This is a genomic window from Paenibacillus sp. Y916 (genome assembly GCF_056786435.1).
This window is the reverse complement of record NZ_JBXCJA010000002.1, coordinates 460,130-517,800: the sequence shown is the minus strand read 5'-3', so window position 1 is coordinate 517,800 and position 57,671 is coordinate 460,130. Positions and strand designations below refer to the sequence as shown.

General features: G+C 40.6%; 62 protein-coding genes and 4 pseudogenes (2 of these 66 running past the window's edge). 56 read left to right on the top strand and 10 right to left on the bottom strand.

The features are described from left to right. A protein-coding gene (locus AC1TO9_RS06610) for a glycoside hydrolase family 6 protein (protein ID WP_482058675.1) crosses the window boundary here: on the top strand, positions 1 to 2,052 show its 3' portion. The gene continues 393 nt to the left of window position 1, outside the view; the window shows 2,052 of its 2,445 coding nt (coding positions 394–2,445); the start codon falls outside the window, past its left edge; its stop codon occupies positions 2,050 to 2,052. Between the two features lie 15 nt (positions 2,053 to 2,067). On the opposite strand, the gene AC1TO9_RS06605 is transcribed toward AC1TO9_RS06610, so the two are convergent. After that, positions 2,068 to 2,490 (bottom strand): hypothetical protein, encoded by a 423-nt coding sequence (locus tag AC1TO9_RS06605; RefSeq protein ID WP_482058674.1) that lies wholly within the window; start codon positions 2,488 to 2,490, stop codon positions 2,068 to 2,070. A gap of 36 nt (positions 2,491 to 2,526) precedes the next feature. Here AC1TO9_RS06605 and AC1TO9_RS06600 point away from each other — a divergent pair. The 3 genes and pseudogenes from AC1TO9_RS06600 to AC1TO9_RS06590 form a co-directional block, all read left to right on the top strand. Next, positions 2,527 to 2,700, top strand: a pseudogene (locus tag AC1TO9_RS06600) (beta-L-arabinofuranosidase domain-containing protein); the annotation flags it as partial. Next, positions 2,680 to 2,868 carry a hypothetical protein gene (locus tag AC1TO9_RS06595; RefSeq protein WP_482058832.1) on the top strand — a complete coding sequence of 63 codons (189 nt, stop codon included), beginning with the start codon at positions 2,680 to 2,682 and terminating at the stop codon, positions 2,866 to 2,868. The pseudogene AC1TO9_RS06600 and the gene AC1TO9_RS06595, both read left to right, overlap by 21 nt. Before the next feature lie 203 nt (positions 2,869 to 3,071). Next, entirely contained in the window at positions 3,072 to 3,704 is a 633-nt protein-coding gene (locus AC1TO9_RS06590) for a GDSL-type esterase/lipase family protein (RefSeq protein ID WP_482058673.1), read from the top strand. Between the two features lie 93 nt (positions 3,705 to 3,797). Here the strand turns inward: AC1TO9_RS06590 and AC1TO9_RS06585 are convergent, their stop codons facing one another. The 3 genes from AC1TO9_RS06585 to AC1TO9_RS06575 form a co-directional block, all read right to left on the bottom strand. Beyond that, the gene (locus AC1TO9_RS06585; protein ID WP_482058672.1) at positions 3,798 to 4,469 is read right to left on the bottom strand and encodes a tetratricopeptide repeat protein; all 672 of its coding nucleotides are present in this window, start codon (positions 4,467 to 4,469) and stop codon (positions 3,798 to 3,800) included. Positions 4,470 to 4,518: 49 nt separating this feature from the next. After that, the gene (locus tag AC1TO9_RS06580) at positions 4,519 to 6,504 is read right to left on the bottom strand and encodes a GTP-binding protein (RefSeq protein WP_482058671.1); all 1,986 of its coding nucleotides are present in this window, start codon (positions 6,502 to 6,504) and stop codon (positions 4,519 to 4,521) included. A 326-nt stretch (positions 6,505 to 6,830) separates the two neighbouring features. Then, positions 6,831 to 8,858 (bottom strand): beta-galactosidase, encoded by a 2,028-nt coding sequence (locus AC1TO9_RS06575; protein WP_482058670.1) that lies wholly within the window; start codon positions 8,856 to 8,858, stop codon positions 6,831 to 6,833. 136 nt (positions 8,859 to 8,994) lie between these two features. On the opposite strand from AC1TO9_RS06575, the gene AC1TO9_RS06570 reads away from it, so the two are divergent. The 7 genes from AC1TO9_RS06570 (at position 8,995) to coaD (ending at position 14,011) form a co-directional block, all read left to right on the top strand. Beyond that, positions 8,995 to 9,822: an AraC family transcriptional regulator gene (locus AC1TO9_RS06570; RefSeq protein ID WP_482058669.1), complete on the top strand. Its 828-nt coding sequence runs from the start codon at positions 8,995 to 8,997 to the stop codon at positions 9,820 to 9,822. Positions 9,823 to 9,933: 111 nt separating this feature from the next. After that, positions 9,934 to 10,716, top strand: coding sequence for an alpha/beta hydrolase (locus tag AC1TO9_RS06565; RefSeq protein WP_482058668.1), 783 nt, complete (start codon positions 9,934 to 9,936; stop codon positions 10,714 to 10,716). 37 nt (positions 10,717 to 10,753) lie between these two features. Then, complete coding sequence (locus tag AC1TO9_RS06560; protein ID WP_482058667.1) at positions 10,754 to 11,638, top strand: SMP-30/gluconolactonase/LRE family protein; 885 nt, start codon at positions 10,754 to 10,756, stop codon at positions 11,636 to 11,638. Positions 11,639 to 12,206: 568 nt separating this feature from the next. Continuing rightward, entirely contained in the window at positions 12,207 to 12,314 is a 108-nt protein-coding gene (locus AC1TO9_RS06555) for a YjcZ family sporulation protein (RefSeq protein WP_482054049.1), read from the top strand. Positions 12,315 to 12,428: 114 nt separating this feature from the next. Next, the gene (locus tag AC1TO9_RS06550; protein WP_482054048.1) at positions 12,429 to 12,554 is read left to right on the top strand and encodes a hypothetical protein; all 126 of its coding nucleotides are present in this window, start codon (positions 12,429 to 12,431) and stop codon (positions 12,552 to 12,554) included. Between the two features lie 346 nt (positions 12,555 to 12,900). Beyond that, positions 12,901 to 13,512 carry a 16S rRNA (guanine(966)-N(2))-methyltransferase RsmD gene (rsmD, locus tag AC1TO9_RS06545; RefSeq protein WP_482053993.1) on the top strand — a complete coding sequence of 204 codons (612 nt, stop codon included), beginning with the start codon at positions 12,901 to 12,903 and terminating at the stop codon, positions 13,510 to 13,512. Then, a complete protein-coding gene (gene coaD, locus AC1TO9_RS06540; RefSeq protein WP_482053992.1) occupies positions 13,496 to 14,011 on the top strand; it encodes a pantetheine-phosphate adenylyltransferase in 516 nt (171 codons plus the stop codon). The genes rsmD and coaD overlap by 17 nt, the downstream gene beginning before the upstream one ends. On the opposite strand, the gene AC1TO9_RS06535 is transcribed toward coaD, so the two are convergent. Beyond that, a complete protein-coding gene (locus tag AC1TO9_RS06535; protein WP_482058666.1) occupies positions 13,986 to 15,203 on the bottom strand; it encodes a nucleoside recognition domain-containing protein in 1,218 nt (405 codons plus the stop codon). The two genes, coaD and AC1TO9_RS06535, sit on opposite strands and share 26 nt — an antisense overlap. A gap of 165 nt (positions 15,204 to 15,368) precedes the next feature. On the opposite strand from AC1TO9_RS06535, the gene AC1TO9_RS06530 reads away from it, so the two are divergent. Continuing rightward, on the top strand, positions 15,369 to 16,409 hold the full coding sequence (locus tag AC1TO9_RS06530) for a YlbL family protein (protein WP_482058665.1): 1,041 nt from the start codon (positions 15,369 to 15,371) through the stop codon (positions 16,407 to 16,409). Between the two features lie 135 nt (positions 16,410 to 16,544). Here the strand turns inward: AC1TO9_RS06530 and AC1TO9_RS06525 are convergent, their stop codons facing one another. Then, on the bottom strand, positions 16,545 to 17,819 hold the full coding sequence (locus AC1TO9_RS06525) for a nucleotidyltransferase (RefSeq protein ID WP_482058664.1): 1,275 nt from the start codon (positions 17,817 to 17,819) through the stop codon (positions 16,545 to 16,547). A gap of 186 nt (positions 17,820 to 18,005) precedes the next feature. Between AC1TO9_RS06525 and AC1TO9_RS06520 the strand changes: the two genes are divergently transcribed. The 27 genes and pseudogenes from AC1TO9_RS06520 to AC1TO9_RS06390 all read left to right on the top strand — a co-directional run bounded on the left by AC1TO9_RS06520 (position 18,006) and on the right by AC1TO9_RS06390 (position 43,014). After that, positions 18,006 to 18,515, top strand: coding sequence for a YceD family protein (locus tag AC1TO9_RS06520; RefSeq protein WP_482053988.1), 510 nt, complete (start codon positions 18,006 to 18,008; stop codon positions 18,513 to 18,515). Positions 18,516 to 18,570: 55 nt separating this feature from the next. After that, the gene (gene rpmF, locus AC1TO9_RS06515) at positions 18,571 to 18,744 is read left to right on the top strand and encodes a 50S ribosomal protein L32 (RefSeq protein WP_036645943.1); all 174 of its coding nucleotides are present in this window, start codon (positions 18,571 to 18,573) and stop codon (positions 18,742 to 18,744) included. A 354-nt stretch (positions 18,745 to 19,098) separates the two neighbouring features. Beyond that, positions 19,099 to 19,734 carry a transcription factor FapR gene (gene fapR / locus AC1TO9_RS06510; RefSeq protein WP_482053987.1) on the top strand — a complete coding sequence of 212 codons (636 nt, stop codon included), beginning with the start codon at positions 19,099 to 19,101 and terminating at the stop codon, positions 19,732 to 19,734. Continuing rightward, a complete protein-coding gene (plsX, locus tag AC1TO9_RS06505; protein ID WP_482053986.1) occupies positions 19,718 to 20,710 on the top strand; it encodes a phosphate acyltransferase PlsX in 993 nt (330 codons plus the stop codon). The genes fapR and plsX overlap by 17 nt, the downstream gene beginning before the upstream one ends. Positions 20,711 to 20,718: 8 nt before the next feature. Continuing rightward, entirely contained in the window at positions 20,719 to 21,708 is a 990-nt protein-coding gene (locus tag AC1TO9_RS06500) for a beta-ketoacyl-ACP synthase III (RefSeq protein WP_482053985.1), read from the top strand. A gap of 33 nt (positions 21,709 to 21,741) precedes the next feature. Next, positions 21,742 to 22,665, top strand: a complete 924-nt coding sequence (gene fabD / locus AC1TO9_RS06495) for an ACP S-malonyltransferase (RefSeq protein ID WP_482058663.1) — start codon at positions 21,742 to 21,744, stop codon at positions 22,663 to 22,665. A gap of 78 nt (positions 22,666 to 22,743) precedes the next feature. Continuing rightward, positions 22,744 to 23,493, top strand: a complete 750-nt coding sequence (gene fabG, locus AC1TO9_RS06490; RefSeq protein WP_482053983.1) for a 3-oxoacyl-[acyl-carrier-protein] reductase — start codon at positions 22,744 to 22,746, stop codon at positions 23,491 to 23,493. Between the two features lie 50 nt (positions 23,494 to 23,543). After that, positions 23,544 to 23,777, top strand: coding sequence for an acyl carrier protein (gene acpP, locus AC1TO9_RS06485; protein ID WP_044877691.1), 234 nt, complete (start codon positions 23,544 to 23,546; stop codon positions 23,775 to 23,777). A 137-nt stretch (positions 23,778 to 23,914) separates the two neighbouring features. Next, entirely contained in the window at positions 23,915 to 25,153 is a 1,239-nt protein-coding gene (gene fabF, locus AC1TO9_RS06480; protein WP_482053982.1) for a beta-ketoacyl-ACP synthase II, read from the top strand. 12 nt (positions 25,154 to 25,165) lie between these two features. Continuing rightward, positions 25,166 to 25,864, top strand: coding sequence for a ribonuclease III (gene rnc / locus AC1TO9_RS06475; protein ID WP_482053981.1), 699 nt, complete (start codon positions 25,166 to 25,168; stop codon positions 25,862 to 25,864). Positions 25,865 to 26,162: 298 nt separating this feature from the next. Next, positions 26,163 to 29,732 carry a chromosome segregation protein SMC gene (gene smc, locus AC1TO9_RS06470; RefSeq protein WP_482053980.1) on the top strand — a complete coding sequence of 1,190 codons (3,570 nt, stop codon included), beginning with the start codon at positions 26,163 to 26,165 and terminating at the stop codon, positions 29,730 to 29,732. Positions 29,733 to 29,793: 61 nt separating this feature from the next. After that, on the top strand, positions 29,794 to 30,804 hold the full coding sequence (ftsY, locus tag AC1TO9_RS06465; RefSeq protein ID WP_482053979.1) for a signal recognition particle-docking protein FtsY: 1,011 nt from the start codon (positions 29,794 to 29,796) through the stop codon (positions 30,802 to 30,804). A 7-nt stretch (positions 30,805 to 30,811) separates the two neighbouring features. Next, positions 30,812 to 31,456: a PAQR family membrane homeostasis protein TrhA gene (gene trhA, locus AC1TO9_RS06460; protein ID WP_482053978.1), complete on the top strand. Its 645-nt coding sequence runs from the start codon at positions 30,812 to 30,814 to the stop codon at positions 31,454 to 31,456. 143 nt (positions 31,457 to 31,599) lie between these two features. Further along, the gene (locus AC1TO9_RS06455; RefSeq protein ID WP_482053977.1) at positions 31,600 to 31,956 is read left to right on the top strand and encodes a putative DNA-binding protein; all 357 of its coding nucleotides are present in this window, start codon (positions 31,600 to 31,602) and stop codon (positions 31,954 to 31,956) included. A gap of 21 nt (positions 31,957 to 31,977) precedes the next feature. Further along, a complete protein-coding gene (gene ffh / locus AC1TO9_RS06450; protein ID WP_482053976.1) occupies positions 31,978 to 33,360 on the top strand; it encodes a signal recognition particle protein in 1,383 nt (460 codons plus the stop codon). 36 nt (positions 33,361 to 33,396) lie between these two features. Then, a complete protein-coding gene (rpsP, locus tag AC1TO9_RS06445; protein ID WP_482053975.1) occupies positions 33,397 to 33,669 on the top strand; it encodes a 30S ribosomal protein S16 in 273 nt (90 codons plus the stop codon). Between the two features lie 22 nt (positions 33,670 to 33,691). Beyond that, complete coding sequence (locus tag AC1TO9_RS06440) at positions 33,692 to 33,922, top strand: KH domain-containing protein (protein WP_482053974.1); 231 nt, start codon at positions 33,692 to 33,694, stop codon at positions 33,920 to 33,922. Positions 33,923 to 34,042: 120 nt separating this feature from the next. Continuing rightward, a complete protein-coding gene (gene rimM / locus AC1TO9_RS06435) occupies positions 34,043 to 34,567 on the top strand; it encodes a ribosome maturation factor RimM (protein ID WP_482053973.1) in 525 nt (174 codons plus the stop codon). 2 nt (positions 34,568 to 34,569) lie between these two features. Continuing rightward, a complete protein-coding gene (gene trmD, locus AC1TO9_RS06430; protein ID WP_482053972.1) occupies positions 34,570 to 35,328 on the top strand; it encodes a tRNA (guanosine(37)-N1)-methyltransferase TrmD in 759 nt (252 codons plus the stop codon). Then, positions 35,318 to 36,673, top strand: coding sequence for a dipeptidase (locus AC1TO9_RS06425; protein ID WP_482053971.1), 1,356 nt, complete (start codon positions 35,318 to 35,320; stop codon positions 36,671 to 36,673). Before trmD ends, AC1TO9_RS06425 begins: the two co-directional genes overlap by 11 nt. Positions 36,674 to 36,866: 193 nt before the next feature. After that, on the top strand, positions 36,867 to 37,211 hold the full coding sequence (gene rplS / locus AC1TO9_RS06420; RefSeq protein ID WP_482053970.1) for a 50S ribosomal protein L19: 345 nt from the start codon (positions 36,867 to 36,869) through the stop codon (positions 37,209 to 37,211). Between the two features lie 218 nt (positions 37,212 to 37,429). Next, entirely contained in the window at positions 37,430 to 38,056 is a 627-nt protein-coding gene (gene lepB, locus AC1TO9_RS06415) for a signal peptidase I (protein WP_482054487.1), read from the top strand. Between the two features lie 49 nt (positions 38,057 to 38,105). Beyond that, entirely contained in the window at positions 38,106 to 38,972 is an 867-nt protein-coding gene (gene ylqF / locus AC1TO9_RS06410; RefSeq protein WP_482058662.1) for a ribosome biogenesis GTPase YlqF, read from the top strand. A 497-nt stretch (positions 38,973 to 39,469) separates the two neighbouring features. Further along, positions 39,470 to 40,123, top strand: a pseudogene (locus AC1TO9_RS06405) (ribonuclease HII); the annotation flags it as partial. A gap of 97 nt (positions 40,124 to 40,220) precedes the next feature. After that, positions 40,221 to 42,323, top strand: coding sequence for a hypothetical protein (locus AC1TO9_RS06400; protein ID WP_482058661.1), 2,103 nt, complete (start codon positions 40,221 to 40,223; stop codon positions 42,321 to 42,323). Further along, positions 42,320 to 42,625 (top strand): EscU/YscU/HrcU family type III secretion system export apparatus switch protein, encoded by a 306-nt coding sequence (locus tag AC1TO9_RS06395; protein WP_482053967.1) that lies wholly within the window; start codon positions 42,320 to 42,322, stop codon positions 42,623 to 42,625. Before AC1TO9_RS06400 ends, AC1TO9_RS06395 begins: the two co-directional genes overlap by 4 nt. Then, positions 42,625 to 43,014, top strand: a complete 390-nt coding sequence (locus AC1TO9_RS06390) for a YraN family protein (RefSeq protein WP_482058831.1) — start codon at positions 42,625 to 42,627, stop codon at positions 43,012 to 43,014. The genes AC1TO9_RS06395 and AC1TO9_RS06390 overlap by 1 nt, the downstream gene beginning before the upstream one ends. 146 nt (positions 43,015 to 43,160) lie before the next feature. Here the strand turns inward: AC1TO9_RS06390 and AC1TO9_RS06385 are convergent. After that, a pseudogene (locus AC1TO9_RS06385) lies at positions 43,161 to 44,054 on the bottom strand (YifB family Mg chelatase-like AAA ATPase); the annotation flags it as partial. A gap of 201 nt (positions 44,055 to 44,255) precedes the next feature. Here AC1TO9_RS06385 and AC1TO9_RS06380 point away from each other — a divergent pair. The 16 genes from AC1TO9_RS06380 (at position 44,256) to AC1TO9_RS06305 (ending at position 54,034) form a co-directional block, all read left to right on the top strand. After that, positions 44,256 to 44,846, top strand: coding sequence for a superinfection exclusion B family protein (locus AC1TO9_RS06380; RefSeq protein ID WP_482058660.1), 591 nt, complete (start codon positions 44,256 to 44,258; stop codon positions 44,844 to 44,846). A 111-nt stretch (positions 44,847 to 44,957) separates the two neighbouring features. Continuing rightward, entirely contained in the window at positions 44,958 to 45,566 is a 609-nt protein-coding gene (locus AC1TO9_RS06375) for a hypothetical protein (protein WP_482058659.1), read from the top strand. Positions 45,567 to 45,621: 55 nt separating this feature from the next. After that, positions 45,622 to 45,762 carry a hypothetical protein gene (locus AC1TO9_RS06370; protein ID WP_482058658.1) on the top strand — a complete coding sequence of 47 codons (141 nt, stop codon included), beginning with the start codon at positions 45,622 to 45,624 and terminating at the stop codon, positions 45,760 to 45,762. Between the two features lie 254 nt (positions 45,763 to 46,016). Continuing rightward, positions 46,017 to 46,319 (top strand): hypothetical protein, encoded by a 303-nt coding sequence (locus AC1TO9_RS06365; protein ID WP_482058657.1) that lies wholly within the window; start codon positions 46,017 to 46,019, stop codon positions 46,317 to 46,319. A gap of 43 nt (positions 46,320 to 46,362) precedes the next feature. Further along, on the top strand, positions 46,363 to 46,587 hold the full coding sequence (locus AC1TO9_RS06360; protein ID WP_482058656.1) for a hypothetical protein: 225 nt from the start codon (positions 46,363 to 46,365) through the stop codon (positions 46,585 to 46,587). Between the two features lie 257 nt (positions 46,588 to 46,844). Continuing rightward, positions 46,845 to 47,420: a hypothetical protein gene (locus AC1TO9_RS06355; protein WP_482058655.1), complete on the top strand. Its 576-nt coding sequence runs from the start codon at positions 46,845 to 46,847 to the stop codon at positions 47,418 to 47,420. A 68-nt stretch (positions 47,421 to 47,488) separates the two neighbouring features. Continuing rightward, on the top strand, positions 47,489 to 47,950 hold the full coding sequence (locus AC1TO9_RS06350) for a GIY-YIG nuclease family protein (RefSeq protein ID WP_482058654.1): 462 nt from the start codon (positions 47,489 to 47,491) through the stop codon (positions 47,948 to 47,950). 48 nt (positions 47,951 to 47,998) lie between these two features. Then, on the top strand, positions 47,999 to 48,664 hold the full coding sequence (locus tag AC1TO9_RS06345; RefSeq protein WP_482058653.1) for a hypothetical protein: 666 nt from the start codon (positions 47,999 to 48,001) through the stop codon (positions 48,662 to 48,664). Positions 48,665 to 48,967: 303 nt separating this feature from the next. Further along, a complete protein-coding gene (locus AC1TO9_RS06340; RefSeq protein ID WP_482058652.1) occupies positions 48,968 to 49,504 on the top strand; it encodes a hypothetical protein in 537 nt (178 codons plus the stop codon). A 50-nt stretch (positions 49,505 to 49,554) separates the two neighbouring features. Next, positions 49,555 to 50,223: a hypothetical protein gene (locus AC1TO9_RS06335; RefSeq protein ID WP_482058651.1), complete on the top strand. Its 669-nt coding sequence runs from the start codon at positions 49,555 to 49,557 to the stop codon at positions 50,221 to 50,223. 140 nt (positions 50,224 to 50,363) lie between these two features. Next, positions 50,364 to 51,203 carry a DUF5677 domain-containing protein gene (locus AC1TO9_RS06330; RefSeq protein ID WP_482058650.1) on the top strand — a complete coding sequence of 280 codons (840 nt, stop codon included), beginning with the start codon at positions 50,364 to 50,366 and terminating at the stop codon, positions 51,201 to 51,203. A 28-nt stretch (positions 51,204 to 51,231) separates the two neighbouring features. Continuing rightward, a complete protein-coding gene (locus tag AC1TO9_RS06325; RefSeq protein WP_482058649.1) occupies positions 51,232 to 51,693 on the top strand; it encodes a hypothetical protein in 462 nt (153 codons plus the stop codon). 38 nt (positions 51,694 to 51,731) lie between these two features. Beyond that, a complete protein-coding gene (locus tag AC1TO9_RS06320; protein WP_482058648.1) occupies positions 51,732 to 52,346 on the top strand; it encodes a hypothetical protein in 615 nt (204 codons plus the stop codon). Positions 52,347 to 52,410: 64 nt separating this feature from the next. Continuing rightward, positions 52,411 to 53,187: a hypothetical protein gene (locus AC1TO9_RS06315; protein ID WP_482058647.1), complete on the top strand. Its 777-nt coding sequence runs from the start codon at positions 52,411 to 52,413 to the stop codon at positions 53,185 to 53,187. 88 nt (positions 53,188 to 53,275) lie between these two features. Next, positions 53,276 to 53,470 carry a hypothetical protein gene (locus tag AC1TO9_RS06310; protein WP_482058646.1) on the top strand — a complete coding sequence of 65 codons (195 nt, stop codon included), beginning with the start codon at positions 53,276 to 53,278 and terminating at the stop codon, positions 53,468 to 53,470. 66 nt (positions 53,471 to 53,536) lie between these two features. Continuing rightward, complete coding sequence (locus tag AC1TO9_RS06305; RefSeq protein WP_482058645.1) at positions 53,537 to 54,034, top strand: hypothetical protein; 498 nt, start codon at positions 53,537 to 53,539, stop codon at positions 54,032 to 54,034. Positions 54,035 to 54,100: 66 nt separating this feature from the next. Here the strand turns inward: AC1TO9_RS06305 and AC1TO9_RS06300 are convergent, their stop codons facing one another. From AC1TO9_RS06300 to AC1TO9_RS06290, 3 genes and pseudogenes are all read right to left on the bottom strand, one after another. Continuing rightward, positions 54,101 to 54,319: a helix-turn-helix domain-containing protein gene (locus tag AC1TO9_RS06300; RefSeq protein ID WP_482058830.1), complete on the bottom strand. Its 219-nt coding sequence runs from the start codon at positions 54,317 to 54,319 to the stop codon at positions 54,101 to 54,103. A 79-nt stretch (positions 54,320 to 54,398) separates the two neighbouring features. Then, positions 54,399 to 54,542 (bottom strand): annotated as a pseudogene (locus AC1TO9_RS06295) (IS256 family transposase); the annotation flags it as partial. A gap of 203 nt (positions 54,543 to 54,745) precedes the next feature. Beyond that, on the bottom strand, positions 54,746 to 56,341 hold the full coding sequence (locus AC1TO9_RS06290) for a YifB family Mg chelatase-like AAA ATPase (protein ID WP_482058644.1): 1,596 nt from the start codon (positions 56,339 to 56,341) through the stop codon (positions 54,746 to 54,748). Between the two features lie 665 nt (positions 56,342 to 57,006). Between AC1TO9_RS06290 and sucC the strand changes: the two genes are divergently transcribed. Further along, positions 57,007 to 57,671 carry the 5' portion of an ADP-forming succinate--CoA ligase subunit beta gene (gene sucC, locus AC1TO9_RS06285; protein ID WP_482053945.1) on the top strand. The gene runs 496 nt beyond the window's last position, so 665 of the gene's 1,161 nt are visible here — the first part of the coding sequence; the start codon lies at positions 57,007 to 57,009; the stop codon falls past the right edge of the window.

The following is a 57,671-nucleotide window of genomic DNA, read 5'->3' as shown; positions in this document are numbered from 1 at the left end:
CGGGATTGTCACGCATTGGCATCAAATGGTGAACTTCCATTGACTCAAGAAGGTTTACAAACTTACAAAACAGATTACATTGACGTCATTGCTGATTTATTTGCAAAACCTAAATATGATGAAATTCGCATTGTTAGCATTATTGAACCGGATTCATTACCGAATCTTGTGACGAATTTAAATACTCCTGCTTGCGCAGCTGCTAATTCAACGAATATTTATCGTGATGCTACGCAATATGCACTTGATCAATTACATGCGATTTCAAATGTGTATACTTATATGGATATTGGTCACTCTGGTTGGTTAGGTTGGAGTACTAATCTACAACCTTCTGTCGATCTGTTCACGACTGTTGTTAATGGAACAATTGCAGGTTTGAATAGTGTGGACGGATTCATTACGAATACGGCCAACACAACTCCAACAGAAGAGCCAAACTTGCCAAACGCAGAGTTGAGTATAGGTGGACAACCACTAAGATCTGCCGATTACTATGAATGGAATCCGAATTTTGATGAAGTAGACTTTACCGCAGCGTTGTATTCTGCTTTTGTTGCTAAAGGCTGGCCAACAACTACGGGCTTCTTAATTGATACATCTCGCAACGGTTGGGGTGGACCAACAAGACCAACAAGTGCTAGTGGGTCTACACCAACGACATACGCGGATTCTGGACGAATTGACCAACGTTTACATCGTGGTAACTGGTGTAATGCAAGTGGAGCGGGTATGGGTATACCTCCAACAGTTGCTCCTTCAGGTTACTCAGCATCACATCTTGATGCGTTTGTATGGGTGAAACCACCGGGAGAATCCGATGGATCAAGCTCTGTCATTCCGAATAATGAAGGCAAAGGTTTTGATAGAATGTGTGATCCTACGTATACCAATGCAAATGGGACATTGACAGGCGCCCTGCCTAATGCACCTGTGTCGGGTCACTGGTTTCATGATCAATTTGTACAACTGGTAACCAATGCTTTCCCAGTCATCCCAGGTAGTGGTGGAGGTACGTTACCACAAGTTCCTGCTACACCGATTGGATTGATAGCGACTTCAGACAATGCTAAAGTGAGTTTGAGTTGGAGCGCGGTCACGGGAGCGAACAGCTATACGGTGAAACGTGCTACGACAAGTAGTGGGCCGTATACGGATATAGTAACCAATGTCACTAGTACAGATTATGTGGATAGTGGAGTGGTTAATGAGACGACCTACTACTATGTAGTAAGTGCTACGAATAGTGCAGGGTCAAGTGCAAATTCTGCAGAAGTGAATGCTACACCAACAGTAGGTTCAACTAATCCTACAGTTCCAACATCACCGATAGGATTGATTGCAACAGCTGGAGACACTCAAGTAGGCTTAAGTTGGACAACATCTACCGGAGCAACCAGTTACAACATAAAAAGTGCAACAACAAATGGTGGACCGTATACGAATATTGCAACGGGTATAACAGATCTGAATTATGTGAACTCAGGATTGACGAATGGAATTACTTATTATTATGTAGTAAGTGCAGTTAATTCGGAGGGTGAAAGCTTGAACTCCGATCAAGTAGCTGCAACACCAGAAGGCGTTTTAGTTGAAAGAGATTTGACTGTACAATATAAAACAAACAGCTCTAACACGACTGGTAACACAGTACAATCAAGCTTTAATATTGTGAACTCAGGTGATACAGCTGTGAACCTGAGCAATCTAAAGCTTCGATATTACTTCACGAATGAAGGAAGTTCTGCCTTAAGCTTTTGGTGTGATTGGGCACAGATAGGGACAAGTCATGTAAGTGGTTCTTTTGAAACAATCACTCCAGACAAAGCAGGTGCGGATACGTATTTGGAGATTTCATTTGGCCCTTCGGCAGGAAGTATTCCAGCTGGTGGACAAAGTGGTGATATTCAAATTCGTGTGGCAAAGGACAATTGGTCTAACTTTGACTTCTCTAATGATTACTCATTTAATGGTACGTTAACAAACTATACGAACTGGGACAAAGTAACGCTGCACCAAAGTGGCACTCTAGTATGGGGAGTTCAACCGTAAAGTATATTATAGATTTCATGTGTCCGAACGGGTAAACCGTTCGGACACATTTATGGATAGAGTTGTCTTAGAAGCTGGTAATCGTTGTATTCCCTTCACATGTTGCAAAGCCAGTTTTGAAACTTCGATCATTAGTGATGTCACTAAGTAATGAGCTGCATAGATATTATATTCAGGTGAGTTGGCTACATGCAATAGCTGGCGGAACTGAATGTTGACTCGGTCAATAATTGGCGGTGAAAAGAAGTGCGGGATGTAAATAAAACCACTCTGAGTTGAGGAGTGTGAATCTGGTGAAGAGGGAATTACAGCGATTTCCCTCAGTACTTTTTCTTCATCAACTAACTCATATGTATCTATGATTCGTTTGGCGTGGGTCCATGGGTGAATGGATTCGAACTGCCCTCCTAATGTGAATTGAAGACCCGTTCTGGTCAAAGTATGGCGAGCATATTCGTGATGTTCACTCAGAGTGATGCCCCTGTTCGAGAACAGAGGGAAGCGCATGGACATGCAGTTCGTGCTGTATATATGTACACTGCGATGGCTGATGTAGCAGCGGAGACTGGAGATGAGGGTTTACTCCAAGCCTGTCGTACATTATGGGATAATATCGTAGATAAACAAATGTATATTACGGGTGGAATGATGATTATTGAAGGAGACGCCCTGCTAGATGAACAAGGCGATTGGGAAAGTGAATTATATCGTCCTTTAAAGAATGTAACTAGACCTGTAAAGTTGCGCGCTATCCCTTATAATAGCTGGGGAAACCGTGAAGCGGGTGAGATGAGCGTTTGGATTCGCAGGAAATAATGAGAATGGAATAAAGCTCCGATTTCTTGATTGTATATCCGCTATAGCGGTCGAAATAAGAGTACAAAGCATATGCTTTGTACTCTTTTCACATTTTTATAAATTCAATGTACATTCTCCTGTTGCCAATGGAAGTTGACACTCATAAACTATGGTAATTAGCTATTCAGATTGAAGTGATCAATTCGGGAGGTTGAGCGATTGTGGTCATCCATTACACTGCGATTGGAGATTCATTAACGGTTGGTTTTGGAGCTATGCCTGGAAACGGATTTGTACCCGTATATAGAAAGTTATCGGAGCGACAACTGCAGACTTTTGTCGCTCATGATAATTTAGGTGTTAATGGTTTAACTTCACAGGGATTATTTGAGTATATATCCCAGAATACTACCTTTAGACATTTACTAAGTCAGGCAGATATCATTACAATCTCTATTGGCGGGAACGACTTGATTAGAGCGGCAAATTTGACTAAAGAAACGGGATCAGAATTTAATTTCAATCAAACACTTCGAGATTGCAAAATAAACTTCTCTCGAATAATGGAATCCATTTATCAGTTGAAGGCGAACTCGAAACGACCTTTTATTATTCGAGTGGTAGGGTTGTATAATCCTTTTCCGCAAATAGAGAAGGCATCCTATTGTGTTCAGCAATATAATCGATATTTAGAAAGCTATACAAACGGAACATTTGCTGTAGCCAATATATATGGTTCTTTCAGGAGAAGGGAGAGAGAACTGCTCTCACTCGATCGAGTACATCCCAATGGACATGGCTATCGAATCATTGCTGAACAACTCAATAGGTTAGGATTTAGACAGCTTGAGTAGGGAGACTTTTGTATATCAACGATATCAAAGAGTTGTGGGATATAAAATACGCATCCTCCTCAATAAAAGGGGGATGCGTATTTTATGATAGATCTACCTCATTCTTTTCACAATACTTAGAACAGCCCATTTCCGTTCTTGTCGTTTCTTGTATTTAGGCAAAGAACGATAGATATCAATGGAATCAGAGAAGGCAGTCTGTGCTTCTTGCTTCAGTCCCATTTCCTTGTACATCATTCCTAATAGATAACAGGCTTCGCATGAAGAAGAATGGATATCTTGATACTGTCGCACGTATTTCTCGACTTTCGCATGATCGGAACGCTGATATATGGACGCTAACCTGAGGTAAGGTTGGCCGTATTTAACTCGCGGATTTATGGAGAGTGCCTTAAGAATATGAGTTTCACCTTCCTCGATGTGCCCAAGCATCAGGTTAGCCGTCCCTAAGTCATCCCAGTATTCTGCCGAATGTTCGAATTGGACCTGAATGCTGTTGAGTATCTCAAGTGCTTCTTGGTATTTCTTCCGTTCAATAAGGAGGCAAGATAGCTCGTGTTTGGAAGAAACATCATTTCGATTCATTAGAATCTGTGAGCGTAATTTGGAAATCTTCTTCATTCTTTTGAAAGGTTTTGTTAAGCTAGGGAAGACACCTACATACCGCCGATCTAGAAAGTAGATGACTGCAACAAGAACAAGTATAGCAATGATCGGGTTTCCAACTAACCTCCATAACAGCATAAAACCAATAAACTTACCCATAATATCCTCCTCATTCTTGATTAAGAAACATCATAATCAATCATATAAATTATAACTGCGATAGTGCATTTCTTACACTTAGAATATATTTGGCTTGATTAAGTGGATCCACGCCGCGTCTTGGACGATCTACTTGGACGGTCGCCGGGCACTCCTGATATCCAGCAAAGGAAGAAGACATGACACCTTTGCCACTTGTCATCGAGCGAAGCTTCACAGGATATTCAAGCGAAGTCGCTACGGGGAGAATACCTTCCACCATAAATCGGTCTGATAGAATGGAGGGTGGAGTGAATTCTGCTCTCATCTGCACGAGATCACTGAGAACTTTCCCACCGTAATCCTCTGGTGTCGTTATTCTGAATTGTAGAATAGGCTCTAGTAACGTCGTGCCTGTGCTGGCAAGACCATTCATAATGCCCATGGGTGTTGCTACTACGAAATCAAGTGGATGCGTGTGCCACAGATGATGTTCGCCTTCAGTTAATGTCACCTTGAGATCAGTAACTTCGAATCCGTGAAGTCCTTGTTGTAATGCTTCGGGAACACGCTGGGCCACTTCATTCTGGTATCGCATAAGAAGATCATCGCTTCGTACCTGAGACTGGTATATGAGTCCACTTCCGCGCGGAAGGGGCTCAATATGGAAGCGCAGTATGGCCCAGCATGGTTTAGGCATCGTATACGCAATAAATCCTTCTCCAGCAAGTGTGGGCGTTTCCTTGTATATGACTGAAGGTTTATCGAATGTTACATCGAGATTGAACCGATTTTTTAGCAAACTCGATAAAATCTCTAACTGTATTGCTCCCATAACCTTAAGGTGAAGCTCTCGTTCATCTTGAAGCCATTGTAAATCAAGTAGTGGGTCTTCATCTGTTAACTCCTGTAATGCTTCGACTAAGTCCAAATATCGATGATCATCTTGAATATGTACTTGAACTGTAAGTAAAGGGACGGCGATATTCGCGGAAGGGGGTATTCCAATAGAACTGCCAAGAATATCACCGATCTTACTCTGGTTTAGTCCATAGATTGCAGCTATATCACCTGTAGATACATGTCCTAGATCGATGAACTTTCTTCCATCGAGTTTACGAATTTGCGTGATTTTCTCATGGATATCCCGAGTTATGTTGTGGACCAGATCTCTATTTCGCAAATTGCCTTGATACAGACGAACGTAAGCGGTGCGCCCCATCGTTTTATCACGTTCAATTTTAAAAATAACACCGGATAGAGGCGCATCTACATCACCTCTCGGGCACGGTAAATAATCGGTAATCGTATTCATTAACTCGATCACACCAATGTTTCTTTGGGAAGAACCAAAACAGATGGGGAATACATGCCCACTCTTCGCGAGACGTTGAAATCGTTGCTTGAGTTCATCCTCTGGGATGCGTTCACCTTCAATATATCGCAACATGACCTCATCATCCTGTTCTGCAATAGAAGCTACTACGTTGGATAGATCTATTCCAAAGCTTTGATCGTCTTGTTGTATATTCCATACGGGAAGGATTCCAGAGAACTGTTCTCCTTCGCCTTGAGGAATTTGCAATGGCACAGCTAAAGGGGAGAGCAGGCGTTCAATCTGTTCCATTATACCAGTTACCGAGACGCCAACTCTGTCCATCTTATTCACATATATAATCGTGGGAATGCCAAGTGAAGTCAGCGCATGCCAGATCGTCTCCGTCTGTGATTGTATGCCTTCAGCGGCGGATACAATCAATACAGCCCCATCCATAACTCTTAATGAGCGCTCCACCTCGGATAGGAAATCAACATGACCTGGAGTATCTACAAGATTGATCTGAACGTCTTGCCAAACGATCGAAATGTTGGCCGCCCTGATTGAAATTCCCCGTTGTCTCTCAATCTCCAGATGATCCGTCTGAGAAGTTCCATCATCCACACTGCCCAGATTTCTTATCGTACCACTTTCAAATAGCATATGCTCAGTTGTTGTCGTTTTGCCCGCATCGACATGTGCAAAAATACCGACGTTTCTTATTGATTTCCCTACCATCTAAACAACCCCGTTAATTACAAATTATAGTTGAAGGAAGATCGAAAAGTCATCTTTTGATCACGACTTTTTGAACTCTCATTTTAAAGTTCAGTATATCACAGGGTTATCAGTGGGTGAACAGAATGGTGGTATAAGACTTTCCTTCGATTCTGTCAGCATGAATGAGATTACTCTTTTCGAGATACTAATACTATAACGTGTTTCTGATAGATTAGTTGGTTTTCGTTTGGTAAGAGAAACAAGCCAGAGCTCCTTTACATAAAGGTGGGCTCTGGCTTGTTATAGTCTAAATATTATTTATATCTAACATTGCGTCATTCGATTTATTTCATCTCTAGAATTTGAACGCCTCGGCTAGCGATTTGTACTGAACCTGTAAGATCAGTTTCTGTTAGGAGATCGCGAACTTGAAGTTGTCCTAAATCAACGGACTGCTCTGTTGCATTATGGTTCATGACGAATAGGAAGTCTTGACCATCCTTGGAGCGACGGCTCACTTCAACGCCTGTTGGTGTTTCAAGCAAAGGTTGTATTCCTTTAGCATCACAAATAGATTTCAAGAGACCGTCGATGAACTTGTCATCTGGATCGGACGCTACATACCAAGCTTCACCCTTGCCGAATTTGTTGCGGGTTAGTACTGGCATACCTTGATAGAAATCTTCGCCATACTCAGCTAATACTTCTGCACCTTCGCTGTGCAATAGATCGCATAGCAATCCACAGTTGTATTCCCCTTGAAGATCGCCAAGCGTGTCTTTCATAACGATTTTGTTGTACGTATCTGGGAAGAGTGCATCAATTTCTTCTACCCAAATTCCAAGCATGTTACGAAGTTCACCTGGGTATCCACCTAATGTCACCATATCGGTCTCGTTGACGATACCACTGAAGAATGTTGTTAAGAACGTTCCACCTGCTTGAACGAAATCTTCTAATTTCTTGGCAACACCTGGTTTCACCATGTAGAGGACAGGCGCAATTACGACATCATATTTGCTGAAGTCACTATCTATGCTGATGATATCTGTAGAAATGTTGCGACGGAATAACGCAGCATAATATTTGTGAACTTGGTCTACATAGTTGAGGGCAATGGTTGGTCCACTCGACTTCTCTGCAGCCCACCAGTTATCCCAATCGAATAGAATACCTACTTTGGATTCAGTTACAGTATCTAATGTTGTATCTCCCAACAATTGTAGTTCTCTACCTAATTCGGCTACTTCACGGAATACCCGTGTGTTCTCATGTCCAACATGTTCAATGACAGCACCATGGTATTTCTCACAAGCTCCGGCAGAACGACGCATTTGGAAGAACAAGACGGTATCTGCACCATGGGCAATAGCTTGATAACTCCATAGACGCATTACGCCTGGACGTTTCAGAGAGTTGTAAGCTTGCCAGTTCTGTTGACTCGGTGTCTGCTCCATCAACATGAAAGGTTGTCCGCCTTTAAGCCCGCGCATCAGGTCATGAGCCATCGCTGTGAAGCTGATTGGCGTATCAAGGCCTGGATAACTGTCCCAAGAGATGATGTCCATGTATTTAGCCCATTTAAAGTAATCAAGTGGTTTATAGAATCCCATCATATTTGTTGTAATCAATGATTCTGGAATAACCGATTTAATGGCATCGTACTCTAAGCGGTAGCAATCCAGCATTCCATCTGAATTAAATCTGGCATAGTCCAGTGAAATGCCTTGGAATGTCGAACTATTACTGCCCCAATGCTCACTGAGGTTGGAGGCTGGCACAATTTCTGCCCAATCATAGAAAGTATGTCCCCAGAAATTTGTATTCCAAGCTTTGTTAAGGTTATCCAATGTGCCGTATTGATCTTTCAGCCATACACGGAAACCGGCCACGCAATTATCACAGTAGCAATCCCCGCCGTACTCATTGGAGATATGCCATACAAGAATAGCAGGGTGGTCTTTGTAACGCTCTGCTAGCTTAAGAGCCATGCGCTCAGAGTATTTACGATACGTAGGACTGTTTGGACAGGAATTATGACGTCCACCGAACTTACGTTTTTGTCCATTAGTGTCTACACGTAGAACATCTGGATATTTGGTTGCCATCCAAGCGGGATGTGCTGCAGTACTTGTACCTAGGCATACATACACACCGCTATCGTACAAGCTGTCGATTAATTGATCGAGCCTTTCGAAGTTATACGTATTTTCGTCGGGTTGATTAAGCGCCCAAGCGAACACGTTAATTGTGGCCATGTCGATGCCAGCTAGTTTAAACATGCGCAAATCCTCTACATGCGTTGCATGATCGTATTGCTCTGGATTATAGTCTCCACCGTAGAACATTTTTGGAAGTTTACTGCTTATCATGTTCCTCACCTCTTCATATAAGAATAATACTATGATATATCATTTTGATTTCCTTTAAAATATAATAATAATTAACAAGTATATAATAATACGGAACTAATTAGTTTCTATTTGGATGAATGGGGGAATCGTTTCAATGCATGCTCAACACCGTCGATTTTTTACGAATATGGGGGAGCGACAACTTCCTCTCTATATGGAGAGTATTGGATTCAATCAAGCGCAAGAGAACCTCAATAGACCTAGTGGTTATCCCTGCTACCATTGGCTACAAACGATACGTGGAGAAGGAGAATTCACATTCGGAGGTACCACTGTACTTTTAAAAGAGAATTCAGGAGTTCTATTACTCCCCAATGAGCCGCATGAATATAAACCTACTTTGGATATATGGGAGACGATGTATATTACATTTATGGGTACTCAAGCGAATGCGATTCTTTCTTCATTTGGGCTGAATCAATCTTCGCTGTATCAGTGGGATCAGGAAAGTCAGTTGCAGAGCTATGCAGCGCGGGTATTAGATTCAATTAGCAGTGATCGGGATGTGTCCGGGCTTGATGTGTCAGGAGATACGTATCGATTCCTTATTTTATTGAAGAAACATGGTCGTGTTAATAATCTACCTTCTATCTCAAGCGCCATAGAGCGGCTGAAGCCTGTTCTTACTTTAATGGAAAAAAGTTATGGTGATCCCAATTTGGGTCTTGAGTTGATGGCATCAGAGATTGGGATTAGTCCACGACATTTGAATACGATGTTCAAGCAGACTTTCAGAATGACGGCATACGCGTATTTAATTATGTTTCGAATTCGTAAGGCGAAGGAGAGGATGACCGGTGATGCTAGTATTACAGTCAAAGATACTGCTCATCATGTGGGCTTTCGTGATGTCAGCCACTTTGTAGCTACATTCCGTCGGATTGAGGGGGTGACACCAGAACAATATCGCATATTATATTAATCTTTGAATTTGTTACTTTGACTATAGACTGCAAAGACTCATATGTTTAGAATGGTAATGATTTCATAAACTTCATGATTGATGAAGGAATAGAAAGGTAGTGTAAGTATCATGACCATTTCTCTTTGGCAAGAGCAAGCACCTTTTGCGGTCCAAGGTCGAGAAAAGGACATGCCTCATCTTGTACCTTATATACTTAAAGGTAGCTCGAGTGCGATCATTATTTGTCCTGGGGGAGGGTATCACCATTTAGCAGAGCATGAAGGGGAGCCTGTGGCAAGATGGCTTAATGATCATGGTATTTCTGCTTTTGTACTCAAATATCGAATTGCACCTCATCATGGACCCGCACCTCAAATGGATGGTCGTCAGGCTGTGCGTTATGTGAGAGCACATGCTGATGAGTACGGTATCGACCCTAAGAGAATTGGAATACTTGGATTCTCTGCAGGTGGACATCTAGCCGCTATGACAGGGACGACATTTGATTCGGGGAACCCGCAAAGTGATCATGCTGTAGAACGTGTAAGTTCAAGACCTGACGTAATGATTTTATGTTATCCTGTTATTACCATGAAGGAATACGGGCATGCTGGTTCTCGGGAACAACTCATAGGCCATTCTCCTGATGAACAGTTAGTGGATCAGTACAGTGCAGAAACCCGTGTTTCAATAGAGACACCACCAGCATTTATATGGCATACGGCTAATGATGAGTCTGTACCGGTTGAGAATAGTCTCCAATTTGCACTTTCCTTAAGCCGACATGATATATCTTATGAATTGCATGTTTTTCCAGAAGGAAGACATGGGTTAGGACTGGCAAAGGAACTTTCGGATGTTGGTAAGTGGACAAGTCTATGTATTAGCTGGCTTAAGAATCAAGGATGGTAATTATAGGGTAAAAAACTTTTAAGGGGGTTCTTATTAGATGCAGTCATTGAAAGTAGTAGTTCAAGCTAATGCAACATTAGGTGAAGGTCCAAGTTGGGATGCGAATTACAATAGACTTTTGTGGGTAGATATTGAAGGCCATCTATTGCATATATATTATCCTGACTCGGGTGATGATGTTGTTTATAATATAGGACAATTGATTGGTGCTGTTGTTCCTTATCGGGAAGATGAGGTTATTGTAGCTTTATTTGAAGGTTTTCATAAATATCATTTATCTACAGGGGAACTTACGTTTATCTCCAATCCTGAACAAGACATCCCTAACAATCGCTTTAATGATGGTAAATGTGATCCAAGCGGGCGATTCTGGGCTGGAACGATGAGTCTTAAAGGGCAAGCGGATTGCGGGTCACTTTACTGTCTTGACCATGATTTATCTGTTCGTAAAGTATTAGAGAATGTCTCCACGTCGAATGGATTAGGATGGAGTCCGGATGGTACAATCATGTACTTTATTGATACCCCTACCCGTCAAATCGATGCATTCGATTATGATCTGGTTACTGGAACTATCCATAATAGGCGGACAGTATTTACAATGCCGGAAGAGGCAGGTTATCCAGATGGAATGACCGTGGATGCAGAAGGTATGCTCTGGATTGCAGAGTGGAATGGAGGACGGGTGGCTCAATGGAATCCTTACACGGGTCAGCTGCTACAAGTGATTTCGGTACCTTCAGGTCATGTGACATCCTGTGTATTTGGGGGTAAAGATATGGAGGATCTTTACATTACGACAGCATGCGTTGGGATGAATGCTGAGGATTTGAAAGCGCAACCGTTATCGGGTAATCTTTTTCATATTAGAATGGGCATTAAAGGGCAACCAACATATGCTTATGTATCGCTAATGAACTAACCTTTTATCGCTACGGGTTTAATTCCCCGCAGCTTGCTGCGGGGAGTTTCATTTTGTCTTATCAGAGATAATCAATCTATTTTATACATATATAGTAAATTATTGAACATGAAATCTTAAGCTAACTTTTATGAATGTCTAGTGCCACTTTTCCACTCCTCACCCCTATCAAAGCCCGCGGCAACCTAGTTCCCTCGTGCAGCTGCATAAAGTACATCTAAATCCAGCCTTATTCCATTTCCGCCAACTGCAGTTGCATAAACAACATCTAATTTACTCAAAAACCCGAATTTCCATCATATCGCCACTTTTAACTACCATTTTTGCATCTATATCCTTCCCTCTCCACCTATCCCCCAAATAGATACACGTTATGCAACTACTCGATGAGTAGATCTTACAGATTTCCTAAATTCCTTCATTTCCTCAACTAATGGTGCCGATCGGCGTTTTTCTCGTGTGTTATACGAATTGGGCATGAATAAAACATTAAATGGGGGAATGACTAGACCAATGGAACGCATCGAAACATATCCTACAATATGTTAAAGGGAAGGGAGGAATTGGAATGAGCGGAATGGGTTATGGTGTTGGCTCGAGTCCTTTCACATCAACTGGAGCGATTTTGGTTCTATTCATCTTGTTGGTTATCATTACACGTGCGTTTATTCTGTAAGCATAACGGAGCAACCTAAACATTAGGATAGACAGAAATGTAGAATATAGGTGCCTGTTTCTATCAATTGAATGAATGTTAAGACTATATTTCCTTAGGTGAGGAGGGAAATTTATGAGCGGATGTGTTGGAGGAGTTGGAGGCGTTGGCGTAGGACCTGCACCTTGTAATTCGACAGGAGCAATTCTTGTACTCTTTATTCTATTGGTCATCATCACAATGGGATTGGGTATGTGTTAATTATGATATAAAATAAGTGACTTGGGAGCGGGATGCTTCCAGGTCACTTTGTTGTTTTTTTGTTAAAAAAATTGGACGCCCCTTACAGGGCGTCCTCATGGGAGAGGAGAAACCAGACGAAGAGCTTATGGGGAAACGTAAGTAATCTCCGCGGTTGTCTACGACATTCTTTTGATGTCGATAAACTAAGCATTCCCTCAAGGACCTTTTTTATACATAAAGAATGAACAATCATCACTTTCTGAACCGTTGATTTTTCAAAATGTACAAGAGTATGGTAAGATATCGTCATAAAAATGCGAACGAGAGCATTGATCCTTAGATATAGAATGGGTGAGTAGAATCAGTGAGAGTTGTATCGGGAAGCGCAAAGGGGAGACCCTTAAAGAGTGTCCCTGGAATAGGGACAAGACCGACCACAGATAAAGTTAAAGAAGCGATATTTAGCATGATTGGTCCTTATTTCGAAGGAGGGACCGTGTTGGATTTATTTGCTGGAACAGGAAGCTTAGGCATTGAGGCTCTAAGTCGTGGAATGGAACATGGTGTGTTTATAGATCTGGAGCCTAAGAGTATTGAAACGATACGTACTAACTTAAAGGCAACCCGATTAGAGGCTCAAGGAGAAGTCTTTCGTAATGATGCTGAAAGGGCTCTTAAAGTGCTCGCTAAGAGAGGACTTGTTGCGGATGTTGTCTTTTTAGATCCTCCATATCGGTTGACGAATGCTGATGGACTACTTCAGCAAATGCATGAAAAGTCACTTCTCCAGGATGATGCAACGATTGTGATTGAGCATGACTCCAAGTATGAGTATCCGGATGAATTCGGTCTTTTTACATGTATTCGTAAAGCGTTATATGGTGAATCGGCCATTACAATTTACGAATATCGGTCAGACAAGAAGGTAACAGAGATTGATACGGTTGAGGAGGATCATCATGGAACAACACATTAGTATACCACGTATTGGCGTTTACCCAGGGAGTTTCGACCCGGTTACTATGGGACATATGGATATTATTTTACGAGCATCTAAACAGTTTGATCATCTGATTGTTGCTGTGCTGAACAATCTAAGTAAGAACGCATTGTTTACAGTTGAGGAGCGTAAAGATTTATTGAGAAAAATGACAGCAGACATCCCTAATATAGAGGTGGACAGCTTCCGTGATCTACTAGCTAATTATATGAGAGATAAGAATGCACATGTCATAGTACGTGGTGTTCGGACGATTACGGATTTCGAATATGAGCTACAGATGGCTTCTACGAATCATAAGTTGAACCCCGATGTAGAGACTATATTTATGATGACGAATCCCAGATACTCCTATTTAAGCTCTAGTCTAGTGAAGGAAGTTGCGCATTTTCATGGGGATTTGAGTGAGTGGGTAGCTCCAGAAGTGGAACAAGCCTTGCATCAGAAAGTTAAGGATAATGCCGGGAAGAAGTAAGGAAGATACTCCACGAGAGCAGAAGTAAAATGATTAGAATGATTCCTTGCCATCCGAGCATGAGCAGGATATGGGACCACATGCCAGAAATGGGTGACAAGTCTGTAGCATAATCTGGCCAATAGAAGAATGCGGGTTGAACCTTGAGGCCCAAGAGTGTCATTGGTTTCCATAGGAATAGTGTGAGATTAAAGGCATAGGTACCGTGTAACAATCTCATCATTATAAAAGGAAACCATCGTACGCCGGCTTTAATGAGTGGCGAGATCGATTGGAGTATCGCACACAGTCCACTCCAGCCTAGCATAGCTGATAATAAGGACCACTGTATAACGGGTGTGAGGGCAGAAGTCGAACTGATAGCTTTTGCTCCTAAATGTAGTTCAAATACACCAGCTAAATAATAGGTAGGTACTCCGGGAATGATATAATAGCTGATAAGATGAATCAAGACAGCCATCATAATAATGTATCCGCCTATGACCATCAGAATCTGAACGGAATGACTTACGGATTCACCCAGGAGTTTACCAAAGCTTCGCCCATCACGAATATGTGCCTTGTTGACAGCCCTCCATACCTTTCTGGATAAAGGCAATTTAGAGTTGTCGAGCTGTCTAGTGAGTTCTGGTGTTCCAACCTGCCTATTTCTAACTAGCTTGCTGAATGGTACAGAGGTAAAGAAAGCGAGAATGCCGGATAGCCAATGAATGCCTAGTAACCAGTAGCCTGAGGATGGCTGATCTAACAGGCCAATTCCGATGACAATGATGATTGTTATGGGGTTACAGAAATGAGATAACCATGTCATTCGCTCTGCCTCACGAGAGGTTAGATCGCCTTGCTGCACCAGTTGCAATGTGGATTGAGCTCCGCCAGGGAAACCGGTTGTCATCCCCATTGTAAGTGTCCATCCACTGACTCCAGGTAGACCGAACACTCTTCTCATGAGCGGTTCTAATAGGACTCCGATCCCATGAATCCATCCATAGGCTATGAGTATTTCGGATAATACTAGAAAGGGAAGCAGTGAGGGGAATACAATGTGCCACCACAAGGCTAATCCCTGAAGGGATGTCTGAAAAGTTTGTTCAGGAGAACTGACGATACCAACAACAAGTAGGAAAGAAAGAAGTCCTAACATCAGAGTGACTACGGGTCCACGGAATAGATATTTACTACGATTAATCATGAAATCACCTCATTGAGTAAACATAACTAGAAATCTAAGGAACAAGCTTCTTCATAGTGCGAGTTCAAAAGATGACTTTTTGAACAAGCTCTATACTCAAGTTATGCTGGGTGAAGAGACATAAGACCAGCTATCGACTGGAAGATTAAGGGAGAGATGAAGCAGGTGAAGGTATCTAATAAATCACGGGGCAAACAAGGGATCAAGTATCTCTTAATGGTCGTCCTTCTTTGTTACATTGTCGTATACATGCCAACTCCGTACATCATATACCAGCCAGGAAGTGCTGAAGAGGTAAAGCCTATGATTACGGTGGAGGGGGCAGATGAAACGGAAACAGGAACGTTTATGATGACGACAGTATCTGCGAGCTATGCTAATATCGCATTACTGGCGATCTCTTCTTTTAACTCGAATGCAGAAGTGGATAAAAAGCAGTCGCGTCTTGGAGATAAAAGCAAAAAGGAATATGCAGCAGAACAATTATTTTATATGAGTAACTCACAGTCTTCTGCGGTAGAGGCAGCATATAAGAAAGCGGATATACCTTATCAGATATTGCCTGAATATCTTTTTGTATTCTCTACTCCTAAAGATGCTAATAACGGTCAATACTTTCAGGCAGGCGATAAAATATTGGAAGTGGATCATGATCCAATCACGGATCAATTAGATCTAGTATCTCAATTGAAGAGTAAAAAAGTTGGAGATATTATATCCGTAAAACTAGAGAGAGCGGGTCAAATTATCGAAGAGAAGGTTCCCTTGGTATCTATCCGTGATAATGAGACAAATGACCAACGAGTTGGATTTGGTATCGTCATCGGGACCGTACAGAAAGTAACTGCGAATGACCCAAGCAAACAGGTGGAATTCAAGAATACGAATGTAGGTGGCCCTTCCGCAGGGCTGATGTTCACGATGGAGATTTATAATCAGCTGACCCCTGGTGATCTGACTAGAGGTTTTCGTGTTGCAGGTACAGGAACCATTACTGTAGATGGCAAGGTGGGTCCGATCGGTGGAGTTAAGCACAAAATTGTTGCTGCTGATCGTGAAAAGGCACAATTATTCTTCGTACCAAAGGATAATTATCAAGAGGCCAAAACAAAAGCAGATGAGATTGGAACGACGATGAAGCTAATCTCAGTAGCTACTTTGGAGGAGGCCTTGAAATATATGGAGCAGCTCCATACTACATCCTGATAGAGGTAGTTCAAAAAGTCATCTTTTGATCACGAAGTATAGCAGGGGGCGTATTCGACATCGAATATTGAATTCAGCCGGTCCTTCCGGTGCTCACGTAGGTACTGCCTACGCTCCGCTCCTCACTCCCTATCTTCATTCAATCTTCTCGGTGCTGAAAATCTGACTTTTTGAACACATCCTGATAGGTGGTTCATAATAATCTCGAAATATTTCCCGAGCCTGTGGTTGATTATAGCTGTTAGCGTATACGGCAGCAGCTTGTAGATCTCGCTCCAGATGTTCATGCGTAAGAGCGGAAGGTTTCACGACGATCGGTAATGTGGAAGTCTTTTTCATTTGCTTCAGGAGTTGTTGTCCGTGACTGTTAAAGCCGAGAATTCGTAAATAGCCAGGTCCCTTCGATAGTTCGTCGGGGGACATTTCCTCTTTGGTATGACTAAGGAGAATATGGGTAAGCATACGTTGTAATTTTGTATGTGTATAACGCTTTGTTTTTAGGCTATGAAGTAGCTCTCCTACAGTGGCACTCGAGAGACTAGGTAGAAGCCGCTTTATACGGTACTCTAAGCCCTCTGTAACCTCACTCAATAGAGATAGCTGTGATAATGATTGCGTCATTAGAAGATGGATCAGAGGCTGTCTGAATGATTCCCAGTGAATCGGACCTCTTCCAGCAGCGAACTCCCGTTTCATGATTTCTTGTGTGTAGGGAGGGATATACGGTGTAGCGGCTTCAATACGCTTTTCCAGGATAAGCCTTCTTACGGCAGTAGCACTTGCTATGTTGGATAGAGAAGGTGATGTATCATGATAAGCGGCGCTCTCGCGCGGTATTGTTAATGGAATAATAGAACTTCCTAATCGTTCTAAAGCTATAAGATAGTGTAGGGCTAGTGTCTGATTGGGTTGTAGTAGTAGACGGTGGATTTCTTCCTGCTTATCAAGATTAGTAAAAAGGGTGGCAGCTGCTGCGCTGTATGCTTTAGGGTAACTAATTCCTTGATCTAGTAGTCGGGCTAGTTCCTGTTGCATCATATTATTCTCTATGGCGAGTTGCTTGGCTAGTGGGGCGAGTAAATGGAGCGACCCGCTTTCGGTCCCGAAACAAAGGTAATCGACAACGCCAGTAGCCTCTAAAAGTGAAACAGCACCGTATGCGAACCATTCAGCAGGCGAAACAGTATAATGAATAGGAAGTTCAATCACGAGGTCTACACCCATCTTAAGAGCCATTTCTGCACGAGCATGTTTACTTAGCAACGCAGGTTCACCGCGTTGTAAAAAAGGACCGCTAATAATGGCGATACAATGTTTAGCACCCGAAAGTTCCTTCGCTCTGCTATAATGGTGTACATGACCGTTATGTAGTGGGTTATATTCAACGATGATGCCAACGACTGTACTCAACTTTGAGCTCAACCTCCTAGAATGATAATTTTGATCTTGTGAGATATGGACAATGTATTCTTAGTCTTTAGAATATAGCATAAATGTCATCATGATAAGAAATAATAATGGGATGTAATGTGATTCATGTTGACAAACCTACACAAATCTCGGTATAATAATTTTTGTTTGTTTGGAGTGATTATAATGCAATTTGAATTTCGCAAAATTGTAAAGTTTGAAAGTCCCATGCAGTTTCAAGAACAAGTGAATGTAGATCGTGTCATTAAAGATCGCAAAGATATTATTACTGCTGAATCGGTTCTTGTTGATTTACAGGCATCATATGTTGGCGACGACACAGTAGAGGTTCAAGGGAAGCTTAATGGACAAGTAGAGATGGCGTGTTCACGCTGTTTAACAGAAGTTCTTGAGCAATTGAACATTCCGTTTCACGAACGCTTCAAGTTGGTGAAGCAGTCTGAGAAGATTCAGGATGAAGATGACGATATCATTTACGTGGATAATGACGTAGTAGATCTAATCCCATTTGTGGAAGAAGCTTTTCTGCTGTATTTACCCCAGATTCCGTTATGTAAGGCGTCCTGCAAAGGGCTTTGCCAACAATGCGGAACAGACTTGAATGTAAGCACATGCAACTGCGACACGAGAGTAGTCGACCCACGGCTTGCTGCGCTGAAAGGTTTATTTGAATAATGATGTAACATTCATCTCGTTAGTGACGAGTTGATTGAAATAAGGAGGTGGGAACATGGCAGTACCTCAAAGAAGAACGTCCAAAACACGTCGTGACAAACGTCGTACTCACTTTAAACTGGCAGTGCCGGGTATGGTGAAATGTGAACAATGCGGAGAATTGAAGCTTGCTCATCACGTATGTAAAGTGTGCGGAACGTATAAATCAAGAGAAATCATTTCGCAATAATTTTCAAATCGGTAGTGCTTCACCTTTGGTGAGGCACTATTTTTTTTGAAATATAAGAAGTATAAGTTTCACATGAATCAATTTCATAATCGCCGATGCAGCTAAATCGGGTTGCGTAATTATGAAATTGATTCTTCATACTCTATTCCTTATATTTTTGCAGAGACGGATACCTTAAAGCGATACGAAGTATCGCTAGCATAAGCTTTTTTAAAAAGGACGGTGTAGCCGTTTCAGCTTAACTACTTTCTTTTTAAGACAGCATGATTTATACTACATATTAGTACCTGGTTCTAAAGGGTCGTATCAATTAACAATACATAAGATCATAGTCGGTTAGTTCATTTATAAAAAATGTATGAAAATGCAAGGAGGTGTACCGTCATCGAACGTTTACCTAAGAAGATGCGTCATCAGAATTTGATGGGGTTGATCGAGGCGAATCCATTCGTCACGGACAGAGAACTGACTAGACAATTGAAAGTTAGCATTCAGACGATTCGTTTAGACCGTATGGAGCTAGGGATCCCTGAACTACGTGAACGTATGAAGCAGATGGCGGAGCATTCTTATGATCAAGTTCGCTCCTTGCCATTAAATGAAGTTGTGGGGGATATCGTAGATCTGCAACTGGATAAGAGTGGTATCTCAATCTTTGAAATTCGAGATGAGCACGTATTCTCCCGAACACATATTGCTCGCGGACATTATATATTCGGACAAGCAAATTCCTTAGCTGTAGCTGTCATTAATGATGAGATCGCATTGACAGCTTCATCGGATATTCGTTTCTTGCGATCTGTTCATCTGGGTGAGAAGTGTATAGCTAAAGCATATGTGAGATTAATGCCTGAACAAAAAGGAAAAGCTAAAGTTGAAGTATTTACCTATGTAGGTGAAGAAATGGTCTTCCAAGGTAATTTTCTCATTTATAGATCCGCTGGGGAAGAGATCAACGAGGGAGGAATGCAACATGAGAATCGTCATTGATGCTATGGGGGGAGACCATGCTCCTCAATCTAATGTAGATGGAGCGTTAGCGGCCACTGCTGAGTGGAAAGATGTAGAAATTATACTTGTGGGGGACCGAGCGCAGATCGAACCTTTGCTTAGCGGTAAAGAAGTTCCCTCTAATCTAACAATTGAGCATGCTGGTGAGGTCATCGCCGCTGATGATGAACCGGTTAAAGCTGTTCGCCGCAAAAAGGATGCTTCCATGGTTGTGGCGGGGCGCTTGTTAAAGGAAGGTCATGCGGACGCTATGATTTCTGCGGGGAATACGGGTGCACTTATGACGACAGGTTTACTGGTTGTCGGCCGTATGGAAGGTATTGAGCGACCGGCTCTTGCTCCGATGATTCCTACACTGGATGATGTTGGAGTACTTGCGCTTGATCTCGGTGCCAATATGGACTCTAAGCCACAGCATCTGGCCCAATTTGGTTTGATGGGTAGCTTGTACCGTCAAAAGGTTCAAGGAATAGCTAAGCCACGAGTGGGGCTTTTAAATGTTGGAGTTGAGCCTGGTAAAGGGAATGAATTAACCAAAGAGGCTTATCCTCTTTTACAAGAGATGCCTATTCACTTTATAGGAAATGTTGAAGCTCGGGACATTATGGTAGGGAACTGCGATGTACTTGTGTGCGATGGCTTTGCAGGGAATATATTGCTTAAGTCGATCGAAGGGACAGCTGGAGCGATGTTCAGTTTGCTGAAGGAGCAGTTTAGCCAGTCCTTGAAGAGTAAGATTGGTGCAGCGATATTAATGCCTCAGTTAAAAGGAATTAAGAAGAAATTGGATTATTCCGAAACGGGAGGCGCACCATTGCTTGGATTGCGCAGTCTAGTTATGAAGAGTCACGGTTCTTCTAATGGGAATGCCATTAAGAATGCGGTCGGGCAAACAAGGATCGCATTAAAAAATGAATTGGTTTCTAGTATATCGAAGGAAATTAGCGGGAAGTGAGTGAGACAATGAATAATTTACGTCCGGTAGGCATAATTGGTACAGGCAAGTACGTGCCAGAGAAGATTCTAACGAATAGTGATTTGGAGAAAATGGTCGATACCAATGATGAATGGATTGTTAGCCGAACAGGAATTAAAGAACGGCATATTGCTGCACCAGATCAAGCAACATCTGATCTTGCTTATGAAGCGGCAATTAAGGCTTTGGAATCCGCAGGGATGAAGGCAGAAGAACTTGACTTGATCATCGTGGCTACCGTTACACCTGATTCGATGTTCCCATCAACAGCTTGTATTCTTCAAGATAAGTTAGGTGCTAAGAAAGCAGCTGCTTTTGACTTGTCAGCGGCTTGCTCTGGATTCGTCTATAGCTTAGCAACTGCAACGAATTTTATTAAGACAGGAATGTATAATAACGCACTTATTATTGGCGCAGATTGCCTTTCAAGAATTACCGATTATACGGATCGTAATACCTGTGTATTGTTTGGAGATGGTGCAGGTGCAGTTGTGATTGGGGAAGTTCCGCAAGGACGTGGCTTCTTATCCTTTGATTTGGGTGCAGAAGGTGCAGGTGGCCATTTGCTCACGATTGCTGCTGGAGGTTCACGTGAACCTGCATCATGTGATACGGTATCAGCTAAGCGGCATTTCATTCAAATGAGTGGTGCTGAAGTGTTTAAGTTCGCCGTCCGAATTATGGGTACAGCTACAGAAGAAGTTCTAGCTAAAGCTGGGAAGACAAAGGAAGATATTGACCTCTTCGTGCCTCATCAAGCGAACATACGGATTATTCAATCTGCGATGAATCGTCTAGATTTACCACCAGAGAAAGTTGTCATTAATGTGGATAAATATGCGAATACATCAGCAGCTTCGATTCCACTTGCACTAGTGGAAGCAGCTGAGCAGGGCCGAATGAAGGAAGGCGACACCGTCTTGATGGTTGGCTTTGGTGGTGGATTGACCTGGGGGGCTTCGGTACTTGTCTGGTAGCATAATAAAGATAATATAGGTAGGAGTTTTAATATGGGGAAAGTTGCATTTGTATTTCCGGGGCAAGGAGCTCAATCCGTAGGTATGGGGAAAGATATATATGATACCGTTCCTGCCTCTAGAGAGATCTTTGAAACAGCAGATAAAGTATTGGGTTTCGACTTGTCCACTATGATTTTTGAAGGTCCGGATGCAGAGTTGAAGCAGACTTTTAATACACAACCGGCTTTATTAGCTACAAGTGTTGCTTATTTAGAAGCGTTACGTGCTAAAGGGATCCAAGCTGACTATGTTGCTGGGCACAGCTTGGGTGAGTATAGTGCGCTTGTAGCTGCAGGGGTGCTTTCACTGGAGGACGCTGTAGCCATTGTGCGGGCACGTGGCAACTTTATGGAGAAGGCAGTTCCTGGTGGGCAAGGGGCCATGGCAGCCGTGTTGGGAGCTGACACGCAAGCACTGTCACAATTATGTGTAGAGGTTAGCGAAAGTGGACATATCGTTGAGTTAGCTAATATCAACTGTCCAGGGCAAATTGTTATTTCGGGTTCCCAATCTGGTGTTGCTGCAGTAAGTGAGCGTGTGAAGGAAGCGGGCGGCAAAAGAGCAATTTCGCTTGAAGTTAGCGGTCCATTCCATTCTTCTATGATGAAAGTGGCAGCTGAACAGCTGGAAGTTGAATTGAATTCTGTTTCTTTTCAGGAGACTGAAATTTCTGTTGTAGCTAACGTAACGGCAAAGATCGTTACTTCTGGGGATACGATACGGCAGCTTCTAGTTGAGCAAGTATACTCACCCGTTCTATGGGAGGATAGTATTCGCTATCTTATCGCACAAGGGGTGGATACATTCATAGAAATTGGCCCTGGTTCTGTACTGACAGGCCTAATTAAGAAAATTGATAAGACGGTGAAGCTAATTAATATTAACAGCCTAGAAAGCCTTGAGGTGGCGTTATAGAATGTTAGTTCAAGTTCGAAAGGTGACTTTTTGAACAACCTCTATCAGGTGTATACTCTGGGAAAGGAGGGAATTGGAATGTCTAAACCATTAAGTGGACAAGTTGCACTTGTAACAGGAGCTTCACGCGGGATAGGGCGCAGTATCGCTTTAACTTTAGCTAGCTTAGGTGCAAATATTGTGGTCAATTATTCAGGTAATGAGACTGCAGCGCAGGAAGTTGTTACCGAGATTCAAGCAATGGGAGCAGAAGCAGTGGCTCTAAAAGCAAATGTCGGAAATACCGAACAAGCGGAGATTCTGGTTAAGGAAGCTATCAACGCATTGGGACGTATTGATATTTTGGTGAATAATGCCGGAATTACTAGGGATAATCTAATTATGCGTATGAAAGAGGAAGAATTTGATCTAGTGATTGAAACGAACCTCAAAGGTGTGTTTAACTGTTTAAAGGCGGTAACCCGCCCCATGATGAAGCAACGTTATGGACGGATTATTAATATCTCATCTGTTGTAGGTGTTCTTGGTAATGCAGGGCAAGCCAATTATGTTGCAGCGAAGGCTGGTGTTATTGGGCTGACTAAATCAGCTGCTCGTGAGCTTGCTTCACGTGGGATTACTGTCAACTGTATAGCCCCTGGTTTTATCGATACAGATATGACTAAGGAGTTATCAGAGGACTTGCGAGAGAAGCTTATCGCTGACATTCCGCTAGCTCGTCTTGGACAGCCAGAAGAGATTGCGAAAGTGGTTGCATTTTTAGCTTCAGATGGCGCGTCATATATGACCGGACAGACATTGCATGTGGATGGCGGAATGGTGATGTAGCATTTTGAAAAAAATTCTCGTATAATACCAAAGAGGAGGAGGTGAACCTTATGTCCGATGTTTTAGAACGTGTAAAACGCATCGTCGTCGATCGCTTAGGTGCTGATGAAGCCGAGGTTACGCTAGAATCATCTTTTAAAGATGATCTTGGTGCTGATTCTCTTGATGTTGTTGAATTAGTTATGGAATTAGAAGATGAATTTGATATTGAAATTTCTGATGAAGATGCAGAAAAAATTACAAGTGTGGGAGAAGTTGTTAACTACATACAATCTCATACCTAAATGAAACAAAGGTAAGTCCCGATCCTGCTAGTAGGCGGGACTTATCCATATTTAACGGATATAAAATGACAGATGTTACTTCAAGCTTATAATAACGAAAATTATGGCATATGCAGTCTATATAGAGGTGAAAGCGGTTGAATCAAAGAGTAGTAATAACAGGTATGGGTGTTGTAACTTCCTTAGGTAGTGATCTAGATAGTCTATGGAGTAATCTGATGGCCGGGAAATCGGGTGTATCACAGATTGAAGCCTTTGATGTAAGTGAATACAATACGCGAATAGCTGCTTCGGTGAAAGAGTTTGATCCCGAGGAGTATGTTGAACGTAAAGAAGTGCGTAAGATGGATCGATTCGTCCAGTTTGCGGCAGTAGCTGGGATGAAGGCATTGCAGAATAGTGGTCTAGATATTAGTAAAGATTCCGATCCAGATCGTGTAGGTGTCATCATTGGCTCAGGTATCGGGGGATTGGGAACATGGGAAGATCAGCATAATATATTGCTTACGAAGGGCCCTAAACGGGTTAGTCCATTCTTCATCCCGATGATGATTGCTAACATGGCCTCAGGTCACTTATCTATTCTATTAGGTGCGAAGGGGCCCAATTCAGCTTCCGTGTCTGCCTGTGCGTCAGGTTCGCATGCGATCGGTGATTCGTTTAGATGGATCCAGAGCGGTGAAGCAGATGTCATGATCTGTGGTGGTGCAGAAGCGACAATACGTCCTACGGGCGTAGCAGGATTCTGTGCTATGCGCGCAATGTCTACACGTAATGATGAGCCTGAGAAGGCAAGTCGTCCGTTCGATTCTGGACGAGATGGATTCGTTATGGGAGAAGGAGCGGGTGTTCTAGTATTGGAGTCGTTGGAACACGCGCAGAAGCGCGGTGCGAATATCATTGCTGAAGTCATTGGTTATGGTCTAAGTGCAGATGCTCATCATATGACGGATCCAGATCCTAATGGTCCTGCTCGTTGTATGAAGATGGCCATTAGAACAGCAGGGATTCAACCAGAAGATATTGATTATATCAATGCTCATGGAACATCAACGGGTGTAGGTGACAAATCAGAGACGAAGGCGATCAAGATAGCTTTGGGAGATCATGCCTACAAAGTGGCTGTAAGTTCTACTAAATCGATGACAGGTCATCTGTTGGGTGCGGCTGGTGGTGTTGAAGCCGTTATATGTGCACTCTCGTTGCAACATCAGGCGCTGGCTCCAACGATTAATCTGGATGAACCTGATCCGGATTGTGATCTGGATTATGTACCTAATGTTGCCAGACAAGCTGATCTACGTGTAGTGATGTCCAATTCATTCGGTTTCGGTGGACATAATGCTTCTATTATTTTGAAAAAATTTGACTTGTAAGGAGACGTTGTGGTGAGTGGAGATCTGAAGCAGATACAGCGACAACTTCATATCCAATTTCACAATCAGCTTCTCTTGAAGCAGGCCTTTACCCACGCATCTTATGTCAATGAGCATCGTTTCAGTCAGCATCAAGATAACGAACGTCTAGAATTTTTAGGAGATGCTGTACTAGAGCTTACGGTATCAGAATATTTATACAATCTATTTCCAACACGACCTGAAGGTGAACTTACGAAGCTTCGTGCAGCCATTGTGTGTGAACCTTCACTTGTTAAGTTTGCAGAAGCTCTAAATTTTGGACAGTATATATTACTGGGCAAAGGTGAAGAGCTAACAGGTGGTCGTAGTCGTCCTGCTTTACTCGCTGATGTATTTGAGGCGTTTATCGGTGCTTTATATTTGGATAAAGGGATTGAAGCGGCCCGTTCATTTTTGGAACGATTTATATTTCCGCAAGTATCTGAGAACGGAAAGCTCCAAATGAGCGATTATAAGACCGAACTACAGGAGTTGACTCAACACCATAATATGGAGTTGTTAGAATATCGGATCGTAGAAGAACGTGGACCGGCACATGAACGTGAATTTGTTTCGGAAGTTTATATGGGTAGTGAATGTATTGGCAGAGGCAATGGTCGTTCTAAGAAAGAAGCCGAGCAACAAGCTGCATCGGTGGCACTTACTCAGTTGAGATTAGGTAAATTATAACAGGTAGTTCAAAAAGTCATCTTTTGAACTTGAACTATACGTTTGCAAGTTGTGACAAATCATAATTTAAGAGCAAAGAGCGGTCACGTACAATGGGCTTAATTATGAGTCATAGACTGCTTTTTGCTCTTTATTTATTTAAATATAAGAAAGTATAAGTTTTCGTTACTTTTATCTCTTATATTTTTGGACAAACGGCCCTTCTTCGCATAAGCGAAGGACGGCGAAGCCGTTTATCTTTAAGTATTTTCACTAGAAGTGTTGTGGTATCATTAGGGTTAGAGGTGATTTAGGAACTATGTTTTTGAAACGGATTGAATTAGCAGGCTTCAAATCTTTTGCCGATAAAACTGAAATGGAATTCGTCAGAGGCATAACAGCTGTTGTAGGTCCTAACGGTAGTGGAAAAAGTAATATTTCCGACGGTATACGTTGGGTATTAGGAGAGCAAAGCGCCAAATCACTGCGTGGAGGCAAGATGGAAGATATTATATTTGCCGGCAGTGATACACGTAAAGCCGTTAATTTTGGTGAGGTTTCACTAACTTTGGATAATGAAGACCATGTACTTCCGCTTGATTTCAACGAAGTGACGGTAACACGTCGAGTTCATCGTAGTGGAGATAGTGAGTATTTGATAAATAAGCAACCCTGTCGTCTTAAAGACATCACGGAATTGTTTATGGACACAGGGATAGGGAAGGAAGCCTACTCGATCATCGGACAAGGACGTATTGAGGAAATTCTTAGTACACGTTCAGAAGATCGGCGAGGTATATTTGAAGAGGCATCGGGAATTGTAAAGTATAAATCTCGTAAGAAGGAAGCTATGCGTAAGCTGGATGAGACTGAGCAGAATTTATTGCGCATTCATGATTTGGTGAGCGAACTGGAAGTGCAAATCGGCCCGCTGAAGGAGCAATCTGAGAAGGCTGTGTATTTCAAGCAACTTCGTGAACAGTTAAAAAGTAAAGAGATTTCCATGTATGTTCATCAAATTGAACAGATTCATAGTCAGTGGAGTGAGGCTACGGCGAAGCTTACTGTTCTGCAACAACAACAACTTCAACTATCTACGATCGTATCAGCACATGATGCTAAGTTGGAGAGCGATCGTTCCAATCTACGTAAGCTTGAGGAAGAAGTAGAGTTGTTGCAGAATGAATTACTACAATACAGCGAAGCCTATGAGAAAAGTGAAGGTTATGGTGAAGTGCTCAGAGAGCGCAAGAGGAATCTTGAAGGTCATCGCGAGCAACTGATGGAGACGCTGACGACTAGTGACGAGCGGGTGGAGGATAGAAAGACGGAATTGTCCCTCACGAAGAACAAGCTTGAGGCATTACAAGAAGAACTGAAAGAACTGCGTCATCATCTGTCTGGTGAAGAAGCCAAACTCTTAGGAGTCTCCGGTGGTATTAGTCAACAACAGGAAGAAACGCTGAAGAGTTCATTGCTTGAACTGATGAATGAAATGGCGCAGGCTCGTAATGAAATCCGTTATGCAGATCAGCAGCAAGAGACGTTGTCCCGTCGAATGAACCGAGCTGAAGAAGAGACGGGTAAATGGGAGAGTCAGAAAGAAGATCTATTGAAGCGCAAATTACAACTGGATGTTTCATTGGAGAAATTTGCAACTGAACTCAAGGAACTTCGTGGTGGATATATTACTGAGAGCGAACGATATCAATCCGTACAGAAGTTACTAGAAGAAAGCCAAGGAACACAGCGCAAATGGGAACAGAAGCGAGAAGCACAGATCTCTCGGCGTGATACGATGAAAGAAATGCAGGACGATTTCGACGGATTCATGGTAGGTGTTAAGGAAGTCCTGAAGGCTTCACGTAAATCTGTGCTACATGGTGTGCATGGGGCAGTAGCGGAGCTAATTACCGTGCCGGAGAAGCTAGAACTTGCTGTGGAGACAGCGATGGGGGCCTCTCTACAACATATCGTCATGGATAATGAATCGTTATCTCGTCAAGCGATAACATTTCTGAAACAGCGTCAATTGGGACGGGCAACCTTCTTGCCATTGGATGTCATGCGGGCAAGAAATATATCTGCAAATGATGTATCTGTTATTGAAGGTGTCGGGGGATTCGTAGGTATTGGGGCAGATTTAGTTCAGTATGATGCAAAGTATACTCCTGTAGTAGGCAGTCTCTTAGGAAATGTTATTATAGCGGAGACGCTAGAGTATGCCAATAAAATTGCAGCTAAATGTCAATATAGATATCGTGTGGTGACACTTGAAGGTGATATCGTTAATGCGGGCGGTTCAATGACAGGTGGTAGCCAACATAAGAAGAATAATAGTCTACTGAGTCGTAAACGCCAACTGGATTCCTTAGATCAAGAGATTTCAGAAACGGAGAACCAGCTCGTTAAGCTTCAAGACGGTATTCAAAAGTTAAAGAGTCAGTTGAATGAAACACAGACTAAACTTGATGGATTTCGACAAGCTGGTGATGAGAAGCGTATTGAAGAACAGCAAGCTGCAGGAGATTTGAAACAACTTGAGCACGAGCTTCGGCATGTCATGGAACAGGTTGAAGTTGCTGGGCAGGAGAAGAGCGGATTTACAGAAGAGAATAAAGGATTTGAACAAAGCCGTAATGAGGCTGTAAAGAAGCTAGCAGAGTTAGAACAACAAGAGCAGTCTGTGCATCAAGCACTTCAAGCAGCTGAGTTTGCTCGTAAAGCGAGTGAATCGGCGAAAGACGAACTTCAAAGTCAGTTAACACAGCTTAAAGTAAAAGAAGGAAAGCTAGATCAAGAATGCTTCTCACTTGAAGAACAACTGCGTCGATTGCAGACTGATTTCAATTCACAGGATCGCGATTTAAATCAGACGAAAAAGATGTTAGCTTCGATTGAAGCAGACTTAAGCAAGAACGCTAAGGAAGCGATTGAACAGATTGAAAGTCTGAACCAGTATAAGTTGAAGAAGGAAGATTCTTCTCAACAACTCGATTTCAGAAGAGCATCGCGCATGCAAATTTCCAAGAAACTGGAGCTAGAGGAAAATGAAACGAAAGAGCAACGTTCGGAGCTTCGGAGTGTTGAAGAGCAACTTCGTCAGACGGAAATTGGCGTAAACCGACTGGACGTAGAACTGGATAATATTCTTAAGAAACTTAGTGAGGATTACGAACTAAGTTATGAATTGGCGAAACAGCGTTATCCAATTCCAGATGATATTCCAGCAGTTCAGAATGAGGTTCGAGAACTGAAACGTAGCATCTCATCACTTGGAGAGGTTAACCTTGGGGCGATTGAAGAATATCAGCGAGTCAATGAACGTTACCAATTCTTGAACGAACAGAAGGAAGACTTGATTGGTGCAAAGACGACATTGTATGAAGTGATCCGAGAAATGGATGGAGAAATGTCCAAACGATTCAAAACGACCTTCGATGCCATCCGTCGTGAATTCGGTACCGTATTTATGAAACTGTTCGGAGGGGGTAGAGCTGATCTTATCCTCATTGATCCTGAGCATATGTTGGACACGGGAATTGATATCGTTGCACAACCGCCAGGTAAGAAGCTTCAGAACCTACAACTTCTTTCAGGTGGAGAACGCGCTTTGACCGCTATGGCGCTTTTGTTTGCTATACTTCAGGTAAAGCCGGTTCCTTTCTGTGTGTTGGATGAAGTAGAGGCTGCACTTGATGAAGCCAATGTCGTTCGGTTTGCCCAATATTTACGTGAATTCTCTGAACAGACCCAGTTCATTGTCGTTACACATCGCAAAGGAACTATGGAGGAAGCAGATGTGCTATATGGTGTTACAATGGAAGAGGGCGGCGTATCCAAGCTAGTTTCTGTTAAATTGGAGAATGAAGAAGCGGAAATTGCTTAGTTATGGAGAATGTTAGATATAGATATAGATATAGATATAGATATAGAGATGGAGGAAGCATATGAGTTTCTTTAAAAAGTTAAAAGAAAGTATTTCAAGTAAAACTGAAGTGGTGACGAAACAATTTCGTGATGGTCTAGAAAAAACAAGGAAGGGTTTTGTAGAGAAAGTATCCGACCTTATGATTCGTCGCAAAAAAATAGATGAGGAATTTTATGAAGAGCTTGAAGAAATACTCATCGGTGCTGACGTAGGGGTTAATACCGTGATGACATTAATTGATGATTTACGGTTTGAAGTGAAGAAGCAGAAAATTGAGAATGCTTTAGAATTACAACCTATCTTGTCACAAAAGCTCATGGAGCTCCTTCGTGGGGATGATGATAATGCCCTAAAGATGAATGAGGATGGCATAACTGTTATTCTGTTCGTAGGTGTGAATGGTGTAGGGAAAACGACAACAATTGGTAAGTTGGCGCATCGTTATAAACAAGAAGGTAAAAAGGTACTACTAGCGGCAGGAGATACATTCCGAGCAGGAGCGATTGAGCAACTTGAAGTTTGGGGGCAGCGCGCTGGTGTAGAAGTGATCAAACAACAGGCAGGTTCAGATCCTGCAGCTGTCATGTTCGATGCAATTCAGGCTGCCAAACAACGCCAAGTGGATGTATTAATATGTGATACGGCAGGACGTTTACAGAGTAAATCTAACTTGATGGAAGAGTTGAACAAAATTTTCCGTGTTATTCAACGTGAAATACCAAGCGCACCGCATGAAGTACTAATGGTATTAGATGCTACGACTGGACAGAACGCATTAAGTCAAGCGAAGCTCTTCGGTGAGAAGAGTGGAGTGACGGGCTTAGTCCTTACGAAGTTGGATGGGACAGCCAAGGGTGGGATCGTTGTTGCTATTCGTCAAGAAATGAATATTCCAGTGAAATTAGTAGGTTTAGGCGAGAAGATGGAAGACCTACAACCTTTCGATTCACAGCAGTTCGTGCATGCATTATTTGCCGGATTAATACAAGACGACGAAGAAAATACTGAAACAGCTGTTCAAGAGGAGTAATGTAGTTATGGCCAATACACATACCTATACCCGCCGTGAGGAAGTAGCTAATGCTATTACACATGGGATCGGAGCGGTCCTAAGTGTCGCGGCACTTGTATTACTCATCGTGTTCTCTAGTTTGAAGGGAACACCTTGGCATATTGTGAGCTTTACCATTTACGGTGTGACGATGCTTGTTTTATATTTGAATTCGACATTGGTACATAGTTTTAATGAAGGTAAAGTGAAGGATTTATTTGAATTTTTTGACCACTCATCTATTTATCTTTATATTGCAGGCTCCTATACTCCCTTTATGCTCGTTGCCATTCGTGGACCGCTCGGTTGGTCTTTGTTCGGTACCGTTTGGGGATTTGCAGTTCTAGGTTGTTTATTCAAAGCGTTCTTCGTAAAGAAGTTTCTATTCATGTCCACGATCTTCTACATCTTGATGGGGTGGATGATTGTAATCGCTTGGAATCCATTGACCGAGGCGGTACCAGCAGGAGGAATGATTCTTCTTGCTCTAGGTGGATTGATGTATACACTTGGAACCATATTCTATGTATGGAGAGCCTTCCCTTATCATCATGCCATCTGGCATCTGTTCGTATTAGCCGGAAGCATATTACATTTCTTCTCCGTATTTCTGTATCTACTACCGAATTAATAAGACATTAAAGAAGTAGTTGGAAAAGGAGATCATATCCAATAAAGATGACAAGGATATTTGCTTGACATCTTTATTGGATTTATGTATTATTAAATCCGTTGAGTGTAAAGTGTTTTTCCTTGACGAAGGGGGTGCCCTCAATGACTCAGGAAGATAAACTCGAGAAAACAAATAGAATTAATCAATTATTCGATTTCTATGAGCACTTGCTAACTGAAAAGCAGCAGATGTTCCTTAAATATTATTTCCATGATGATTTTTCCCTCGGGGAAATTGCGACAGAGTTCAATATTAGTCGGCAAGCTATTTATGAACATATTAAGCGAGCTGAACAGGTTCTTGACATTTATGAAGAGAAACTTGGCTTGCTACAGAAGTACGAACGACGTAAACGTGAATTAGAGCAGTTGCGACAGTTACTTGACATGTCCGATGTGTCAATAGTGGATAAAGACAAGATGATTACAATTTTGGAACGTTTACAGGCGTATGAATAAAAGGCAAGGAGGTGGCGGCGAATGGCATTTGAGGGATTAACAGGCAGGTTACAGAACGTATTTAGTAAGCTCCGTGGTAAAGGTAAAGTATCCGAAGAGGATGTTAACGAAGCGATGCGGGAAGTACGTCTTGCTCTTTTGGAAGCGGACGTTAATTTCAAAGTAGTCAAGGAATTCGTTGCCAAAGTGAAAGAAAAGTCCGTTGGTAAAGAAGTAATGGACAGCTTTACTCCAGGCATGGTTATTATTGATATCGTTAATAAAGAGTTATCAGAATTGATGGGTGGAAGTCAGGCGAAGCTTGCAAAAGCCAATAAGCCTCCTACTGTTATTATGATGGTCGGTCTCCAAGGGGCAGGTAAGACAACAACCTCTGCGAAATTAGCCAAGCTTCTCCAGAAGCAGAATAGTCGTCCGTTGCTCGTTGCAGGTGATATTTATCGTCCTGCTGCGATTAAGCAGTTGGAAGTGTTAGGAGAACAGATCAAAGTACCTGTATTTACACTTGGCGATAAAGTGAGTCCTGTAGAGATTGCTAGAGCTGCTTTACAGCATGCCAAGGATAATGGGAATGATTATCTGATCGTCGATACTGCAGGTCGCCTTCATATTGATGAAGTTCTGATGGAAGAATTAAGTCAGATTCATGCGGACATTAATCCAGATGAAGTATTGCTAGTCGTTGATGCAATGACGGGTCAAGATGCAGTTAACGTTGCGAGTAATTTCAATGAACAACTGGGATTGACAGGCGTAGTGTTGACTAAGCTAGATGGAGACACCCGTGGTGGAGCAGCACTTTCTGTTAAAGCTGTAACAGGCTGTCCGATCAAATTTGTAGCTTTAGGTGAGAAGATCGATGCGTTAGAGCCTTTCCATCCGGAGCGTATGGCTTCTCGAATTCTTGGAATGGGCGATATGCTCTCTCTGATAGAGAAGGCGCAGTTGAACATTGATACGGATAAGGCTAAAGAAATGGAACGTAAGATGCGTAATGCAGAATTTACGTTTGATGATTTCCTAGAGCAAATGGATCAGGTTAAGAAGCTAGGCCCCCTTGATCAGATTATGGATATGATTCCGGGTATGGGTAAGATGAAGCAAGCCAAAGATATTAAAGTGGATGATAAACAGATGGGTCGCATTGAGGCTATCGTATTCTCGATGACGAAGGAAGAGAAACAACGCCCAGAAATTATTGATCACAAGCGGCGTAAGCGGATTGCTACCGGTAGTGGAACCAACATTGCAGAAGTGAATCGTCTTATCAAGCAATTTGATGAAATGCGTCGGATGATGAAGCAATTCTCAGACATGATGGGACCTAAGGGCCCTAAAGGAAAAGCTATGAAACAATTAAAAGGTTTGACAGGAAAAGGCGGCATGAAGTTTCCTTTTCGTTAAAAATATAATGTTTATTTATTGAAGGAGGTGAATTTTGTGGCAGTACGTATTCGTCTTAAACGCATTGGTGCCCATAAAGCGCCATTCTACCGTATCGTGGTTTCGGATTCCCGTTCCCCGCGTGATGGTCGTTTTATCGAAGAAATTGGTTACTACAACCCGATTGAAGAACCGGCAGTAGTTAAAATTGATGAAGATAAAGCTTTGGCATGGCTTCAGAACGGTGCACAAGCATCCGATACAGTTCGTAACATGCTTAGTAAAGCAGGCGTAATGAAGAAGTACCATGAATCTAAGTTACAGAAATAATGACTGATGGTGAGGAATATCTATGGAAGAATTAGTTAGTGTTATTGCTAAGGCTTTGGTGGATCATCCGGAAGATGTGACCGTGAAAACGGTAGAGAAGGATCATCTTGTTGTCTATGAATTGTCTGTTCATCCAGAAGATGTGGGCAAGGTCATCGGCAAACAGGGTAGGATAGCTAAAGCGTTACGCACGGTTGTCACATCTGCAGCAGTCAAAATGGACAAACGTGTAACTGTGGATATCATATCTTAAGATTTACAAAAGGGGGTTAGGATGCATGTCCTAACTCTTTTTCGTACATGCTAAAGGACATAAGGGTGACAGATGGTGTTGTATTCTGCGCTAAGAGCGCTTTGTTTGTAGGAGGAGAATATGTCTGAACAATTATTAACAGTTGGTAAATTGGTGAACACACATGGTATTAAAGGTGAGATTAAAGTTTTAGCGATTACAGATTTTCCGGAAGAGCGTTTCGCCTCAGGGAAACGTTTATTTTTGATTCCTGGAGACGGCACGCCATCGTTTTGGATTACAATAGTGTCTGCACGCTTTCACAAGAATACGTATATTATGAAATTAGAAGGATTTACGGATATCAATGAAGTAGAGAAGTACAAGGGAAGTATGCTCAAGGTATCTCAGGATGATCTTGTTGAATTGCCGGATAATGAGTATTACTATCACGATATTATTGGGTGTAGTGTTTTTACGGATGAGAATGAAGATAAGCCACTAGGCGTTATTACTGAAATTATGAAACCAGGTGCTAATGATGTGTGGGTGGTTAAACCTACCAAGGGTGCGGATATTCTAATTCCAGTCATTGATGACGTCGTATTAGATGTGGATGTGAATAGCAAGAAGGTTAAGATTCACCTGATGGAAGGATTGTTATAAATATGAAGGTAGATGTGCTTACCCTATTCCCTGAGATGTTCAAGGGCGTGTTTGAGAGTAGCATTTTGGGAAAAGCGAATGAGAAAGGAATTGTATCTTTAAACGCAATTAATTTCAGAGACTTCGCTTTCAATAAACATCATACCGTCGATGATACGCCTTATGGTGGAGGTGGGGGGATGGTACTTAAGCCCGAACCTATTTTTGCTGCGGTGGAGCATGTGTTGACTTCTATTCCTAACCCTCCGCGCGTGATCTTGATGTGCCCGCAAGGAGAAACGTTTACTCAAAAGAAAGCAGAAGAGTTGTCTCAAGAGGAGCATCTCATCTTTATATGTGGACATTATGAAGGATATGATGAACGGATTCGTGAGCATCTGGTTACAGATGAACTGTCCGTTGGAGACTACGTACTAACCGGTGGAGAGATCCCGGCAATGACTGTCATCGATTCTGTCGTAAGGTTATTGCCAGGTGTACTAGGAAATGAGATGTCAGCAGTGACAGATTCATTCAGCACAGGGTTACTTGAGTATCCGCATTATACACGACCTGCAGAATTTCGTGGTTGGAAAGTGCCTGAAATGTTACTGAGTGGGCATCATGCTAATATAGAGGTTTGGCGCAGACAGGAAGCGTTGAAACGAACATTTACAAGACGTCCTGATCTTCTAGACAAGCTGGCACTCACGGCGCAGGATAAGAAATATATCCAGGAGCTTAAGACTGAGAATGAAAGGGAGGAACAAAATGGATTATAAAATCTACTTTGAAAACCTGAAAGAGCAACATCTAACTGAATTAAAAGAATGGTTATCCATTCCTAGTATATCTGCCTTATCTGAACATAAACCAGATGTACTGCGAGCAGCCGATTGGCTCGCAGATTCACTATCTCAAGCAGGTCTGGAGAATGTGAAGATACATCAAACGGCAGGTCATCCTATTGTATATGCGGATCATTTACATGCGCCCGGCAAACCAACAGTGCTCGTATATGGACATTATGATGTACAACCTGTTGACCCGCTTCATTTATGGGAGACACCTCCGTTTGAACCAACGATCCGAGAAGATAAGATTTATGCTCGCGGTGCAACGGATGATAAAGGTCAAGTATTTCTACATATTAAGGCCGTTGAAGCGATGCTTAAACAAGAGAAGGAACTTCCCGTTAATATTAAGTTCTGCATCGAAGGTGAGGAAGAGATATCCAGTCCGAATTTACCTTCTTTTCTAGAATTACATCGCGAGGAATTGGCAGCGGATGTAGTGCTAATCTCTGACACGTCGCTTCTCGAAAAAGGTAAACCAGCGATCTGCGTTGGACTACGAGGATTATGCTCATTAGATGTCCAGGTTAGAACAGCTAATACTGATCTACATTCTGGATCTTATGGCGGAGGTGTACCTAATGCACTTCATGCGATCGTTTCTCTACTGTCTACACTTCATGATGAACAGGGTCGTGTAAATGTAGAAGGATTCTATGAGGATGTACCTGCGCTTACACCTGCAATGAAAGCTGAATTTGTGAAACAAGATATTGACGAGAATAAATTACAACATAGCCTTGGACTTGAAGCGCTCTATGGAGAGGAAGGCTACTCCTTTGTAGAGAGAACGGGAGCTCGTCCAACATTGGAACTAAACGGGGTCTATGGTGGTTTCCAGGGGGAAGGATCGAAGACCGTTATTCCAAAAGAGGCCCATGCTAAGATTACATGTCGTTTAGTAGGGTATCAGAACCCACAAGATATACTAGATAAAATTGAACGTCATATTCATGCCCATGTCCCCGCAGGTGCTAAAGTTACGGTTATTCAAGGTGAGAAGGGTAATCCATTCACAATTGATCCGTCCACACCGATGCTGCAGAAGGCGGCAGTTGCATTTAATAGTGTCTATGGAGTTCGTCCAGTGTTCACTAAGGACGGGGGCTCTATCCCAATCGTCGAAACTTTTGGACGGTTATTATCTGTTCCGGTTGTATTGATGGGCTTTGGGCTTCCAGATGAGAATCTCCATGCACCAAATGAACATTTCAATTTGGACAACTTTGACAAGGGTCTTCTGACGATTGTTGAGTTTCTGAAACAGGTATAAAAGATGTAGTTCAAAAGCTAACTTTTTGAACTACATCTTAAAAGGAGTGCAAAACTTCTTGCAAGCTAGTAGAATCCTATGTTATAATGAATCCTGTTGTGTAAGACTACGGTGGTCCTCTGTCAATAATGAAGGAGAATAACATTTCTCCAGAAGAAGCAAGAACACCTGTATGGAAGGAGGGAATTCTAATATGAATATCCTACAAGCGATTACTCAAGAACAAATTCGCACAGATTTGCCAAACTTTCGCCCTGGAGATACTTTGAAAGTACATGTAAAAGTTATCGAGGGAGCACGTGAGCGTGTCCAATTGTTCGAAGGCGTTGTAATTCAACGTCGTGGTGGTGGAATCGGAGAAACTTTTACAGTACGTAAAATTTCTTACGGTGTTGGTGTGGAAAGAACATTCCCACTTAACTCGCCTAAGCTCGAGAAAATTGAAGTGGCTCGTCGTGGTAAAGTTCGTCGTGCTAAACTCTTTTATCTTCGCGAACTACGCGGTAAAGCTGCAAGAATTAAAGAAAAGCGCCGTTAATAAACGGACAACGTTAAGGGGCTTGATTTCAAGTCCCTTTCGTTTTAGGATAAATAGGGCATACGGATGACAGATCCCTACATTTACAATATTATAAGGTTTCAACATGTCAGGCTTTGAAGCTCCGAAAAGGGGCTTTTCTTTTTCGGAAATACAAATAAATTTCCACAACTCAATTGTATTTCATCAAATTTGGTAGAAGAGAGGGCCAGTGGATGATGCAACAGGACTTGGATCTTCATCAGGATTCAACTGAATTGAACAAGCGTAGTGATAAATCATCGAAACAAGGTAATAATGAATTAATGGAGTGGCTGAAGGCTATCGTTATTGCTGTAATTCTGGTGTTTCTTATTCGTTGGCTTCTTTTTAAACCATTTATTGTAGATGGTCCTTCGATGAAGCCTAATTTTCACACAGGGGAACGTTTAATTGTAAATGAGATTCTATATGATATTCGCCAACCGAAGAAGAGCGAGGTCATTGTTTTTCATGTTCCTTCCGAAGGGAGAGACTTTATTAAGCGAGTTATTGCCGTTGCTGGAGACACAGTTAAGGTGGAAGGGGATACCGTTTATGTGAATGGCGAACCTATTGAGGAACCTTACATACAAGCTGAAATGGATAGTAGACATGAGCAGAACCTGAAATATAATAATAAAGATTTCCCTAACGCTAACGTTCCAGATGGTACAGTGCCTGAAGGTCATATATTTGTCATGGGAGATAATCGTTCGGACAGTACAGATAGCCGGATGATTGGCTATGTTCCACTTGATGATGTTATAGGCCGTGCAGATGTCATTTTTTGGCCAGTGAAAGATATAGAATGGATTAACCATTAAACCCAAAAACTTATGGAATAGTTATGGTAAAGAAGATGAGGTGATGACGGTGACGATTCAGTGGTTCCCAGGTCATATGACCAGAGCACGCCGCCAAATTCAAGACAAACTAAAGTTGATAGATGCTGTTATTGAGTTGGTAGATGCACGTCTTCCTCTCTCTAGTCGCAATCCTATGATTGATGAGATTCTTCAGGGAAAACCGAGACTCATTATTTTGAATAAAGCGGATTTAGCAGATGCTGAAGTAACAAGAGAGTGGTTAGATTTCTTTAAAAAGCAGGGGCATGTGGCTTTCCCAGTGGATGCATCCACAGGTACAGGGATAAAAGAAATACCTACACAGCTCAAATTATTGTTGAAGGCCAAAATCGATAAGCAGATTTCAAAAGGAATTAATCCGAGAGCTATCCGTGCATTAATTGTGGGGATTCCGAATGTTGGGAAATCGACATTGATCAATCGTCTTGCTGGACGAAGTATCGCTTTAACGGGCGACCGTCCTGGGGTAACGAAAGGCCAACAATGGATTAAAGTAGGCACAGAGATGGAATTGTTGGACACACCAGGGATTCTATGGCCTCGGTTTGAAGATATGAATGTAGGTTATCGTCTAGCCGTTACTGGAGCCATTAAAGAGGAAATTCTTAACGTAGAGGATGTCGCATTTTTTGGTTTGAAATATATTGCTAAATACTATTGGGCTCCTTTCCAAGAGCGCTTTGAGCTAGAAAGTGAGCAGCCAACAGATTTCGATGGTCCTGATGAAATTGTTGCGATTATGGAAGAAATCGGCCGTAAACGTGGCTGTATTGTCAGTGGTGGACGGGTTGATTTGGAGAAATCCTGCCGAGTTATACTTCGTGAACTTCGTGCTGGTAAATTGGGACGAATCTCGATGGAAGCGCCCTATTAGTGCGAGTTCAAAGAGTCGATTGTTTGAACAACCTCTAATAGTAAGAAATTTGAAGCCACCGTTTTTTTTTGGTGGCTTTTTGGTGACCTATTTAGAGAGTATAAGTATTTTGGAGAACTCTTCATACACATACATGGACGTCGCTAGAAAAGGATGGATTAGTTGCAGAAATGGTGTTTATTTAGGAGAAAAAGGTGGATGGTGGAGAAATAGTTGCACAAATACATTTAAAACAAGAGAAATAGTGAGAAAAGACAAATTTCCAGTAATTAGATGTCCTTTATACAACTAAACTCAGTGATAGGGGAATATGGTCGAATTTAAGTGTACTCTATGCATCTATTGGTGATTGGAGGAGGCGGTATATTAGGTACCTGTTATGGAGTGACTATGTAAGTAGCGGATCGTGAGTAAAAGGAATGTTGAAGTAAATAGATATGGTAAGCTAGATGGATAACCTTGACTGATGAGATAATGAGGTATATAGATGGAGGGATACTATGAATAAGGTAAGTATACAAGAGGGAAACAGCGTGGATATGCTTAAATATGAGACATGTTACTGGGAGCAATCCTATCAACATATAGCAGGGATAGATGAAGTTGGACGGGGTTGCTTATTTGGTGATGTGGTCGCAGCGGCGGTTATCCTTCCTCAAGGACTTCAAATGGATGGTGTGAATGACTCTAAGAAATTAAGCGCTAAGAAGCGTGACGCTCTATATGATATCATTATGGAGAAGGCTTTAGCCGTCAGTGTAGGATATGTAGATGCTAAGACTATTGATAACATTAATATAAAGCAGGCTTCACGGCTAGCTATGAAAAGGGCGTTGGAAGGTTTATTGTTGCAGCCTGATTTTCTACTTGTGGATGCTGAAAAGGTAGATACAGAAATTCCTCAACTTGCTATTGTCAAAGGGGATGCGAATAGTCTATCTATCGCGGCCGCTTCGATTATAGCTAAAGTTACGCGCGACCGTCTATGTGAAGGGGTATGGGATACGGAGTACCCGGAATATGGAATTGCGATACATAAGGGATATGCAACAAAGTTACACAGAGGACAAATTACGGAGTTGGGCGCTACACCGATGCATCGAAAGAGCTTTCTGAAGAATATTAAAGTGGAGCAGCAAATATTATTCTGATGGCTTTTTGAACTACCTCTGAAAAGAAGATGTTAAAGTAAGCGGGGTTGGCGCCGATATAGTATAGAAAGAGCGATCTAAAAACGGAGGAACCTATGTGAATATCGGATCATTAATCCGCGGACTACTTGGTGAACAAAAAGCAGGGGATTTCAAACAATTAGATGTAAAGACAGGGCAGGTTGTTCGTGGCGTAGTTCTAAGTGTCTCTGATGATGGGAAGGAAGCTGAAATCCAAATACAGGGTGTTAAGGTACATGCGAAGCTCGAAACGCCGTTAGAGCAGGGACAAGCGACCTTATTGCAAGTGCAACCACCTGAAGAGGGAGGATTGATGGTTCTAAAGCCACTTACTGAAGCTCCATATACGTCTATCTCGCCTAATTCTTTGGGAGATGTGTTGAAATCGGTTGGTTTAGCAGATACGAAAGCTAATAGAGAAATGATTCAAACACTTCAGGCTAGTGGTGTACCTCTAACGAAAGAGAATGCAGCCTTGTTTAAGGCTATTCTTATGGATAAACCAGCTGGTGTCCCGTCGGAGCAATGGATTCAGTCGGCTGCCATAGCCTTTCAGCGTGGTCTGCCTATGACAGCTGAGAGTGTGAGAGGCTTGCAACAAGCTGTTTTTGGACCACCACTACACCAGTTGTTGTCTGGTCTTACTGAACAGCTCAGCCTGTTAGCTATGAATGCAGGGGGAGCATTATCTTCAAAAGGCATGACAGGATCACAAATAGCTACAGGGTTACAAGGTGGTCAAGACTTAACTGGCGCATCAGGAACGCTACAAGGTAGTCAAGATACAACTGGAAAATCAGGAACGTTAGTGGGCTCTCCATTGGCTCAAGGTTCTGTAGGAGCGCAAACGGCGCCCGGAATGACGGTTGAAAATGGTGGTAAAGGAGCTGCGATGCCAGGAGTAACTACAGCTCCCAGCGTCGCCACAGTTGCATCATCCCTGCAGCCGCTTCTAGCGAAGCTGCAGGATGTCTTACAGCAGCTGCGTGGCACACAGCTGCCTGCGAACCTGCCGTCGCAGAGCGCGACGGCAACAGGGCAACCCGCGACGGCTGCGCCAAGTGGCGGGAATCCCACCGGCTTAGCTTCGCAGCCGGAGAGCCCTCAAGCCGGCGGTTCAACACCGCCGGCAAGTGCAACAGCTGCTGCACCCGGAGGGAGCGCAGCAGCTGTTGTAGTGCCGCCGGCTACGCAAGCGGCGGCATCTATAGGCGAAGCACCCGCAGGGGCTTCGCTACGTCCTGCCCCGACCCTCGGCGAAGCACCGTGGGTGGGGCAGATGTTGAAGCTGCTCGGTGCGGAGCACGAGCAACATGCCGTGCGCGGCGGTGCAACGCCGCAAGTAGCGCAGGCGCAAGCTGCAGCGGGGAACGCGCAGCACGGTAGCGCTGCTACAGCGGTACCGGTGCCACAGCAGCCGCCGGCTGCAAGTAGTGCCGCATCCGCAGTGCTTCAGTCTAACGCTGCAACGCAAGCAGCTACTGCATCAACTGCAGCATCACAAGCGACTAATACTCCGGCTGTTGCGCAGACGCAAGCAGCAATAAATACACCGGAAGGAATGCTCCGTTCAGTAATGTCCGTACCGACGTTGACTGGGAATGTTGGTAGTCCAGACGTTGTGAGCATGAATCATGACTCTATAAAAGGTATTCTACTTCAAATGTTGGATATAAGTGATCTTCCTCCGGCATTGAAAGAGGCTGCTCAGCAGCTAGTTCAGCATATGACGGGACAACAGTTATTATTGAATACAGATCGCACGGCCCCTTTTGCACAAGTAACGATGTTTATTCCCTTGAATGGACAAGATGGTGAAGAGACGGCATCTGTACATATACAATCCCGTCGTGGTAAAAAGGGTGAACTAGACGCATCGAACTGCCATTTGTGGTTTGATTTAGATATGAAGCATCTTGGATCAACACTTATAGATGTACAGGTGGTTGACAAAATTGTCAGTCTAAAAGTTCACAATGACCATGAATGGATGACCTCGCTTATTGAGGATAGACGTGACGAAATATCTGAAGCGATACAATCTATCGGATATCAGTTGTTAAGTCTCAAAACAGAGCCACTACCTAAACCAACTATCGCAGACGTGGATAGTAAACAAGCTAGCGTCACATCCGAATACACACCTCCATCATATAAAGGGGTGGATATGCGGATATGAGTGAAATGTCTAAGGAGGAACTTGAGCTCTCGAAGAAAAAAGCTGTTGCACTAAAATATATGCCAGGTGAGTCAGACGCTCCAGTAGTTGTAGCTAAAGGTAGCGGAAGACTAGCAGAGACGATTCTAGAACGAGCGAAAGAGCATGGCGTTCCTGTACAGGAAGACGCGGCATTAGTAGAAGTTCTATCCCAATTGGATCTGGATCAACAGATTCCTCCAGAACTCTATCAGCTTGTGGCTGAAGTGCTCTCATATATTTATCGTACAGATAGTATAGCCAAGGAAAGAAGGCTACCTTGATGGATGTAGAGGGTGGAAAGAAGGATACACGTAAACAAAAGGGAGTCATTGCGGAGGAGCACGCGACCATATACTTAGCTCAGCATGGATATGAAATCATCGATCGCAATTGGCGGTGCCGCAGTGGAGAAATCGACATTGTGGCTCGCAAAGATGAATGCTTAGTTTTTGTTGAAGTGCGAAGCCGAAGTGGAAGCCTAAGATATGGAACTCCTGCTGAGTCGGTGAATATACGCAAGATGAATCAAGTACGCAAAACAGCTGAAGTTTATTTATTGTATAAACAGACAGATATTACATCGATAATGATGCGTTTTGACGTTATTGCGCTAGTTCTTAATACTGACCTAACCGTATTTAGTTTGGAGCATATCAAGGAGGCCTTTTAACGATCATATGAGTACATATCAATGATACACATTCATATGGATGACCAGGCGGAATTGAATAACGGAGAATAGGAGCATCCTTTGCGGAAGCTCCTATTCATTTTCATTCATGACGATACGCTGAATAGTCCATTATTCATACCCCCTCACTCATCACGCAGTTGCCGATCCAAATTTCGATACTGAATCGCTTCTGCGACGTGAGAAGCTCCAATAGTACTATCACCCTCAAGATCAGCAATCGTTCTTGCTAATTTCAATATTCTGTCATAGGCTCGCATACTGAGTCCAAGCGCCTCGATTGTTTCTTGTAGCATAGTGGCCGTTGCTGAAGAAAGAACAGCAAAGTTGCGAAGATGCCTTCCAGATAACTCGCTATTCCAAGAAAAGGGCAAACGCTTGTAGCGCTGTACCTGGATTTGATGGGCCCTCATGACTTGCTCTTTCATTTCTTGTGAAGACAAGCTCTTCGTTTTTTTGGTCCATTCTTTGGGTCGAGGAACATCCACTTGTAGGTCGATCCTATCCAGTAAAGGGCCTGATATTTTCGCGCGATACTGGGCAATACGAGCACTGCTACATGTACAACGTTGTTTAGGGTGATCACTTCCAAGATATCCGCAGTGACACGGATTCATCGAAGCTGCTAGCATGAAATGTGCCGGGAAAGTATGAACAGCTCTTGCGCGACTAATCGTTACGGAGCGGTCTTCTAAAGGCTGCCGTAATACTTCTAAGACGTTACGGGAGAATTCAGGGAGTTCGTCAAGAAATAGTATTCCTCTGTGAGCTAGACTAACTTCTCCTGGCTTAGGAATCGTTCCCCCACCAATGAGTCCTCCGGCAGAAATAGTATGATGCGGTGAACGGAAGGGACGGCGTTTCAATAATCCCGCTGAAGGTTCTTTTAGCTTACCGGCCGCACTGAATATTTTGGTCGTCTCAAGAGCTTCCTGTTCTGTTAAAGCAGGCAAAATCGTAGGTAAACGTTTGATCAACATCGTTTTTCCGGTACCAGGAGGACCGATTAGCATAATGTTGGGCAACATTGTCATACATGAAAAAGCAACAAAAAAAGATAATCCATTTATTTATGGGTTGTCTTTTTTATTAATTTATAATAATCTCTCAGCAAATCTACTGTTCGTTACGTTAATATCACATGTGTGGTAAAATAATCCTATACAGAGATCAATAGGGTTAGGTCGAGCTACTAGTTTTGTGTCTTTAGCGGTTTTAAATTGAAAAGAGGTGATAGTGTGAATTTTGATTTGAAAATTAGTGAAATTTTAAACTTACCTACTACAATCATGATTGCAGTATTTCTGTCTAGTGGAATTATTTTGTTTTCTCCAGAATTTATATTAGAAAAGATGTATATGCTTAAATTTCGAGAAAGTTACGGCTTTATTATTGGAGTTATTCTAATTGTTTCTTCATCAATACTCATAGTGAATTTAATTTATCAAACAGCAAAATCAATTACTCTAAATAGAAATAAGAAAAACTTCTACGCAACTGCCGAAGATAGGTTAAGAAAGCTTAATACTTATCAAAAAGCAATAATTTACTTACTATATAGTCAAGATAATCGTACGGCACCATTGCCGTTACATGATGGAGCTGTACAAGAACTCGAATACAAAATGATTATAGGAAAAGCAGCACAACAATATTTTGTTGAAAATTTGAATGAAGCAGAATTCCCATTTCTCTTGCAACCATGGGTGTCCGATGAGTTAGCCAATAAAGAAAATTTATTGGATGACTTTAGGAATGCTTTTAATACTCAGAGTAACAAAATAATGAGCAAAAATAAATGGGAATGGTAGGGTTATAGTCAATACTCCTATGTCGTGTGAGGACTGATTAATGAAGTATGGCATCATTATCACAATGAATGAGTTGTTTCGAAGACAGTATAAAATAGGAGAGTGAGAAATTTGATATTGAAGTATGCTGATCCTTCAGAACTTGAGGAAATAGAGAATATTGCAAATGCAATATATAGATCAAATGACATGAACGTGATTCAATTTATGGAAGTATATCATAGGCTATATAACTTGCGGGTTGAGATGGGAGGCACGAATAGTATTTTAACAAAAGAAGATGTTTGGCCTCGTATCAACTATGCTAAGACAGCTTTAAAAAAATATGTTTATGACAATGACAGAGAGGCATATGTTGATGTTGAAAAATTTATTGCAAGCGGTCTTTTCGATCTCGTAGATACTCAAGGAAAAGAAATGAAAAAGAATTTCAATATTCTTATTAACAATAAATTGATAAAAGAATCTTTGCGCTATAAGTTGAAGATGGATTTGAAAAATCAGATTACAAGTATCAGTCCTACAACTAGTAATAATATTCGCATTAATGATGCTATCTTCATGATTGTTTCAAACACTTGGTATGAGTATTTTATCAAATATATTGAATCAATAATTGATGAAAAGACACAAGAAAAAAGAAAATTCATTTTAGGTGTCTCTTTGGGCGTAATTGGAATACTTACATCGATAGTACTGACTTTTTATAGTTTTAATTAAAGAAGATGAAACCTGAATTTCATGCACTGTAAATGATCGTAAGGAGGCTTAAATCATGAGTGTCCAAGTAGATGTAATAGAAGATGGTTATTTAGTTGAAGTTAAATATTACGAAAAAGAAATTCGTTATAGGAGAACTACAAAATTAAAATTAAATGAAAAATATACAGTGGTTCCTCCAGTATACAGTAAATAACGAGAGATGTTAGATAGGGAGTGTGTTCTTATTGATTTTATCCTTACTAATACTTGGTTTATACATAAAGCTAAAATTAGGCATGTTGACAATAATCGTGTAGGAAGAATGTCGTTTGAAAATCTAGCAAGTAAGGACAGTACAATAGAGAAATGTTATTAAAATAGATGGCAGTATAATAAGAGAAATACTTACTCTTCTAAAATTGAAAGCTAATGTAAGAGCGATTACTTACAAAGAAATGGGGTTTTCTTATGTATAAAAGTTTGACGCTAACTTCAATTTATGTGGGTGGTTTAGGTGGAATACCAATTGAAACTATTTCAACAAACGAACCGAATAAAAGGCAAATCGTGAAACTTATTCATGACGTAGGAGAAAAATTTAAGTTTAAAGGTGATCTGTCAAAAGGAGATTATAAAGATTTAGGATATGGTAATAAGGGCTATGATTATATTTTTGGTGAAATACAACTGTCAGTAGTCGTAAAGAGACTTCCAGTCTTAGAGTTTGAAAAAGATAGCGATAAATACAATTTAATTGGTTTAAGTCTTTAATAGAAATTGAATTAGATTAACAGTTCATGAAAGGAGTTTACATATGCATACGATAAAGAAAGAATTTCTAATGAAGCTCACAAATGAGGAATTGGTGGCGGAATACTATGATAGAGAGAAGTGGAACGATCTTACGGACAAATCTGAAAGCATCATCTGTAAACTTTGTGATAGATATGAAGAGGAATATAGCTCAAAAGATATGATAATGGTTGATGAGATGGATAGGGCGCTAACTTCAGAGATGTTAGAGAGATTTGCTACTTAAGTTGAACGAAATAATGTTGAAGAACTAGAATCAAAATGGGAATTGCCTGACAAACTACCTGTGAGAGAAGTTTGGAAATTTCACTTGACTTCAAACAGAAAAGTTACAATCGAGATTGATGCTGATAGTTGGAATCAAGCTTGGGATAAACTATCTATTTTATTAGCTGAAGTATAGGTGTTGTACGAGGAAATTGTGAATTCGGAAGGTAGTTTAAATAAAGTAGAACAATTCATTCATTAGGAGATGCACATATTATGAGCTTTGTATCTATTATTGCTACTAATAAATTTATAACTGTCATGAGCGATGGTAGAGTTGTCGATTGGGATGATTCAGTTATAGAAGAGAATTATCAGAAGTTTCTAAAATTAAACAACAATTCTTTTGTAGCATATGCTGGTGATAGGGCGCTTTGTGAGTTAGTCGTCAGAGATGTAAAGAGTATTGTTGAGGAAGGTAATTATGAGGCAGCAATAGAGATAATCAGTAATGTTTTTAAACAAATTGACATGGGTGATCGGAAGGTAATTATGGCTCTAGGAGGTATTAATCAAAATAACAAAATTGAGTTCTACGCAATCAACTCATTAATTGATTATCACCAAAGATACTATCCAAAAATAGACGATGATATCAATTATTGCTTTCTAAATAACGCAAAGGTAGGACCTATTAATTTTGAAACTAAGTTAATTGAGATATTGGGTAAGACAGGATTTAAAACTCCATCGCAAACTATTCAAGCACAAAAACTGCTAAATAATTATGTGGCTGATTTAGATAGCACAGTCAATAAGAACACTTTTAGAGTCGCAATAAAATTACAATAGTTAATAAAACGATCAAATGAGTCTTTGATTAATTATTGAATTCAACAGATTGGATGGTGTTGGTTTGTATGTGGACTATTAAATATGATGCTAAAACAATAACCAGAGATGATATTCCAAAGGATATTGGTGTATACGCTTGGTTTGATAAAAGTGATGATTCATTAGTCTACATAGGTAAAGCGACAGGAAAAGGTGGATTAAGAACTAGGATATGGTCGCAACATCTGAATGTGAATTACTTAGAACTAAGAGAAGCAAAACATACGGCTAAAGACAGTTTTCAAATAAATAATCCGATCTATTATAATAACAAGCTTGCTATTGATAAATCTGCTTTTAGAAAGAATGTAGCAAGGACTTATTCATTGAAAGCAGGAATTGATTCGGTTGAGTATTTGAATGATAATTACTTAGTTTCGTTTATTGCATTTGATAAGAATGATAAACAGAAGGTTATTGAGCTTGAAAACGAATTAATAAAGACATTAAAACCAAGATTAAACATTGCAGGAATGATACGAAATTAGCCTTTCATGAGGAGATAGAGATGATTAAGATTGGAGGTCGGAATATAAATGACCACACATTTTGGGGTAAAGCTACGCAATAAAGAAGGTGGATTTAAACTAACCGCCGATAATTATGTGAAGAGTAGTGATAAAGGCATTACCACTTCGTCTGAAGAATTAAAACTTAAGTTAGAGAAGGTTATGACTCGTTTTGATCACAATGTGAGATACTTCAATTCGTTGTCTTGGGACAAATTTAATGAAGAACTGAGTAAGTTCGTAATCTCGAATAATTTTTATCGAATTTACGATCTTAATGAGGTAGAAGCTATTGCTGGATATTATGTCATGGTTTTGGATGAGTATTGTCAAATTTATATTGGAGTGAGTAGTCATCGTCAGGGTATAAAAGAAAGGATTCCCCAACATTGGAATAGGAAGATCCCATTAGATCGGCTAGGGGGTGGGTATAGCGGCTCATTAGCCATAGATAGTTTTAGAGCTTTAGATACTACTAGGATTTTTGTGTGCCCTGATGATGAATATAACTTTTTTGAAGATTACACATTAAACGAGTATCTTGAAGGTCGATTGGTTGCCAAATTCCCCGTAGATTATTGTTTGAATCAAAGTATGGTGCATATACCAAAAGAGTTTTTCTTTGAAAGGCTAAGGGATCGCGATCTAAGAGATTTAAAGGTGTATACCAAGAGTCATCTACAGAGTCATTAGCTTAGCATAATCAAAGGACGGAGGGAGTCATGAAACTGGTGATAAGAGAATAGATTGAGATAAAACGAATCTTTTATACTAATATGGAGGTGCTAACATGACTTGGAGAGAAGTTTTTGACTCTAATAAGATTTTTCCTCATGGATATTCAGAATGCTTGAAAATAGTGAAAAGCGTAGGCTATGATTACTTTGCATTTAATGAACTGGTCTATTCTATAAAAGATGAAAATATGAGCAACCTAATCTGTAGTGTTGACAGACTATAAAATGTGAGATTTATAAGATATGGAGGCGTTTGTGATTGGACGATGTTGTTATCATATTAGAAAAGTTTGAAGGAATCGTAGGTGCGTTATTGGGGGTAATGCTGACTTTGATATTAACTCAGATTTTTAAGAGTTGGGGTAAATTTAATTTTTACATAAATAAGAGTGAGATAATCTTCGAAAAACTAGTAGATGAAGACTACGACCAATATAGTCTTGTAGAAAATAAAACCGATGCGAATCGTGTTAATGTTAATCTAATGCTTGAGATATATAATTCTTCAGATTCTCATAAAATATTAAGAGATGGAAGGTTTAGTTTTTATCACAATAAAAAAATGATAGCATCTTTTATTCCTGAAGACTTGTCTACTGAAAAGTTTGTTGCAGCATCACATAGACGAGAAGAATTGGTGAATCTCAATGTCAAACCTAAAGAAATTATTGTTGTCAACCTTGTTAGAACCTTGTTTAGAGATGATATCAAACAGATAAATGAATGCAATAAAGTTTATTTTGAAATAAAAGATAATAAAAACAAAAACCATAAGGTCTTTCTTGCTGATATCTAATATCTAGTTTTAATGAAACATACATTTTACAAACATAAGGGAGCAGAAGAATGAATCAATGGATAACAGATAATTCGAGTATAGTTAACTTTCTAAATGTAGTAGCCATAGTCTTCCTTACAGTCCTTAATGTATGGTTTGCAAGGAAATCTCAAAAATACAGTGCAGAATCAATAAGATTAAATGAAAAGATAAGGAAAGAAAATAGCACCCCAAACATTATAGTATACTTTGACAAATCAATTGCTAGTATTTACGATCTCAGCCTCACTCTTTCAAATATAGGCAGTAATGCAGCAAAGAATATTAAAGTAACACTAACCCCTAAAAATAAAATAGTAGGGACTGCATATCTGGAAAAATCGTCTCTTGTTAATGATACAATCTCATTTTTAGCGCCTAATCAAATGCTAACCACTCATATAGGGACTATGCCTAGATTGAAAAATAATGAAGGGGAATATCCTATATTCGAGGCTCTGATCGAATACCAAGATATTGAAAATAACTCATACTGTAGAAATTACATAATTGATGCAAATATGTTTAAAGGCAATCTGAATTACCTTGTAGGAACAGTGCATGATATCAATAAAGAAATGGGGAAAATGAGTGGATATATTGGAGAGATAGTTGGAATTGTCTCTAGAAATGAGGAATTTAAGCATGAACAGTCTAAAAAGAGCAGCAGAAGAAGATATTTAAATAGAAATAAGTGAGACAAGTATTTAAATCATAACCTTGTAAAAGGTTTATTTTATTCTGAAATGGGGTTACAAGAATGCCGTACAATGATTTCCTTGTGAATAGAAAAATTAATAATCAAAAGATCAATGTACTTCTTCATAATTCTGCTCGAATGATTGATGAAGTAGTTGATTATGGTTCATTATTGCTCGATAAAATCAACAGAGAATTTACAGAGTTACATTCTGTTTTTCAAACATTATATGTACAGTTTTTAAGTCTGGTTGATAGTGCAGCTATTCTTGTTAAAAATGGACATGGTGATGGATTGAAACCGATAACCAGATCTATCTTAGAAATTTCATTGCAACTTCAATTTTTGATGACGGGTAATTTTGATGAGAAATGCATCGCCTACCAAGTAGCTGAAGTAAGAGGGCGGATTAAAGACTATAAGAAATTCCTAGATCAATCTCAAGATGGAGTAAAGACAAGAAGTCTGTATGAAAAGATTGGTGTTAATTTAGGTAGTATAGATTATCAAAAGAAAATTGATAACTTAGAAAATATGTTGAAAAGAGAACCCTATAAAACGATGAATGGACAGTATGATACGGTAAAAAGAACATATGGTAGACTCCAGCAATGGTATACCGTTTTAAATATTTCATTAAAGACCGTTAGAGATTTGGCAGTACATCTAGACAAAGAAATTTATTATGAGATTATCTATAAAGCCTACTCAAATTACTCTCATGGAGGAGTGGCATTAAAAAGAGTAGCAGTATTAGATGAAAATTCTATGACGCTTCCTCATATACGTGATTACGATAGTATCCCAAGTTCTGCATCGATAATAATAAGTATTGCTACAGATGCTTTGAAGCAAGCGGTAGATTCTTTTGCCAAAGAAGAAAGAGGTAATTTTGGAAATTGGTATAAAAAAGAGATAACGATTGACTTGATTAGCCTATCGAGCTCGGAAATAAAAACAAATTACAGTATAAAATAACTATTTTAAGTAGACATGGAGGAATACAGTGAATTATCACGGAACAATAGCTTGCGAAAGTATTCTTAAGAATGGTTTTATAGAACTAACTAATGAAGACAATAGCGTTTATGGTCTCAGAAAAGAAGATGAATTAAGCCTTCAAACCTCTGGTGGATACATATATCTAGCTTTTGATTTTGATAAGGCTTATGAGTTTGCTTTATCAGCCATAATTCAAAAAGGAAGAGCACTTATCGATTCAACAATATATATATTTGAAGTGGATACATTTGGGCTTCAGCTGTATCCTGACTATGATGAATTGGGAAGATTTGAAAAAAACTTAAGAATAGCTTTACAAGAATCACGAACATTTGGTGTTAAAGAACGTTTGTTAATGCGTCAAAGAGCGATTAGATATAAAGAGATATATGTGAAAAATCATAATGAAGCTTGTTCTATATTAGACAGCGGTAAAGCAAGTGAATACCCTTGGATAGAACTATAATGCTATTGAATGTCGTATTTTATTAGGAGGTAGAACATATGAAGTACGGATTACTGGAAAATGGAATAGATTCATTAAAAGGAGCCTTTAATTGTATCGAAAAAATGCCGGATTTACATGAAGGGGTGGAACATAATCTCAAAGATGCAATTCTATCTTTAAATCATGCTATTGAGATTTTATTCAAACTGATTCTGAAACGCAAAAATGAATATTTGATTTTTAGTGATATTGGAAAGTACATGAGTGCAAAAAAACAAATGTTGGAGCAGGGTAAGACAAATGTGTTTGAAGTTGCATCTGAGTTAAAAACAGTGACTTTGTTTGGAAGTGTTAAACGATTAGAATTACTGTGTGATATTGAAGTTCCTGTAGTTCTAAAAGGAGCAATTGATGATTTTAATATAATAAGAAACAAATTGATGCATTATGAATTAGAATTGACTGAAGAGGAAGTTAATTTAACTATTAGAAGCCTGAAAGGTTTTTATGAAGAATCTATAAAATTCTTGAGACCATATATTGATAATATTGAAGTGATGCTTGATGAAGCGAGATTTGAATATGTAGTTGATTATAGCGACGAAATGGCAGAACATTACGCAGATATGATGTATGACGAGTACTGTGAAGGTCAGTATGAGTTAGAATAGTCTGATGAAATGCAAGTTTGATGAGGAATAAGTACAAAGATATATTGACAAGGGTGGTTATCTTATGATCATTAATTGTGCTACTTTTGAATCATCATTAGAATCAATATCAAATTATTACAAGGCTACCAGTAATGAGATTTATAGTACTTTAAGTAATTTTGATATGGATAGATTTTACGAAATTAATAGGTATGAAAATACTGGAGATAAGTTGTTGTACGAAATGTTCAAAGAAAAATATGAACCAAACAATAATATAACAGAAACGCATTGGTTCCATCTTACAAGAGTTCCTGTAGATAATCATTTTGAGGGTTCAATACATCCATTAGGAAAGCAAGTTGAACAAATATGGAACTATTTATATTCGTTAGTTAAAGAGGTCATTACAGAAAATGATTGGGCTTATTTTCGGGAAAATATAACTCGTATTGGTAATGATGGTTATCTATATAAACTAAAGGTATCAAATTCGTTTCATTGGGGTCCATATGCAATGCTTGTTAAAGATGTTGCTTTTAAGTTTAAAGAAATTGGAAACCATGATTATTTAAGGTCTCCGGAAATAATTGAAGATATATGTTCAGCTTTTTCTTCCATTTTCAAAATTGACCTTTTAGAAAAATATATTCAGAGTACTGTTCCATGTATAGTTCATTTTAAAACTAATGATAACGATAATAGAGTGATTGCTCCAATACTATTCTATTTGTATAATACGATTAAAAATGAAGATTTGTCACTTCATTGCAATACATGCTTTGATGGACAAGGAAAGGAAATACTTGAAATTGACATCATAAGAGTTGAATATATCGACTATGAAATAAGCAAATAACTAAAACGTGAATTATGTATAATATTTAGTTATGAAATGTAGATTTTATTTAATGGGTAAATAATTATAAAATAAGGAGTCGATTAATATGAAACTATCTGAGATACAGGGATTTGAAAGCAAAGAGATACTATTTATGGTGAAGTTCACTCAAGAGAGATTTGTAGAATCTTTAGTTAATGGAAATCTTTATATGAATCCAATTAAATATTTTGTAGAGCTTGAAGAGAAAACAAAAATAAAAGGACAGGGCGATAAGTTCGAAGGTGCTAATGTAATCTGAGATTTTAATTTTACTCTTTATAAACATGGTACAAAGGAAAAGGTCGGAGAAGGCTACTCTGATTTATTGGTTGAAAGAAATCATTACTATGACGACTTACCAATATTCTGTATAACAGCATTTACCCCACAGGATTTTAAGGTCGTTAATGAGACCGATGAAATGCTTTCTTTAGTATTTGATCTGGATGAGCAGGACAAATCAATCATGGAAGAAACATTTGGTGAAAAAGCTATTGTTATTAATGCCGCTGAATTCATGAATTCTGTTGATGCACATATGATTAACAATAATATAGCATACAGTGCTCGTCTTGTTGATTACTTTGATTATTCTGTAAATCATGAAGCAAGAATACGTGATTATGGAAAATCAGTGTCTTCAATATTTGTAAAAGATAATTTCTTTAAACATCAAAGAGAGTATCGTATTGCTTTGTTGGATCAACGTAAAGATGCAGGACTTAATTTGAAAATTGATAAATTCAACACTAAAATGCCTCTAGTACTGGAAACAAAAGATTTTTTTGAGTACTTTGGATTGGATGTACGAAAAAGATCATAAAAGATATTCTAATGTTTTAAGGTTTTAATAGTTCTAATCAAAGTTAAAGGCCTGAGAGTAATTATCTCAAGGCTTTTTTGTGTTGTCTGGTGTTCCAGTATCAACAAGTAGTACTTGTTTATGCTCAATTACGTCTGATAAGTCACATTGCAATACGTTGCAAATATCATCAATTATCTTCATTGCAATATACTCATCACGCCACATTCTAGCAGAGGTTGAAGAAGAAATACCAACCATTTCGATAAATTCCATTCTAGTTATTTTACGCTTGATTAAGGTTATTTTTAGTGGATCAAATAGGCTGCTTTGTTTACAATGGCTCCCTCATGTTTGACCTTGAAGTGAATGGCATCTAGAAAAACAAATGAGCATCCATCTCACCTTCCAGCATCTCTTGCAACGTCTCAGCAAACAACTCTTTCAATGCATTCTGAGCATCCTGTGCTGACACCAGTTTATTCTCTTTAATAAACTCTCGTAATTGCTGTTTCGTCCATAATCCCAAGTGTTCTCCCCAACCTTTCTTATACTACTATTTTAATAGGTTTTGGAGTTTACACAATCTATTTTATAGACTCGATTATTGACAACATGTTTGACAACTACCGATATTGGTTGCACCATAATTGAATCGAATTCATAATTTCAAAGTCATACTGCACTTAGGTTTTTAGACGATACGCTGAATAGTCCATTATTCATACCCACTCACTCATCACTCTGTTGCCGATCCAAATTTCGATACTGAATCGCTTCTGCGACGTGAGAAGCTCCAATAGTACTATCACCCTCAAGATCAGCAATGGTTCTTGCTAATTTCAATATTCTGTCATGGGCTCGCATGCTGAGTCCAAGTGCCTCGATGGTCTCTTGTAGCATAGTCGCCGTTGCTGAAGAAAGAGCAGCAAAGTTGCGAAGATGCCTTCCAGATAACTCGCTATTCCAAGAGAAAGGCAAACGTTTATAGCGCTGTAGCTGTATTTGATGAGCCCTCATGACTTGCTCTTTCATTTCTTGTGAAGATAAGCTCTTAGTTTCTTTAGTCCATTCTATGGGTCGAGGGACATCGACTTGGAGGTCGATCCTATCCAGTAAAGGACCTGATATTTTCGCGCGATACTGGGCAATACGAGCGCTACTACATGAACAACGTTGTTTAGGGTGATCACTTCCAAGATATCCGCAGTGACAGGGATTCATTGAAGCTGCAAGCATGAAATGGGCTGGAAATGTATGGACAGCTCTTGCGCGACTAATCGTTACAGCGCGGTCTTCTAGAGGTTGCCTTAATACTTCTAAGACGTTACGGGAGAATTCAGGGAGCTCATCAAGAAATAGTATGCCACGGTGAGCTAGACTAACTTCTCCTGGCTTGGGAATCGTTCCTCCACCAATAAGTCCTCCTGCAGAAATAGTATGGTGCGGTGAACGGAAGGGACGTCGTTTCAATAATCCCGCTGAAGGTTCTTTTAGCTTACCGGCCGCACTGAAGATTTTTGTCGTCTCAAGGGCTTCCTGTTCTGTTAAGGCAGGCAAAATCGTAGGTAAACGTTTGATCAACATCGTTTTGCCGGTACCAGGTGGGCCAATCAGCAAAATATTATGCATGCCAGCAGCTGCAATGGTAAGTGCTCGCTTCACATGTTGTTGCCCCAACACATCGCTATAATCTTCATAACTAGTAGTCATATCATCAGAAACTGATGATATTGGCGCAAAGGAAGGTGAATAGAGAAGAAAGTCCAACGAATGAAGAATGAGAGGGGGATCGGTTTCCTTCCTCCCAACTTTAGGTTGGATACTATTGGGATATAGTAGTTCTTTTAAGTGTCCTAGTCTGAAAATTTGAATATCTGTGATCAAAGCTGCCTCAGCAGCATTCTCCAGCGGTAATAGAACAGCATTAAATCCTTCATGTTTCGCACGATCTACCATCGACAGTACACCGGATACAGGTCTTAATGATCCATCCAATGCAAGCTCTCCGATCATGAGTAACCGGAGATCAGGAGGAAGAATAATCTGACCACTAGTAACTAGAATAGTAAGTGCGATGGCCAGGTCGAATGCTGAACCTTCCTTTCGCAGATCTGCAGGAGCTAGATTGATCGTAACTCTTTGCATAGGAAATCGAAAACCACAGTTCTTAATAGATGCACGAACTCGCTCAACCGCTTCTCGGATGGCTGAGTCTGGAAGTCCAATAATAGCTGTTTGCGGTAATCCATTAGATATATCAACTTCAACTTGAATGATCACGCCATCAATTCCATATAAACATGCACTATGCATTTTTCCGTACATATTAAAAAAACACCTCTCTTCTATTATAATGGATACGATGTAGACTGTAACCCGCATTAGAAAAAAAGGTGCTTCCTTTTATAAACACATGAAATTATAAGTTTCGGATCAAGTGAACAATTACTTCAATTTTAGATGGAATAGAAGTTATTGTCAATATTAAGAAAGGTTCAACACAAACCGCCGCATCGTATAAAGCCGTCAATAGTACATCTTTTTTCTGCTTGATCTATCGATTCACTCGAGATTCCTACGATAATACATCTATTAGCCTATGAAAGGAGCGAATTCTCCTACTCTTGATTAAATACCTGCATGATTGCAGGTATCTCCGAGATATCATTGGTTTCGAAAGAAATGCCTGCACTTTCGTAGGAATATGACACTAACCTCCTATATTTTTCTAATCATTCGCAATAAGGGATGAAACCGATATCAAAAGAGTGTCTATTGGATGTGCTTATATTAAGGAAAGCGTTTTAAAAACATGGTACAATGAATTTAGTTTATAAATATTTCCAATAAAATATAAGAAGGTTCCATTTAAACTGAGACTTAACTTATATTTTTTGTAGAAATGTATACGCTCTTTTAATGAAGATAGTATATCATTTATACTCGGGAGGCTCGACTTTTTTCAGCAATGTTGATAGGAGGATTTGTTAATGAATATCCATGAATATCAAGGAAAGCAAGTGTTGAAACAGTATGGCATTTCCGTTCCAAATGGGAAAGTCGCCTACTCAGTGGAAGAAGCGGTAGAAGCTGCTATATCTTTAGGTAGCTCAGTAGTGGTTGTTAAAGCACAGATTCATGCTGGAGGTCGAGGGAAAGCTGGCGGTGTTAAAGTAGCCAAGAACCTAGATGAAGTACGTACGTATGCAGAAGAAATTCTCGGAAAAGTGTTAGTTACTCATCAGACAGGACCAGTTGGTAAAGAGGTTAAACGACTCCTAATTGAAGAAGGCTGTGATATTCGCAAAGAATATTACGTCGGTGTTGTTGTAGATAGTGCAACAGGACGAGTTATCATGATGGCATCTGAGGAGGGCGGCACTGAAATTGAAGAAGTCGCTGCGAACACCCCAGAGAAGATTTTTAAAGAATTAATTGATCCTGCTATTGGGTTACAGATGTTCCAAGCTCGCAAATTAGCATATGCGATTAACATTCCGAATGAGTTAGTAAATAAGACTGCTAAATTTATGACGGGATTGTACAATGCTTTTGTTGATAAGGATTGCTCCACAGCTGAAATAAATCCATTAGTTATTACAGGCGATGGCGATGTTATCGCTTTGGATGCGAAGATGAATTTCGATTCGAACGC

Coding starts and splice junctions, on each gene's coding strand:
- AC1TO9_RS06595 (WP_482058832.1), top strand. CDS start 2,680: ATGTATATTACGGGTGGAATGATGATTATTGAAGGAGACGCCCTGCTA.
- AC1TO9_RS06585 (WP_482058672.1), bottom strand. CDS start 4,469: ATGGGTAAGTTTATTGGTTTTATGCTGTTATGGAGGTTAGTTGGAAAC.
- AC1TO9_RS06580 (WP_482058671.1), bottom strand. CDS start 6,504: ATGGTAGGGAAATCAATAAGAAACGTCGGTATTTTTGCACATGTCGAT.
- AC1TO9_RS06575 (WP_482058670.1), bottom strand. CDS start 8,858: ATGATAAGCAGTAAACTTCCAAAAATGTTCTACGGTGGAGACTATAAT.
- AC1TO9_RS06570 (WP_482058669.1), top strand. CDS start 8,995: ATGCATGCTCAACACCGTCGATTTTTTACGAATATGGGGGAGCGACAA.
- AC1TO9_RS06565 (WP_482058668.1), top strand. CDS start 9,934: ATGACCATTTCTCTTTGGCAAGAGCAAGCACCTTTTGCGGTCCAAGGT.
- AC1TO9_RS06560 (WP_482058667.1), top strand. CDS start 10,754: ATGCAGTCATTGAAAGTAGTAGTTCAAGCTAATGCAACATTAGGTGAA.
- AC1TO9_RS06555 (WP_482054049.1), top strand. CDS start 12,207: ATGAGCGGAATGGGTTATGGTGTTGGCTCGAGTCCTTTCACATCAACT.
- AC1TO9_RS06550 (WP_482054048.1), top strand. CDS start 12,429: ATGAGCGGATGTGTTGGAGGAGTTGGAGGCGTTGGCGTAGGACCTGCA.
- coaD (WP_482053992.1), top strand. CDS start 13,496: ATGGAACAACACATTAGTATACCACGTATTGGCGTTTACCCAGGGAGT.
- AC1TO9_RS06535 (WP_482058666.1), bottom strand. CDS start 15,203: ATGATTAATCGTAGTAAATATCTATTCCGTGGACCCGTAGTCACTCTG.
- AC1TO9_RS06520 (WP_482053988.1), top strand. CDS start 18,006: ATGCAATTTGAATTTCGCAAAATTGTAAAGTTTGAAAGTCCCATGCAG.
- rpmF (WP_036645943.1), top strand. CDS start 18,571: ATGGCAGTACCTCAAAGAAGAACGTCCAAAACACGTCGTGACAAACGT.
- fapR (WP_482053987.1), top strand. CDS start 19,099: ATGTATGAAAATGCAAGGAGGTGTACCGTCATCGAACGTTTACCTAAG.
- plsX (WP_482053986.1), top strand. CDS start 19,718: ATGAGAATCGTCATTGATGCTATGGGGGGAGACCATGCTCCTCAATCT.
- AC1TO9_RS06500 (WP_482053985.1), top strand. CDS start 20,719: ATGAATAATTTACGTCCGGTAGGCATAATTGGTACAGGCAAGTACGTG.
- fabD (WP_482058663.1), top strand. CDS start 21,742: ATGGGGAAAGTTGCATTTGTATTTCCGGGGCAAGGAGCTCAATCCGTA.
- fabG (WP_482053983.1), top strand. CDS start 22,744: ATGTCTAAACCATTAAGTGGACAAGTTGCACTTGTAACAGGAGCTTCA.
- acpP (WP_044877691.1), top strand. CDS start 23,544: ATGTCCGATGTTTTAGAACGTGTAAAACGCATCGTCGTCGATCGCTTA.
- smc (WP_482053980.1), top strand. CDS start 26,163: ATGTTTTTGAAACGGATTGAATTAGCAGGCTTCAAATCTTTTGCCGAT.
- ftsY (WP_482053979.1), top strand. CDS start 29,794: ATGAGTTTCTTTAAAAAGTTAAAAGAAAGTATTTCAAGTAAAACTGAA.
- trhA (WP_482053978.1), top strand. CDS start 30,812: ATGGCCAATACACATACCTATACCCGCCGTGAGGAAGTAGCTAATGCT.
- AC1TO9_RS06455 (WP_482053977.1), top strand. CDS start 31,600: ATGACTCAGGAAGATAAACTCGAGAAAACAAATAGAATTAATCAATTA.
- ffh (WP_482053976.1), top strand. CDS start 31,978: ATGGCATTTGAGGGATTAACAGGCAGGTTACAGAACGTATTTAGTAAG.
- AC1TO9_RS06440 (WP_482053974.1), top strand. CDS start 33,692: ATGGAAGAATTAGTTAGTGTTATTGCTAAGGCTTTGGTGGATCATCCG.
- rimM (WP_482053973.1), top strand. CDS start 34,043: ATGTCTGAACAATTATTAACAGTTGGTAAATTGGTGAACACACATGGT.
- trmD (WP_482053972.1), top strand. CDS start 34,570: ATGAAGGTAGATGTGCTTACCCTATTCCCTGAGATGTTCAAGGGCGTG.
- AC1TO9_RS06425 (WP_482053971.1), top strand. CDS start 35,318: ATGGATTATAAAATCTACTTTGAAAACCTGAAAGAGCAACATCTAACT.
- rplS (WP_482053970.1), top strand. CDS start 36,867: ATGAATATCCTACAAGCGATTACTCAAGAACAAATTCGCACAGATTTG.
- lepB (WP_482054487.1), top strand. CDS start 37,430: ATGCAACAGGACTTGGATCTTCATCAGGATTCAACTGAATTGAACAAG.
- AC1TO9_RS06395 (WP_482053967.1), top strand. CDS start 42,320: ATGAGTGAAATGTCTAAGGAGGAACTTGAGCTCTCGAAGAAAAAAGCT.
- AC1TO9_RS06390 (WP_482058831.1), top strand. CDS start 42,625: ATGGATGTAGAGGGTGGAAAGAAGGATACACGTAAACAAAAGGGAGTC.
- AC1TO9_RS06370 (WP_482058658.1), top strand. CDS start 45,622: ATGAGTGTCCAAGTAGATGTAATAGAAGATGGTTATTTAGTTGAAGTT.
- AC1TO9_RS06365 (WP_482058657.1), top strand. CDS start 46,017: ATGTATAAAAGTTTGACGCTAACTTCAATTTATGTGGGTGGTTTAGGT.
- AC1TO9_RS06360 (WP_482058656.1), top strand. CDS start 46,363: ATGCATACGATAAAGAAAGAATTTCTAATGAAGCTCACAAATGAGGAA.
- AC1TO9_RS06355 (WP_482058655.1), top strand. CDS start 46,845: ATGAGCTTTGTATCTATTATTGCTACTAATAAATTTATAACTGTCATG.
- AC1TO9_RS06350 (WP_482058654.1), top strand. CDS start 47,489: ATGTGGACTATTAAATATGATGCTAAAACAATAACCAGAGATGATATT.
- AC1TO9_RS06345 (WP_482058653.1), top strand. CDS start 47,999: ATGACCACACATTTTGGGGTAAAGCTACGCAATAAAGAAGGTGGATTT.
- AC1TO9_RS06335 (WP_482058651.1), top strand. CDS start 49,555: ATGAATCAATGGATAACAGATAATTCGAGTATAGTTAACTTTCTAAAT.
- AC1TO9_RS06330 (WP_482058650.1), top strand. CDS start 50,364: ATGATTGATGAAGTAGTTGATTATGGTTCATTATTGCTCGATAAAATC.
- AC1TO9_RS06320 (WP_482058648.1), top strand. CDS start 51,732: ATGAAGTACGGATTACTGGAAAATGGAATAGATTCATTAAAAGGAGCC.
- AC1TO9_RS06315 (WP_482058647.1), top strand. CDS start 52,411: ATGATCATTAATTGTGCTACTTTTGAATCATCATTAGAATCAATATCA.
- AC1TO9_RS06310 (WP_482058646.1), top strand. CDS start 53,276: ATGAAACTATCTGAGATACAGGGATTTGAAAGCAAAGAGATACTATTT.
- AC1TO9_RS06290 (WP_482058644.1), bottom strand. CDS start 56,341: ATGTACGGAAAAATGCATAGTGCATGTTTATATGGAATTGATGGCGTG.